Origin of the sequence: Flagellimonas profundi (assembly GCF_017313275.1) — a bacterium.
GTDB lineage: Bacteria > Bacteroidota > Bacteroidia > Flavobacteriales > Flavobacteriaceae > Flagellimonas > Flagellimonas profundi.
Window position 1 is genome coordinate 346030 of sequence record NZ_JAFLNM010000002.1, and the last position, 57671, is coordinate 403700.

A 57671-nucleotide genomic window follows, 5' to 3' on the forward strand; every position below is an offset into this window, starting at 1 on the left:
CAGTCAGGATTTGAGCAAAAGTATGGATAAAAATGCTGATGATAGTGAATTGAAAAAGATGCTTCAGGAACGTCTGGAACGCCAAGAGGCAGAAGCTAAAAAAAATGCGGATTTGTTGGAAGAACTGAATAAGATTGCCGATAAAATAGATAAGGAAGATCTACAAAGGCGTTTGGAAGAGTTGGGTAAAAACCAAGGTAAGAATACCCGTAATCTAGAGCAGATCTTAGAGTTGACAAAACGATACTATGTTACCGAAAAGGCATCGCAGATTTCCAAAGAACTTGAAGAGCTTGCAAAGAAGCAGGAGATATTATCTGAATTAAAATTGGGCCAAGATTTTACTGGTAAAGAGCAACAAAAGTTGAATGAGGAATTTGATTATTTGGAAAAGGAGATACGTGGGTTGGAGAAGGACAACCAAGGGCTTCGGAAGCCGATTCAGTTGGATACGGACAAAGAGAAAACCGACGCTGTAAAACAAGATCAACAGGATGCTCTTGAAGAAATAAACAAACATCAAGGCATGGATGAATCTTCCCAATCAGAAGAGAAACAAAAAGCAGAAGACAACTCCTCCAAAAAACAGAAATCTGCTGCGCAAAAAATGCGGGAAATAAGTCAATCCATGAAATCTGGCGCTATGGGTGGAGGAGAAACAGATGCAGAGGACGCGGAGATGCTTCGTCAGATTTTAGACAACCTGGTTACTTTTTCTTTCAAGCAAGAAAATCTTTTTGATAATATCCAAAGTGCCGATGTTGATATATCTCAGTTCTCCAGAACCGTTAAAGACCAACAAAACCTAAAGAGATTATTCGAGCATGTAGACGATAGTCTTTTTGCACTTTCGTTACGGAGAGCAGAGTTGTCTGAATTTGTCAATGAGCAAATCACCGAGGTTTATTATAACATTGACAAATCGCTGGAGAGCATTGCTGAGAATCAAATTTATCAAGGCGCTTCTTATCAGCAATATGTGATCAATGCAACAAATTCCTTAGCTGATTTTTTGGCCAATATTTTGGATAATATGCAACAAAACATGTCACCGGGTCAGGGAAGTGGAGAAGGACAGGATTTTCAGTTACCGGACATTATAAAAGGGCAACAGAGTATCCAGGAAAAGATGAATGGTTCTGGTCAACAGGGAAGGTCATCAAAAGAACAAAGCGGACGAAATGGAGAAAAGGAAGGAGGACAACAAGAAGGTGAGCAAGGTAAACAAGGACAGGGACAAAATGGGCAGCAGGGTACACAAGGAGAAAAAGGACAGGAAGGTTCGGGTGAGGGCAACAATGGTCAATCTAATGGGAATGGGCTAGGTGAAATGGATTTGAACGAGGTCTATGAGATTTATAAAGAGCAACAATATCTGCGGGAGAATTTGGAAAAACAGTTGCAGGATATGATGCAAGAATCCGATAAGAATCTTGCTAAAAAGTTGATACAGCAAATGGAAGATTTCGAAAACGATTTGTTGGACAACGGAATTACAGAACGGACACGGAGTAAGGCCAACAATATTCAACACCAATTGATGAAATTGGAAAATGCTTCTATGGAACAGGGTGAGAAGAAAGAAAGGGAAAGCAACACAAATCAAAATGTGTATACGAACCCTGTTACCACCAAACCGGAACTACTTCAAGATTACCGGAATAGCATTGAAATATTAAATAGACAAGCCTTACCTTTGCGGCAAAATTTCGAAAAGAAGGTAAAGGTTTATTTCAACAATGATTGAGTTTCATTTCAAAAGTGACATAGTAATCCATAACAAGCCCGATTATGTCGATTGGATAAATAGGATTATTGAATCTGAAGGATTTGAAGTCGGTCAGGTTGACTATATTTTTTGTACTGATCAATACTTGTTGCAGCTCAATCAGGAGTATTTACAACACGATACATTTACGGACATAATCACTTTTGATTACAGCAACGGTAAAATAATTTCAGGAGATATTTTTATTTCAACAGAACGCGTTGCAGAGAACGCGAAGAAGTATGAAGTTGATTTTTTAAATGAGCTGCGCCGTGTGATGAGTCATGGAGTTTTACACTTAACAGGATACGGCGATAAGGACGCCGATGAAGTTAAATTGATGCGCCAAAAAGAAGAAGAAAAGATTAAAATGTTCCACGTGGAACCATAGATATGTTTGAAAAGGAATATGATGTTATAGTTGTTGGCGGAGGACATGCTGGCGCCGAGGCAACGGCCGCTGCCGCCAATATGGGGTCAAGCACTTTGTTGGTTACGATGAACCTTCAAACTATTGGGCAGATGTCTTGCAACCCAGCTATGGGAGGAATCGCAAAGGGGCAAATTGTGCGAGAGATTGATGCGCTTGGAGGTTATAGCGGGATAGTTTCTGACAAGTCCGCCATTCAGTTTAAGATGCTTAATAAGTCCAAGGGGCCTGCCATGTGGAGTCCCCGTGCACAAAATGATCGTATGCGTTTTGCAGAAGAGTGGCGAATGGCTTTAGAGAACACCCCCAATGCAGACTTCTATCAGGAGATGGTCAGCGGTTTGCTCATTGAAGGAGATAGGGTCGTTGGGGTTAAAACAAGTCTCGGTTTAGAGATCAGGGCCAAAGCCGTGGTGCTTACAAACGGTACTTTTCTAAACGGTTTGATACATATAGGGGAGAAACAATTAGGGGGAGGTAGAGCAGGAGAAAAGGCAGCCACTGGAATCACGGAACAATTAGTGGAGCTTGGTTTTGATAGTGGAAGAATGAAAACGGGAACTCCTCCACGAGTAGATGGTAGGTCTTTGGATTATTCAAAAATGATTCCCCAACCTGGCGACGATCAACCCGAAAAATTCTCTTACTTGAACACTCCGGTGCTTAAAACACAGCGCGATTGCCATATGACGCACACTAGTAAATTGGTGCATGATTTATTGCGTGAAGGTTTTGAAAGATCACCGATGTTCAATGGCAGAATTAAAAGCATTGGGCCACGATATTGTCCATCTATTGAGGACAAGATAAATCGTTTTGCGGACAAAGATTCCCATCAAATTTTTGTTGAACCCGAGGGGTGGAATACAGTAGAAGTTTATGTGAACGGCTTCTCAACTTCATTGCCCGAGGATGTCCAATATAATGCTCTGAAATCTGTAAAAGGGTTTGAGCACGTAAAGTTCTTTAGGCCTGGGTACGCGATAGAATATGATTATTTCCCGCCCACACAATTAAAACACACATTGGAAACCAAGTTGGTGAACAACCTTTATTTTGCTGGCCAGATCAATGGAACTACAGGTTATGAAGAAGCTGCCTCCCAAGGTTTAATTGCGGGTATAAATGCGCACCTTAAAACCAAAGAAAAAGAGCCGTTCATTCTAAAAAGAGACGAGGCTTATATCGGGGTTTTGGTCGACGATTTGATTACAAAGGGCACCGAAGAACCTTATCGAATGTTTACCTCTAGGGCAGAATATCGAACATTGCTGCGCCAAGACAATGCCGATTTGCGACTGACTCCGAAGGGATATGAAATAGGGCTGGCCAAAGAAGAACGTTTAAAACGAATGGAGGACAAGATGAGCAAGTCCGAAAACTTCATTGACTTTTTTAAAAAGACGAGCTACACTACGGACGAAATCAATCCTATTTTGGAGTCATTGAATTCATCTTTGGTAAAGCAGTCCGATAAACTGTTCAAGGTTTTTTCTAGACCAAAAGTTACCATGGACCATATGCTTCAGTTGGAATCTGTTTCTGAATTTGTAAACCAAAATGAATTGGATACCGAGGTGTTGGAACAAGCCGAAATCCAAGTTAAATATTCTGGATACATCGAAAAGGAAAAAACAAATGCCGATAAACTTCAGCGTTTGGAGAATGTTCGTATCCCAGATAATTTTGATTATTCCAAACTAAAATCATTATCCTATGAAGCTAGGGAAAAGCTGCAGTCGATACAGCCCGTTACCATTTCCCAGGCATCAAGGATAAGCGGTGTTTCCCCTGCCGACATCAGTGTGCTTTTGGTGTATTTGGGGAGATAAACCTTTGATTTGTTCCACGTGGAACATAGCTTTTTGTTTTACCCTATTATCGAAATGGCTCAGTTTTTGATTATAATTTCGCATAACACTATGCCGGATGAAGCGGATATTACTAGCCATTTTTGCTTTGGTCTTTTTAATTTCTTGTATTCCGTTACGGATTGCTCCGAATATAAAAGACTATAAAGTGACGGAGGGTAAGCGATTTAAAAAAGGACTCCCTAAAAAGGATGTTTTTGTTTTTGAAGATCCAAAAAACGCTGACGAATTTTACCGTTACATCAACACAAAATTTCAACTCAACGATTATTATGTTGATGTGCAAGTTCCTTTTTCTTTAGATGCAAAAACATTTTACTTTTCGTTTTATGAAGTTGAAATTCCGACCAAGTCCATTAATTTAATTCCTTTGGCTTTGGACGTGGCTTTGAATAAAGCCGCAGATATGGATCCTGTTTTTGATGAGGTCCATACATCTCGAACGGGAAACTGGTATATTGCCATTGAAGTTTTTAATGACAGCAACGGAGATTGTTTATCTGAAAATTCCGTTTCAAGAGAGTTGGTTTTATCCTATCTTCGGAAATTGAAAAACGAATATTTGGCAACCGATAATTACAATGAAATTGTTTTTAAAAACTAAGGATTTTTCTGTTTCAGGAGAACAGTTCGAATTGCATCGGGATGAAGAATTGGATATGCTGGTAACCAAACCGCAGCCTCAAAACCTGACACCTTATTATGAGAGCGAGGACTATATTTCCCATACAGACTCCCAAACCTCTTTTACGGACCGATTATATCAGCTAGTTAAGAGAAAAAACCTCAGAAATAAAATACAAAAGGTTGTAAATCAATTAGATAGCATAAAAAACCTCCTGGATTTGGGTGCAGGAACAGGGGATTTCTTGATTACGGCCCAAAATTCGGGTTTTAAGGTAACGGGAGTAGAGCCGAATAACAAGGCCAGAAAGTTAGCCGAACAAAAAGGGGTACATCTTTTTTCAAGTTTAGCGGACGTATCAAACCAAAAATTTCAGGCCATTACCCTTTGGCACGTGTTGGAGCATCTTCCCGATTTGGATGAACAGATTAAGTCCTTGGTCAATCTTTTGGTAGAAGATGGTGTTTTGGTGATTGCCGTCCCTAACTTTAAATCGTACGACGCCAAACATTACAAATCGCATTGGGCGGCTTTTGATGTTCCAAGACATCTGTGGCATTTTTCAAAAACATCCATTGCCAAACTTTTTGCCCCTCATCAAATGGAGGTCATCAAAATAAAACCCATGTGGTTCGATGCGTTTTATGTTTCCATGCTGTCCGAAAAATATAGGGGGAACAAAGGCTACCTGTTCAGAGCCTTTTTTGTTGGATTATGGTCCAATATCAAAGCTATCTTCACCAAAGAGCATTCTTCTTTGATCTACATCCTTAAAAAGCGTAAATAAGCGGTTTTTAAGCTCGCTGCGCTAATATTCTAGCTTCGGATGGATAACACCATCAAACAAAAAAGATTCGCTTAAATGGGCGCATTTGCGGAACCCTTAAAAATAAACAACTCCAATGCGACCAAACCTTTTTCATAGAAAAAACCTATGACCGGTAAAATACTTGTTGGAGAACCTCTAAACTTAAATGATCCCCTTTCCAAAAGCTTTTCTATTTTTGCGCATCGATAAAAAGTAAATGATGAAAAAAGTAGTAGTGCTTGCGATTGCCGTCACCGCCATGGCATGTCAGCAAAACAAAATCGGATATGTGGACAGTGTAAAGGTCATGGAAGAATATCAAGAGAAGATTGATGTGGATGCCAGGTTCAAAACAAAAGCTGATGCCATGACCAAAAAAAGGGACAGTATTTCCCAAGCCTTTCAAATGGAGTTGCAAGAATTCCAGACCAAGGCTCAAAAAATGTCTCAGAAAAATGCGCAAGAAGAATATGCCCAATTGCAACAACGAGGACAATTTGTTGGTCAACAACTCCAACAAGAAGAACAACAGTTGCAACAGACCGGTCAAGCCGAAATGGACAGTTTGGTAAGAAAGGTAAAAAAAGAGATTAGGGCTTACGGCAAAGCAAATGGTTACACCTATATTTTAGGTGGCGGCGAAGGTGGCTCGGTAATTTACGGAGAAGAAGCAAATGACGTTACGGACGCCGTTCTTAAAATTTTGAACGATAGATACGAGAATTAAACACTACACAATGTAGGTGCTTGGAAAACCCATTCTTTTAGAGTGGGTTTTTTTATTTACTTCAACTGTCTTTTCTTATAAGTAAGGAACAGAAAAATTGAAAAACCGACCTCAATGATCGAACCGGCAAGTGCGGAAAATCCCGAAGAAACCTTCAAATAAAAGAGGATAATTGCCGCAACGCCCAATAAACCGCCCAAAACCCAATATGTTTTGATACCATATAGGGTAGAGAACGTTAAATATCTTCCGCCAATGATCAATAACATTCCCTGAAAAAACCAGGCGTGGTTCTGTAGTGATAGGAGCAGGGCCAAGGGAATGCACATCAACATAAAAATTGTCCCTTCCATGGCCAATTTTCCCAAAGGGTTTTGTTTCGAATGACTTCCAGGAACACCTATCAATTTGGCCAGTAACAACCCTATTGGATGAATGAGCATACCGCCAAAAAACAAGGTCCAGATGGCGGTTTGTGAAGAAATAAAAATCGCAACCAAAGCGGCCGCCAACCATACGCTTCCAGATGCCAGAACCCCCATCGCACCATCGGCATAGCCTTGGCGTAAATCGGATTGTGCACTTGAAATGGAATCAACGGTAGTGCCTTCCTTGTTTTGTAATTGTTCGTTCATTTTTTGACTGAAAGCCTGTTGCTCTTTTGAGCTTTTATGGTTCTAGACAATCACATTTTAAGTTCAATATCAAGTTGTCTTCCTTCTTCTTTGGCTTTATTGTCCATGCCGGCACCTATGGCAAGACCAATGGACATGCCAACCGGTAAGCCAATTCCCAAAAATGCCATGTTGCCCAAACTAAGGCCCAAAGCTGCTCCAATGGGAATCCCGAAAACCGTCATCCCAAGAACAAACCATGTTTTTCTATAATAATTTATGGGTACCACCTTTAATTTTTGAGCCAGTAAACCAATAATTTTAGATTGCTCTTTTCGAATTTCTGCTCTCAAGACCTTATCAGCACCTGTTACCGAATTAAGTTGCGTTATATGCTTATTGATGACCAATTCGATTTCTTGGGGCAATTTCTTTTTTTTGATTTCAATGATCAATCGTTCAAATTGCTCGTAGGCCTCTTTACTTTTCTTGGTGAGTTCGGGTCTTTGGATAGGGTCAAGAATCATTTTTAAGAAATGTTTTTATTGTATCAAATACAACAAGAAGATTGTTGGAATCAAATACACCACGATAGTTTGTGCCCCTGCATAGTCTTTGGCAACCCGTTGGCCCAACAAAAGCATCAACAAAGTCACCGCAGAAATAATAGCTCCGTAAAAACCAATCCCACTTTCACCATCGATCGCGAATTGAAAAACACCAACGCCACTAAGTATTCCGGACAACATTTCGAACACCAAAATGATGCTGAGTAGCACGGGAACGGTTCCCTTAAAAATCGATTTTGAAAAATGACCGGTCAACCAACCCAGATTGCCCTTCCAATCCAAAATTTTATCTATTCCGCTTTGTAAAAAAGTAATGGTCAAAAACACCAATAGTAGAATTTCTGTGGCGTGCGATAATAAATTGTTCATGATTGGTTTTTATTTAAGCAGCCTTTGCATGTAAAAGCCGCGTGAGTTTGATGGATAGATCTGTAAAAATAAGTTTGGAATTTCCATTCCGTTCCACGTGAAAAATGGCTTGTTCCAACTCCTTTACAATATCCAAAATATTGTTCTCATGTACAAAAGGGGCAAATTTGTTCAGGTCAAAACCTTCCATGTGCACTTTGGCATATACCAGTTCATTGGCCTTATAATTGAGCAAAAGCGCTTGGCGCATCATGGTGAGACAATAGTTCAGAAACTTTTTTTGCACTTCGCGGCCGGTTTTGGCCACTTCTTCGCTCCATAAAATCAATTCCTGTACGGCGCCTTTGTTGCCCTTCGCTTTAAAAGCACTACGGACCCATTGTACGAACCAACGTTCAAAAACGAGATCCTCCGAATCTTTGTTCAGTAGGTCAAGTGCTTTGTTGAAGTTGCCGTTCGCTTCCAGGGCAATGGTCAGTGCTTCGGTTTGGGCTACTCCTTTCAGTAAAAGAGCATCCGTGATCACCTGTTCCGCCAGCGGGGGAAAATTCAGTATTTGACAACGGGAACGTATGGTGTTGATAATTTGTTCCTCCTCTTCAGCCAAAAGAAGCAATATGGTTTTGTTAGGAGGTTCCTCAATGAGTTTCAAAAGCTTGTTGGCAGCAGAAACGTTCATCTTTTCGGCCATCCAAACAATCAGCACTTTATAACCCCCTTCGTAGGATTTTAACGAAAGTTTTTTTACCATATCCTGGGCTTCATCCACCCCGATCTGGCCCTGCTTTTTTTCAATCCCGATGTGCCTGTACCAGTCAAACAAGTTGCCATAAGGCTGTTCCTTTACAAATTGTCGCCACTCTTCCAGATAATGGTCGCTCACCGCATGCGATTTTATTTTGTCCGAATTGGAAACGGGAAACGCAAAATGAAGGTCTGGATGCGTCAGGGAGTTGCATTTGGTATTGCAAACGGTATTTTCCCCATCATTTTCGCCGCCTGTATTGTCGCAAAGCAAATATTGCGCATAGGCAAGCGCCATGGGAAGCACCCCAGAACCTTCGGGACCAACGAACAATTGTGCGTGAGCCACGCGACCTGTTTCCGCGGTGGTCACCAAATGGTTTTTGATGTGCTCGAGACCTAGAACATTTTTAAAAAGCATGTCCCAAAGATACATTTTTAAGTGGTGAAGTTTGGCATGGAACCCCTGCACCATACCGTGCTGGTGTAACATATCAAACCGAAAAGGTTAAAAAGCGTGAAACTTTGAAATATTAGGCCCGTGCGACCACGGAAAAAGCAGGAAATCTTTACATTTGAAATTCTCAAAAAAGAACACACTACATGAAGACGATAGACGATTTTAATTTTGAAGGAAAAAAAGCATTGATCAGAGTTGATTTCAACGTGCCGTTGGATGGTGACTTTAACGTGACCGACACAAGCCGTATCGATGCTGCAAAACCTACCATTCTTAAAGTTTTGGAGGATGGTGGTTCCGCTGTTTTGATGAGCCATTTGGGCAGACCAAAAGGCAAGGCAAACCCAGATATGTCCCTCTCACATATTACCGAAACTGTATCCGAAATTATTGGGGTCCAGGTAAAATTCGCGGAGGATTGTGTGGGCGCAAAAGCCGATGAAGCGGTTGCTGGATTGCAAAGCGGAGAAGTGCTTTTGTTGGAGAACCTTCGTTTTCATGCAGAAGAAGAAGCTGGGGACGAGTCCTTTGCCCAGGAATTGTCCAAGCATGGCGATATTTATGTGAACGATGCCTTTGGTACTGCACACCGGGCCCACGCCTCAACCACCATTGTTGCGAAATTCTTCCCAGAAAATAAATGCTTCGGCTATTTGTTGGCCAAAGAGATCAAGGCAATTGACAAAGTGATGGAAACAGGCGAAAAACCTATTACCGCTATTTTAGGTGGAGCCAAGGTGTCCTCCAAGATCACCATCATTGAAAACATATTGGACAAAGTCGATAACCTTATCATAGGAGGTGGGATGACCTACACTTTTGTAAAAGCCAAAGGAGGCAAAGTAGGCGATTCTATATGTGAGGATGATAAAATGGAGTTGGCGTTGGATATCCTAAAACAGGCCGAGGCCAAAAACGTAAAGGTGTTCATGCCCGTAGATGTTCTGGCGGCAGATGACTTTGACAATGCGGCCAACACCCAGTTTGTTGATGTGGACAAGATTCCTGATGGCTGGCAAGGATTGGATGCTGGTCCAAAGACACTTGAAATCTTTAAGCAGGTGATATTGGCGTCCAAGACCATTTTGTGGAACGGTCCTGTAGGTGTTTTTGAAATGGAAAACTTTGCAAAGGGAACCATTGCAGTGGGTAATTATATCGATGAAGCCACCCAATCTGGTGCATTTTCCCTTGTTGGAGGTGGAGATTCCGTTGCCGCAGTGAAGCAATTCGGATTTGAGGACAAAGTAAGCTACGTATCTACTGGAGGTGGTGCTATGTTGGAAAGCTTGGAAGGAAAAACCTTGCCGGGCATCGCTGCAATATTGGGCTAAGTCTCACGTTCTGAGTTATTGAGGGAAACGTTAAAACTAAGAGAATTTTGTCTCTCGGCTTTACTATTTGAGAAAAAAAAGCCATTTTAGTTCGCCCCAAAAATCAAACCTTGTCCAAATGAACCAAAAATTGAAAATAGCTGTTTTCGCGGCCATTCTGTCCGCAGCTCCCTATGTAAGTGCTCAAGAAGAAGATGCAGCACCGAATTCGGAGAAAGATTCCACATTGCTTCAAGATGAGGAAAAAACAACTATTGCTGTATCCAATATCAAAATAGATGGCCAGTTGATGGCATTGGAAACCCATGAGGATGGGAAATTCAGATTGCGTGATTTGGATGAGGCATGGCGTTACGACAGTCTTTGGCTGAACGAACTTCACAGCAATGCGGACCTATTTAGCGATATGTTGTTGGAGATTCAGAATGGCCCAGAACAAGATTCAATTTTTGAGGTTGATTTGCCTACCGATACGCTTAAAGCCCGTTTGGCCCGAATGAACGAAAAAACCCCGTTCAATATCACCTATAACGCATCTTTGGAGAGTGTGATCAAATCTTTTTTAACACGAAGAAGAGATTTGATGCAACGTATGATCACAGCAAGTCAGTTTTATTTTCCATTGTTTGAACAAGAGCTGGACAACCAGAACATCCCTTTGGAAATTAAATACTTGGCCATTGTGGAATCTGCTTTAAACCCCAAGGCAAGATCAAGGGTTGGTGCAAAGGGCCTTTGGCAATTTATGTACAGTACCGGAAAAATGTACGGCTTGGATGTAAGCAGCTATGTGGATGAAAGGCATGACCCGATCATGGCCACAAAAGCGGCAAGCAAATACCTTTCCAGACTATATGGTATTTTCGGGGATTGGGATTTGGCGCTTGCGGCATATAATTCGGGCCCAGGTAACGTAAACAAGGCTATTCGACGCTCTGGCGGATATGAAAATTATTGGAACATTCGTCCATTTCTTCCACGTGAAACAGCAGGGTATCTTCCTGCTTTTCTGGCAACCATGTACATTTTTGAATATGCCGAAGAACATGGTTTACAGTACAAAAAAGCGGATCGCCCTTACTTTGAAACGGATACGGTACACGTAAAAAGCCTTATCACGTTTGATCAAATTTCCAAATTAGTGGATATAGGCACCGAAGAACTGGAAATGTTGAACCCTGCCTACAAGCTCAACATCATACCAAAGGTGGAAGGAAAGGACTATGCCTTGCGTTTGCCGGTTTCCAAAATAGGGAAGTTCGTGTCCAACGAAGAGCAAATCTATGCCTTTGTGAAAAAGGAATTGGACTCCCTTGAAAAACCGTTGCCCAATATGGTTACTGCTCAAGACCAAATTAGATATCGTGTAAAAAGCGGTGATTATTTGGGAAAAATTGCAGAACGATACGGTGTGGGAGTCAGCCAGATTAAAAGATGGAACGGGCTGCGAAGCAATAACCTCCGTATTGGACAACGATTGACTATTTTTCCAAGAAAGCCCTATATCGCTAAAAACACCACAAACAGCAATAGCTCTAAGTCTTCAGGAAATGTGGCGAGCGGTTCCAAAGTTCATACAGTTAGGTCAGGGGACTCCCTTTGGACGATTTCAAAAAAATATCCTGGAATTTCCATCGAAAACTTACGAGAATGGAACGGTATTAGTGGGAACAATCTAAAACCGGGCACAAAACTTAAATTGTGTGATTGTTCTTCGTAAATTTAGCACAAGATGAAAAAATTAGGAACACTATTGTTTGCCACCGTTTTGTTGGCATTGGGATCCTGTAATAACTCAGGTTCAAAAGAAAGATTTCTACCCCCCTCTACAGGAGGGATCAACTCTTTGATGGTTGTAATGGACACCGAACTATGGAGAGGACCGGTAGGCGAGAAAATAAGGGATGAGTTTGCGGCCCAGATTATTGGTTTGCCTCAAATTGAGCCCAAATTTACCATAACACAGGTGCCTCCAAAGGTTTTTAAGGGCACCACAACACATTCCAGGTCTATTCTTTATGTAGAGAAGGATTCAACCTCCTTGGCCCATATTAAGGACGATGCATATTCCAAACCACAAAAGGTGGCGGTGGTGACAGGGCCTACAGAGGAAGTCATGATCAAAAATTTGGATTCCTTGGCCGATAGGGCCATCAAGGAGTTCAAGGCAAATGAAATTGCCGAGGCACAGCAACGCTTTAAACGCTCCCTCAGTAAAGATCAAGCTTTAGAGGAAGAGTTTGGGATCCAACTCAACGTTCCATCGCTTTATAAAGTAGGTAGAAGAGAGGATAATTTTGTTTGGATGGATATCGAGATCCCTAAAGGAACCATGAACATTGTCGCATATGAAATGCCATGGGATTATTTTAGCAATGACTCCACCTTTGTACAGGATATCGTGAGGATGCGTGACTCTATTGGCGAAAAATATATTCCCGGACCTTATGAGAATACGTATATGATCACGGAGAAAGCTTTTGCACCATATGTTTTCCCTGCCGAAATCGGAGGAAAAAAGGCGGCTGAGGTTAAAGGTGTTTGGGAAATCCACGGATATCCAATGGCCGGTCCTTTTCTTACCTATATCATCAACGATAAGGAAAACAACAGAAAAATGATTGTGGAAGGGTTTACGTTCGCACCTTCTGAAGCTAAAAGGGATTATATGTTTGAGCTGGAGGCCATATTGAAAACCATAAAGTTTGAAACTTCTACCGCGGCAGATTAAGTGAGAGCTGCAATAATAAATAAACAGAAAAGCCCAGAAACCAAGTTTCTGGGCTTTTCTGTTCTTTAAAGCTTAGGCTGGTTAATCAAACGGAAAGCCTGTAGCCACCCTGTACACAAAGGCATAAAGCACGATGAGGAACATGATAAAACTGAACCAGGCAAATACCTTAAAGTATTTTTCCACTATTATGTTTCCCAAATTGCGGAAAGCCTCTATATAAATTTCTTTTACGAGTAATAATTTCTTCATAAGCTTGATTTTAAGATTTAAAGACATTACAAAGGTTTGATTTTGTCAACATCAAAGAAAAACAAACGGATGAAAGACGATAAAAACAGGGTGAAAGCTTAAGCTTTAAGCTAAAAATCCGCAAAGCCATTGATTTGATCGACAAATGACATATTGCCATAAACAGGTGGACGGAAATAATGATCGATGAAATGCAAAAAGCCGTTCAAGAATTAAGAAATACCGGGTCTTTTTTGGTGTGGCTCAGCCTTATTCCGGGACGATGTAAAACTCGGATCTTCTGTTTAATCGATGCTGGCCAGGACCACATGGTGTGCCATCGGAACAGTTGTTCAACAAACGGTCCTCCCCATAACCAATAGCGCTAATAATCCGTGAGGGGTCTATACCCTTTGAAATAAGATACGACCTTGTAGATTTTGCGCGCTTATCCGACAAGTACTTGTTATATGATTTGGAGCCAATGGCATCGGTATGCGATTCAATTTTCAAGGATAGCTCCGTGTTTTCTTTTAAAACAGCAATTAGTTTATCCAATTCTTTGGCTGCGTTTGCTGTTATTTGATGACTGTCAAAATGAAAGTATACATTCTCGGGCTCAAATATATCATCGACATCAACTTCTTTTTCTATTAATTTTTTTTTGAGGAATTGCGATATTTCAACCTGTTCGTTATCCTTGGTTTTTACCGAAAGGCTATCTTTTTCAAACCCCTCCTTCCTTGCAACGAGCGTATAGCCGGTCACTGGGTCCAAATACTTAAAGGTATATTTTCCGGTGGAGTCCGCTAAAGCTTCATTCTGTAATGTTCCATTTTGATTGAACAGCCGTATTTTTGCTTCATTGATTGGATCGCCTGTGGTAATATCTTTAACAGAACCGGATATCGCGTTAAGGTTAAGGGTATATTTAAATGAATAAATGTCATCATCGCCTTTTCCTCCCTTTCGGTTAGATGCAAAATACCCTTGCTCACCCGATGCGTCTATAATATAGCTGAAATCGTCCCTGTTGCTATTGATGGGTTTACCTAGATTTATGCCTACGCTAAAAACTTCGCCGGAACCATCGGATTTATACACATCCAAACCTCCAAAGCCCATAGCTCGGTTTGATGAAAAATAAAGGGCATCATCGGTGATGTAAGGAAACATTTCCTTTGCATCGGTGTTAACCGTTCTTCCAAGGTTTTTGGGCTCAGAGTACGTGTCATTTTCGTAAATATCCACCACATAGATATCCGTTCCACCAAAGCCTCCTGGCCTATCAGATACAAAATACATCTTTTTACCATCTTTGCTGATTGTTGGGTGACCTGTGGAATAATTGTCCCCGTTAAAGGGAAGCTCTACAGCGTCCGTCCATTCCCCCCCTAAAAACTGAGAGCGATAGATTTTCAAATGGTTGATACCGTTTTTCCCTCTTTTGAGCCTTTTGCCATAATTGTTTCGGGTGAAATAGATGGTTTTTTGGTCTGGGGAAAAGGCCAACGAGGCCTCGTGATATTTAGTGTTTATTTTTTTGGAGAATTTTTCGGGACTGAACAGGTCTCCCTCCTCGTTCTTTCGCTTGGACACATAAAGATCTAAAAAAGGCTGATTGGTCCAGCGATAGCGACGGGTCGTCAAAACAGAAGAATCTTTGGCAGATGCATATACAATATCCGAACCCTTGTAGAACATTGGGGAGAAATCGGAATATTTCGAATTAATCCCAAGGTTTTTGATTTTAACATTGGTCGCACCTTTCCAAGTGCCGGGCTCAAGGCGCTTTAGTTCTTTAAGGGGCTGGTCCCGTTTCTGCCGCAGAATTTTGGTCAAGGCTGCAGCTCTTCGATATTTTCCTGTTCCCTTTAAGGTTTGCGTGTACTTGAAAAAAGTATCTTCCTGCATTTGGTCTTGATACCTTTGGTACAGCTCATTGTACCATTTGTAAGACTTTTCAAGGTTTCCGGTATAATAATGGGAATCGCCAGCTCTTGATAGTAGCGTTAGGGTGTGTTCAGCATTTGTTTTTTCGAGTACCAAATCGAAAATTCGAGCAGACTCCGCATACCACATTTTGTCAAAGTATTCGTTGCCTTTTTCAATGAGTTTATCGGCAATGCCTTCTTTGCGCAAGTATTTTACAAGTTTTTTGTTGCTGAGACCGTCCAGGTGCTTAACAAAATCGGAGCTATTGTTTTCTCCATTGACCTTGGCCGTGCCGGAAAGAGAAGTCGTCCCATCAAAATCGGATAGGGCCAGCTCTTGGGAAAATATCCCAAATGAGCATAGGAGGAAAATAAGCAAGGTCAGTTTTTTCATTACCACTCCATCTGCACAAATGAACAAAACGTTCATTTGGAGGTTAAGCATTAGGGGCTTAACAGTTTAGTTGTAACCGCTAAAATAGAATATGGTAAGTGGGGTGATAACTTTTTGTTGTGAAAGGATGAATTTCTGGCGTTGAACGCTTAAAAAATGTTGTCGTTGGTCGAAAACCTTTAGTAAAACGGCACGTTTCAGCGCACAAAAAGTCAATTAGGATTTTGACTCGTTGCTTCCGCCTTCCAACTTTTCGTCTTCTTTCGTCGCGTCCTTGAATTCTTTGATTCCGCTTCCAAGGCCCTTCATCAGTTCTGGGATTTTTCTACCTCCGAACAGCAAAACAACCACGGCAACAATCAAAACAATCTGCCAAGGACCTAGCATTCCAAGAAATATAGTTTGAGCAATCATATCTTCAAAACCTTTAATTAGAAATGTAAAAGTACTAAAAAGATGTTGAAGAGCATGTTCGATTAACGAAAATTAGCATTTGAAAATGAATTTTAAGAACTTATTCCCTTCAGCTTTTTAAAAAGCTTAACATCCATATTAAAATCTAAGACTATCTTTGTTCACCATGGCTAAGGACAAAAAGAAAAGAAAGGAGATAAAACGAAAGCTACTGCACAAGTACCGCTTGGTTATTCTTAACGAAAGCACCTTTGAGGAAAAGATATCCTTTAAGCTCAATAGGTTGAATGTTTTTGTTACCGGAACCATGTTCATCATTGTTTTGATAGGCATTACCACTTTGATCATTGCCTTCACCCCATTGCGGGAATACATCCCTGGCTATTCCTCCACAAAATTGAAGAGACAGGCCACGGAACTTACTTACAAAACCGACTCTTTGGTAACAGTACTTAATTATACCAACCGGTATTTAGACAATGTACGAAAAGTTTTGAGGGGTGATATCGAAAACAACCAGACCAATCGCGATTCGTTGTTCGAACAATATAAGTTGGATCCCGCCTCTGTTGATCTAACCCCAATAAGACAAGATCTTTTATTGAGGGAAGAGGTGGAGCTAGAGGATAAGTACAACCTTTTTGAAAGGGACGTGGAGAATTTGGGTACGTTGTTCTTCTCGCCGGTCAACGGAACAGTCTCACAGGGGTTCGACCAAAAAACCAAGCACTACGCAGTGGATTTGGTGGCCCCAAAAGATACGCCCGTAAAATCCATTGCGGACGGAACGGTGCTTTTTGCGGAATGGACCACAGAAACGGGCTATGTGATGATCATAGAACACCAGGAGGGGATTACTTCTGTATATAAGCACAATGGCTCATTGAGCAAGTCCCAAGGTGATTTGGTCAAAGCGGGTGAAGTGGTTGCCTCCATCGGTAATACAGGGGAACTCACCACGGGTCCGCACCTTCATTTTGAGCTATGGAGAAAAGGAAAGCCCGTGAATCCCCAGAACTATATTGATTTCAACTAAATGTCCCTAAAAGCATTTGCTGCAAAAATATTTGCCAATCGGATAGCCAAAAAGACCGAGAAATGGGTAAACCAGCCTGTGAAAACCCAACAAAAGGTTTTTAACCATCTGGTGTCCCAGGGCAAGGGCACTATATTTGGAAAGGATCATCAGTTCGGAACGATTAATTCGCACCAAGATTTTGTGGAGCGCGTTCCTATTCGGGATTACGAAGAACTGAAAGGATACGTTGAGCAGATCATTGATGGCAAAGCCAATGTGCTTTGGCCAGGCAAACCGATTTATTTTGCGAAGACATCGGGTACCACTTCGGGAGCCAAATATATTCCCATTACCAAACCATCCATTAAAAATCAGGTAGAAGCATCGCGAAATGCCATTCTTAATTATATCCATGAAACTGGAAATGCTGATTTTGTGGATGGCCGAATGATCTTTTTGCAGGGCAGTCCCGAATTGGAAGAAAAGAACGGCATTAAATTGGGGAGGCTCTCTGGAATATCGGCTCATTATGTGCCGAATTACCTTCAAAAAAACCGGTTGCCAAGCTGGGAGACCAATTGTATTGAAGATTGGGAAACCAAAGTGGATAAGATTGTTGAGGAAACGGAAAATGAGAACATGACCGTTATTGCTGGGATTCCATCCTGGGTGCAGATGTATTTTGAAAGACTCAATGCCAAAACGGGTAAAAAGGTTGGGGAGCTTTTTAAAGAATTTCAATTGTTCATCTACGGAGGAGTGAATTATGAGCCTTACCGGGCCAAGTTTGAAAACTTGATCGGCAGAAAAGTGGATAGCATTGAGCTTTTCCCCGCCAGTGAAGGCTTTTTTGCCTATCAAAACTCTCAAAAGGAAAAGGGGATGCTTTTACTCTTGGATGCTGGTATATTTTATGAGTTCGTAAAAGCAGATGAGTTTTTTGATGAAAAACCCAAACGGTTGACCATTGCCGACGTGGAACTGGATGTGGACTATGCCATGGTAATTTCCACCAATGCGGGATTGTGGGGGTACAATTTAGGGGATACCGTTCGGTTTATTTCCAAAGACCCTTATAAAATTGTAGTGTCTGGAAGAATCAAACACTTTATTTCGGCTTTTGGCGAGCATGTAATCGCCAAAGAGGTGGAAGAGGCTTTGCGATTGGCCGTGGAGCAGACGGATGCCTTGGTCAACGAATTCACGGTTGCCCCACAAACAAATCCCGGGGAGGGAGAGCTTCCCTATCATGAGTGGTTCATCGAGTTTCAGAGAGAACCATCGGACCTGGCTGCATTTTCTCGAATAATGGAAGAGAGCATGAAGAAACAGAACAGCTACTATTTTGATTTGATCGATGGACACATTCTTCAGCCACTAAAAATCAGCAGAATTCAACCGAATGGTTTTCAAGATTACATGAGATCCATTGGGAAATTGGGCGGGCAGAACAAGGTACAGCGCCTTGCCAACGACCGTAAAGTAGCCGCTGGGCTGCAACCCTTTAAAATTAGTTGACATAGAACAGCTTCATTTTCATAGGAATTCACTTATTTTTGCCAGAAGATATGATGGCAACAGAAGTAAAACAGACAACTAGGGCACAGGAGTCCACCAATGCGATAGAGCGTTTGTACATTACCATGCGGCATCTGCTCAACCGTGGATTCTACAAGCCGTCCGGCGTTTCCGGAAATGCGCTTCGCAGCGCTCTGCTATTGCTCAGGCCCGAAATTTATGGCACCATTGCCGAAGACAAGGCAGAACTCAACGGATTGATTTATGTACTGGAACGATTACCGGAAGGTATAGAGGAGTGCCGTTTTATCAATCTGACTTCAGATGAAGGTTTTGCCAAATCGCATTTGAAGGCCATTGTTCCACCAAAGCGTAGAAGAAATTGCTACCGCATCGACGACGAGCAGATGAACATCGAAATCACTCGGGGAAGGAGCGATATTTATGATATTTTGACCCACCTAACGTTTTTGTTTGTTGAATCCGACAAAATTTGCAGAAGGGTATTGGTGGATAACGGCAATGCCACCATTCGGGATTGGGACAAGCTTACCGAATTTGTACTTTCCGAAGAAAAGGACAACGAAGAAAGGGAGGTGGCCCTGATACATTGCGCCAATATATTGGGCAGGACTTTTGATGAGGTCGTGGAAATTGAAAACAAATTAAAGACCTCCGAGGACCCTGACCGTTTTTTAAATGTGATTTATTGGTTGGGCAAACTTGCCATTGAGGAAGAAACCACAGGCAACAAAAGAACTATAACGTTTAGTCCATTATTGCGAGAGCGTTTGGGGCACCACATACATGGAGAAAAGTGGGCGAATAAAATTAAGAGCACCTTACAACAACACAATTTGATGCATAGACCGCTTCATATTATAAGCGCCAATATGCACAGTGTGATGAATTCCCTTTTTGCCAAAAAAGCCTTGTCAAAAGAATTTCCCGATAGTGAATCTTTGGACATTTATGAAGCTTTGGGCTCCGAGAAGCATAAAGCACTCAACAAAAAGGTAAAAAGCCATGCTGAAAAGAACGGCATGATTTTTTTGGACGATGAATCCGGAGCCAATATCGATGTTCAAATATTTGATACCGCCAAGTTTGGAAAAGAAAGCTGTTGTTATAAGTTGCCAGAGGATATTTCGGAGGAAGAAAAACCCGTTATATTTGTGATGGACTATGCCTTTGGAGAACAGGCTTATGAGACGATAGACGAGCTGTTGAAGCCTATGGAAGAAGGCGATAAAAAAACTTTTCTTAATGTTGATTCGGTTTCCATTATGGGAAAAGCGGGCATTTTGGAAGGCGGCAAGGGTGATTTGATGATTCCATCGGCCCATATTTTTGAGGGAACAGCGGACAATTACCCCTTTAAAAATGAGCTTAACGGTTCAGATTTTGAAGGATATGGTCTAAAAGTAATGGAGGGCACCATGGTTACCGTATTGGGAACATCGTTGCAGAATAGGGACATCCTTCAGTTTTTCCACGAATCCACCTGGAATGTTATAGGTTTGGAAATGGAAGGGGTACACTATCAGAAAGCAATACAGTCGGCCTCTCAAATTCGAAAAAGCATTAAAAAAGATGTGAAGGTGCGATACGCATATTACGCATCGGACAATCCCTTGGAAACTGGAAGCACTTTAGCTTCTGGCGGATTGGGAACAACAGGGGTAAAACCCACATATTTGATAACGGACAGGATTTTAAAACAAATATTCAATTCATAGGTATGGCAGACCAACCAGTAAATCAGAACAGTTCAGGCGAAATAGACTTGGGACAATTGTTCCAGATGATCGGCAGGGGCTTTCAAAGGTTCTTTAATTTCATCGGCAGCATTTTTAAGGGCATTTTCCATATAGTTATGCTGTTTCTGTTGTTTGTTCAAAAGAACATCATAGTTATTGCTGCAGCTATCATAATTGGCGGAATCGGAGGCTTTATTTTGGATAAAGTCCTACCCGAAAAATATATCTCCCGAATGGTGGTGGAACCAAACTTCAATAGCGTTCAGCAACTATACAACAATATTGCCTTTTACAACGATTTGGCCGAAGCACAAGATTCTGTTTCTCTAGCTACGGCTCTAAATATAACAGAACATGAAGCAGCCAGCATTGAAGAAATTTTCGCGGATTCCTATTCAGATGAAAATCAGAAAATAAAGCTTTTTGATCAGTTTATTCGTGGTTTGGACACCACTACCGTTAAAGCCATCGATTATGAGAACTACTTGAACAATTTTAACTCCATGGATGCTAGGTTTCATCAAATATCCATGATCAGTACTGACAATAGAGTAGCTAAAAAAGCGCAACCGGCCATTATTAACTCGATTTCGGTCAATGAATACTTCAAGCTTCAAAAAAGAATCAATGATGAAAACTTGGACCTTCAGGATACCATTTATAGGAAACAATTGGAAGAGCTTGATTCTTTACAAAGCCTGTACAGAACTGTATTGGTAAAAGAAGCGGATAAACCCATGCAGGGTACCAGCATTAATATGGCAGAAACTGGCGAATCAAGAAGTAGGGAGCTTGCTTTGGTACAGGAGAAAGATGTTTTGAAAGAAAAATTGGTAGAATTAAACCAGGAACGTGCCAATAAATCGACCATCATCAACGTAATAAGTGATTTCCCCACAAGAGGTGTGGAACAGAAGGGAATTTTGAGCAGCTACAAGTTTAAGCTTCCATTGGCGCTGTTAGCTTTGGTGTTTGGTGTATTGGCGTTGTTGGAACTTAATAGGTATTTGAAAGCCTATAACCAAAAATAAACAGGCAGAGGATTACCAAAGTAAAAAAGAATGTAATGAGGAGAATCTTGGTAACTGGTGCTGGGGGCCAATTGGGAAAAACATTGAAGGATTGTTCCATTGATTTTAAAGGAGCTATTTTTGACTTTAAAACCTCAAAGGAACTCGACATCACTATTCCTGAAAAAATTAAGCAGACCTTAAAAACGGGCAATTATGATTACTGCGTCAACTGTGCCGCATATACCAATGTTGAACAGGCAGAAAAGACCCCTATTGAAGCCTATAAGGTAAACGCCGAAGCTGTAAATCACTTGGCTAAGGCATGTAAAAATCATGATGTTTCCTTGGTTCATATATCAACGGACTATGTTTTTGACGGGACCAAAAATAATCCCTATACAGTTGATGATTTAACCAATCCGATTAATGAATATGGAAAATCTAAATTAAAGGGTGAGGAATATATTCGTGAAATATTACCCAACCATTTTATTATTCGCACATCTTGGCTTTATAGTAAAAAGTATGGGCATAATTTTTATCGTACTATTCTAGCAAAAGCAGAACAAGGTGCAGAGTTAAGGATTACTGATGAACAGGTTGGGTGTCCTACGGATACCGAAACATTGGCAAAGTTCATTCTTGATGAGGTAATTTGTGGTCATAAACCCTATGGCACATATCATATTACAGATGGAAAACCAATGTCGTGGTATGAATTTGCAGAGTATATCCTCGATGAAAATGGGCTTAAGGGAAAGACCAAACTGGTTTTGGATAGGAATTATCGTACATTCGCAAAAAGGCCTAAAAACAGCATATTAATTTAACCAAAAACACTTTTAAAACTTAATGGGAAAAGGCAACCAAAAAAACATCTTGATCACTGGAGGCGCCGGGTTTATAGGTTCTCACGTGGTAAGGCGTTTTGTTGAGAACTATCAAGACTACCACATTTTCAATCTTGATGCCCTAACGTATGCGGGTAACCTAGAGAATCTTAAGGATATTGAACACCATAACAATTATACATTTATAAAAGGAGATATAACAAATGACGATTTTCTGACCAACCTTTTTTCAGAAAATGAATTTGATGGTGTTATTCATTTAGCAGCAGAGTCTCATGTGGATCGGTCTATTTCCGACCCTTTATCATTTGTAAAGACCAATGTTTTGGGAACAGTGAATCTGTTGAACCAATCGGTTAAAATGGCAAAAAAGAATCCTGATTTCCGTTTTTACCATGTAAGTACTGATGAGGTGTATGGAGCACTGGGGGATACTGGATTTTTTACCGAGTCCACACCATATAGTCCTAATTCTCCTTATTCTGCATCCAAGGCAAGTTCAGATCACTTTGTGAGGGCTTATGGCGAAACTTACGGACTCCCTTTTGTGGTCTCCAATTGCTCCAATAATTATGGGCCAAATCACTTTCCCGAAAAATTGATACCTCTTTTTATAAACAATATCATCAACAATAAACCATTGCCCGTTTATGGTGATGGGAATTACACCAGGGATTGGTTGTATGTAAAAGACCATGCAAGGGCCATTGATTTGGTTTTTCATGAAGGAATCAATGGAGAAACTTATAACATAGGTGGTTTTAATGAGTGGAAAAACATTGATTTAGTCAGGTTGCTGTGCAAGTTAATGGATAAAAAGCTTGGAAGAAAAGAAGGCGCTTCCGAAGAACTGATCGCTTTTGTGAAGGACCGTCCTGGTCACGACCTCCGTTATGCCATCGATGCCACCAAAATAAACAAGGAATTGGGTTGGAGCCCATCCGTAACATTTGAACAAGGACTTGAACTGACCATTGAATGGTATTTTGAGAATAAGGAATGGTTGGAACATGTCACATCTGGCGATTACAAAGAATACTACAAAAAACAATATCAATAAAGTTAATAGCAAGATGAAAGGAATTATATTGGCCGGAGGGTCAGGCACTAGATTGCACCCATTAACACTTTCTGTGAGCAAGCAACTGATGCCTATTTACGACAAGCCAATGATTTACTATCCATTGTCTACTTTAATGTATGCTGGGATAAAAGAGATTCTTATAATTTCCACACCAAAAGACTTGCCTCTTTTCAAGGAACTTTTGGGAGACGGGGAGAAATATGGATGTTCTTTTGAATATGCAGTGCAAGAGGCGCCCAATGGGCTTGCGGAAGCATTTATCATAGGAGAGGAATTCATCGGTAAAGACAAGGTGGCCCTTATACTTGGCGACAATATATTTTATGGTACCGGGTTATCAAAATTGCTGCAAGCAAACAATGATCCACATGGAGGGATTATTTATGCTTATAGAGTTCATGATCCGGAACGTTATGGTGTCGTAGAATTTGATGAGGATGGAAGGGCAATTAGTATAGAAGAAAAACCTACCAACCCGAAATCCAATTATGCAGTTCCAGGAATATATTTTTATGACAATCAAGTTGTTTCCATTGCAAAGAGCATAAAGCCAAGTCCTCGTGGAGAATTGGAGATTACAGATGTTAACAAAGAGTATTTGAATCAAGGAAAGCTGAGTGTAAGCATCTTGGATAGGGGAACAGCTTGGTTGGACACCGGAACATTTCAATCGTTGATGCAGGCGTCTCAATTTGTTGAGGTCATAGAAGAGCGTCAAGGTTTAAAGATAGGCGCCATTGAGGCCGCGGCATACGAAATGGGCTTTATTGACAAAAATCAATTTAAAGCATTGGCAGAACCACTAATGAAAAGTGGCTATGGGAAAAACCTATTGGGAATTTTGAATAAAGGTATTTGATGAAGGTAACTGAAACCAAACTAAAAGGTTGTTTTATCCTTGAGCCCAAAGTTTTTGAAGATGACCGAGGGTATTTTTTTGAGAGCTTTAATCACAAAACCTTTTGTGAAGCAATAGGGCAAGAGGTGGATTTTGTACAGGACAATCAATCCTATTCAACAAAAGGCGTTTTAAGGGGGCTACATTTTCAACATGGAGAGCATGCCCAAGCAAAACTGGTTCGTGTGCTCGAAGGACGAGTGTTGGACGTTGCAGTCGATTTGAGGAAAGACTCACCTTCTTATGGAGAGCATGTATCGGTAGAGCTCACGGCAGATAATAAAAAACAATTGTTTATTCCTAGAGGGTTTGCCCATGGATTTGTCGTTTTAAGTGAAACTGCCCATTTCTTTTATAAATGTGATAATTATTACAATAAAGAATCGGAAGGCGGTATAAAATACAATGACACACATTTAAATATTGACTGGAAAATTTCTCCGGAAGACATGTTGGTATCCGAAAAAGATAAAGAATTGCCAAAACATTTTAATCCATTAACTTAAAAAATAGTAATTGATCTCAACAGAATTAAACCATCAACTTACTCGTGCCATTAAAGCATCCATAGATGCTGGCAAGGCAATCATGAAAATATATAACTCAGCTGATTTTGGGACAGAGTTTAAAAAGGATGATTCCCCACTGACGCAAGCGGATTTGGAATCCAATAGGGTAATTATGTCCTATTTAACCAAAACAAGCATTCCGATTATTAGTGAGGAGAACAAAAACCTTGATTATAGCGCTAGGAAAAATTGGGATGTTTGTTGGATGGTGGACCCATTGGATGGCACAAAGGAATTCATAAAAAGAAACGGCGAGTTCACGGTCAATATAGCACTAATTAAAAATGGAACTCCAATTATAGGTGTTATTTATGTTCCTGAGACCCAAGAGCTCTACTATGCCAATGTTGAGGAGGGAAAATCGTTTAAAATAGCTGTGAGTGATGTTAAGGAATTACCTGAAAACCTTTTTGATAAAGGAAATCAGTTGCTCCCTGCAGAAAAAAGTGGCTCAACAACCAAGGTCGTTGGCAGTAGATCTCACATGAACGAACAGACTGAACAGTTTATAGAAGAACTAAAAAACAAAGGAAAAAATATTGAGATAGTCTCCAAAGGAAGTTCCTTGAAATTTTGTATTGTCGCAGAAGGAAAAGCAGACATTTACCCCCGGGTGGCACCAACAATGGAATGGGATACCGCAGCAGGACATGCCATATGCACAGCGATGGGATTAAAAGTGACCAACTGGGAAACAGGTGAAGATTTGACATACAACAAGGAAAACCTTTTGAACCCCTTTTTCTTAGTAAAATAAATGACGAAAAAAGTATCCTATAAAAGACATTTGGCCAAGACCATAACCTGGAGGCTTGTTGGTACATTGGATACTATATTGCTCTCGTGGGCAATCACTGGCAACCCATTTACTGGACTGAAGATAGGTTTGGCAGAAGTTGTAACCAAAATGCTTCTTTACTATTTTCATGAAAGAATATGGTTAAATGCAGGAATTGACGATAGCAGGAAGAGGCATATTATAAAAACACTGACTTGGAGGGTACTTGGAACTTTGGATACCATAACGTTATCTTGGATTATTTCTGGAGACCCATTCACGGGATTAAAAATAGGATTTGCCGAGGTCATTACTAAAATGATGTTGTATTATTTCCATGAAAGGACATGGTACAAGATTAATTATGGACTGGATAAAAGAAATCGAGCAAAAAGATGGAGGAGAACATCATAAAGCACAACTATAAAATTGGAATGAATGAAAGAAGAAAGGCCAATGGGCACAATTCATTCCTAATATTCTTTACGGGTCTATCAGGCTCCGGAAAATCTACCGTTGCCAATGCTCTCGAACAAAAATTGGTTGAAGAAAAGATAAAAACCTATACACTTGATGGTGACAATGTACGAAAAGGAATCAATAAGGATTTAAGTTTTTCTGCTGAAGATCGCTCAGAAAACAATAGAAGAATAGGAGAAGTGGCAAACCTTTTCGTAGATGCCGGTATGGTGGTTTTGGCCGCATTTGTGGCTCCTTTTGAAAAGGACCGAAATTTCATCAAAGAAACCGTGGGGGAGGAAAACTATGTTGAGGTGTTTGTGAATACCAGTTTGGAAGAATGTGAAAAAAGAGACGTAAAAGGGCTCTATAAAAAAGCAAGAAAAGGAGAAATAAAGGATATGACGGGCATTTCCAGTCCTTATGAAGTACCTTTGCGCCCAGATATCATATTAACGGAGACAGAGTCCGTTGAAGATGCGGTAAGTAGAATATACGAATTGATTCGACCCAAATTACAATTGTAATGAGTAAATACTATTTAAACTATTTAGACGAATTAGAGTCCGAAGCCATTTTTGTGCTCAGGGAAGTTTGGGCCCAGTTCCAAAACCCAGTAATCTTGTTTTCTGGCGGCAAGGATTCCATTGTGGTAACCCATTTGGCAAGAAAAGCATTTTACCCAAGTAAAATACCATTTGCGTTAATGCACGTTGATACGGGACATAACTTTCCGGAAACCATAAAATTTAGGGATGATCTTATTGATAGTTTGGGAGTTCAACTCATTGTGGGATCCGTTCAAGAGTCCATAGACCAAGGAAGGGTTGCCGAGGAAAAAGGAAAGAACGCGACTAGAAATGCTCTTCAAATAACAACATTATTGGATGCCATTGAATCCAATAGGGTGGATTGTGCCATAGGTGGAGGCAGAAGGGACGAAGAAAAAGCTCGTGCCAAGGAACGTTTCTTCTCACACCGCGACGATTTTGGTCAGTGGGACCCCAAAAATCAACGACCTGAGCTGTGGAACCTGTTTAATGGGCAACAATTCGAGGGAGAGCACTTCCGCGTATTTCCAATCAGTAATTGGACGGAAATGGACGTATGGAACTATATAAAAAGGGAAAACATCCAAATACCATCCCTTTATTTTGCCCACGAACGCGAAGTGGTTTGGAGAAGCAATTCGTGGATTCCAAATTCCGAATTTTTAAAGCTGGATGAAGGCGAGGAAGTTGTAACCAAGAAAATACGCTTTAGAACACTCGGGGATATTACCATTACAGGAGGAATAGAATCGGATGCTGACACTGTTGAGAAAATTGCTCAAGAGGTATCGGCCATGAGGCAAACTGAGCGTGGAAACCGCAGCGATGATAAACGCTCCGAAACAGCTATGGAAGACAGAAAAAAACAAGGATATTTTTAGAAAAGATATGGTGGACAATAATCAACTATTAAGATTTACTACAGCAGGAAGCGTAGATGACGGGAAAAGTACCCTAATAGGACGCCTTTTGTACGACTCAAAATCCATCTTTGAAGATCAACTGGAGGCCATAGAAACCACCAGTAAGAAAAAGGGCCACGAAGGAGTGGATCTTGCCTTGTTTACAGATGGATTAAGAGATGAACGCGAACAGGGAATTACCATTGATGTGGCCTATCGTTATTTTACTACCCCAAAACGAAAGTTCATTATAGCCGATACGCCCGGACATATCCAGTATACCCGAAATATGGTCACTGGGGCTTCCACGGCAAATGCAGCCATTATTTTGGTGGACGCTAGGCATGGAGTAATTGAACAGACCAAAAGGCATGCTTTTATTGCTTCCTTGTTGCAAATACCCCACGTGATTGTTTGTATCAACAAAATGGATCTGGTAGATTATTCGGAAGAGGCTTATAACGAAGTGATATCACAGTTTGAAGAATTTTCATCCAAACTTCTGGTTAAGGATATTCGTTTTATTCCGATTAGTGCCTTGTTGGGGGACAATGTAGTAAACCGGTCCAAAAATATGGATTGGTATCAAGGAGCACCATTACTCCATACCCTAGAGACGATGCATATAAGCAGCGACATCAACAAAGTGGATGCCAGATTCCCGGTGCAAACCGTTTTAAGGCCCCAAAGCGATGAATTTAGAGATTATCGCGGCTATGCAGGACGAATGGCCAGTGGTGTACTAAGAAAAGGCGATGAGATTACCGTAATGCCTTCTGGGTTTACTTCAAAGATTAAATCCATCGACATATTTTCTGGAGAGGTAGAAGAAGCATTTGCACCTATGTCCGTTTCCATAACCCTTGAAGATGATATTGATATCAGTAGGGGTGATATGATTGTTCGCTCCAACAACAAGCCGGAAGCTCAGCAAGATATCGAGGTGATGCTTTGTTGGTTGAACAATAGTCCCGCAAAACCAAGGGCAAAATACACCATCAAGCATACCTCAAATGAGCAGAAAGCAATGATCAAGGAGGTTTTGTATAAAATTGACATCAACACTTTGAACCGTAGTTCCGACGACACCGATATGGCGATGAACGATATTTCGAAAGTACGGATCAGAACCACCAAGCCATTGATGGTGGACCCTTATCGTGAGAACAGGACCACGGGAAGCATTATTTTGATTGATGATGCGACTAATGAGACAGTTGCGGCAGGAATGGTTGTTTGACCCGTCCAAGTAGCTACACATAGGGGCAAGGGGCTGCTATTGTCAATGCAAAAACCAAATAAATCATATTCATTAACCGCCCTTTATGGCTAATCTATCGGGTCTTTTCAAGAATATAAATAACCTACCACCACGGGTGGTCAATAGTGGAAGGGTTTTTATGCTTAGGGTTTTTGGAATGGCCCTTTCCTACGCAGCCATTATATATATTTCCAATGTCTATGGAGCCGAGGCTTTTGGAAGATACTCATTATCAGTTACTTTATGGCAATTGTTGATTTTAGTATTTTCTCTGGGAATTCCTCAAGCCATATTAAAGATAACAGCGGATAAGTACAATTATGATAAGGTGCCTCGAAGCAATTATTTGTCCAAGGCGGTGAAAACATTATTGGTCTCTGCTTTGGGATGTTCTTTGGCACTTTTTTTTTTAAAAGAATGGTTGGCCATATCCGTTTTTAATGACCCTAATTTAATACGCTATTTTAAATATATTTCCCTATTTGTAATATGGGGTGTTTTCCATTCCTTTTTAACTGAATTTTTGAGGGGAAAACAAGATTTTATAAAATACGGCCTGTTTGTATATGTATTGCCCTATTTGCTATTATTGGCATTCATGTACCTATTTAAAACTAGTGGTTTTCAAGAAAGCAGCACCATTCTTTCTTTTTTATTGGCATTTGGGGTTTTGGCCATCATATTGTTGTTTTATTTCCCAAAATCAAAAGCCACAAAAGACTATCCATCTAAAAACCTCTTTGCCCTATCATTTCCCATGTTGTTTAGTGCAGCATTCATGTTTATTTCCAATTGGACCGATATATTTATGCTAGGGGCCATGGTTTCTAAAAAGGATGTTGGAATATACAATGCTGCATACAAACTTGCCACGATTGCTTTGATCATAATAAACGCGGTGAATACGGTGTTAGCGCCAAAAATATCTGAATTGTATGGCAAAAACCAACTGGGACTCATCGGAAAAGAAGTTCAGAAAGGGACTAAGTTAATTGTTATTTTCACGATTCCTATTGTTGTGGTTTTAATCTTGTTCAGGAAATCACTCTTAGGGTTTTTTGGACCGGAATTTGTAGATTCAGGTCAAGAGGTTCTAATTGTTGTTTCTTTGGGTTTATTGTTCAATGCATTGTCTGGAAGCGTAGGACAGGTCTTGAATATGACCCAACATCAAAAGGAATTAAGAAATTTTACAATTATCAGTGCCATTAGTAATGCATTGCTTAACTATTTTCTGATTAAAAGCTTTGGGATTATTGGAGCGGCGGTTGCAAGCTTGATGTCTAATATGTTATTAAATATACTTTGTGTAATTTTTGTATATAAAAAATATAAGATTTTAACAATTTATAGATTTTGGAGGATTTATGGCAATTAGTGTAATTATAAGAAAAATCAGAAATCGGCTTACCACCTTTGGAAATAGATTGTATTATTACCCATATCTGCATTGTAAAGGGGATAATCTTATTCAGGAGAGAGTTTATATCAGAGGTTTTGGCGAATTCGAAAATCGATTGTCGGTAACATTGGACAGAAGAGCAAAAATAAACCATGATGTAATTTTACAAGGTTCTGGTAAAATCGTTCTTGGGGAGAATAGCTTTATTGGTTCATTTTCTGTCATTGGAGCTAATGAATCAGTTGTAATAGGTAAAAACGTCATGATTGCACAGGGAGTTTCAATTAGAGATACGGACCATAATTTTGACGACTTGCACAAACCTATGCTTAATCAGGGAATAAAAACAAAACCTATATTGATAAAAGATAATGTGTGGATTGGTTATGGTGCCGTAATCACCAAAGGAGTAACTATTCATTCGGGGGCTATTGTGGCGGCAAATGCTGTGGTGACCAAAGATGTTCCAAAGAATACGATTGTAGGAGGAGTACCAGCCAAAATTTTAAAGAGAAGAGAGGAATGATGAATAACATGGGTTTTATCTGCATTGGTGCCCAAAAAGCTGGCACCTCTACACTTCATGATATATTAATGCAACACCCTGATTTAATTTTGCCTGAGCTTAAAGAAACACACCACTTCAGGGATGAGGAGAAGTTTAATCAAGGGAAAAACCACTACTTTGATTATTACTTTAAAAGGAGAAACCAAAATAAACTTTATGGTGAAATAGACCCAGAATATAGTTATTTTGAGAATTCGGCAAATAGGATAAAAGCCTATTTTCCGAACCTTAAAATTATATTTGTTTTACGTAACCCAGTCGATAGAGCCCATTCACATTACTTGATGACCAAAAGAAGAGGTTTGGAAACGCTTTCCTTTGATAAAGCCGTAAAAGTAGAAGAACACAGATTGTCTTCTCATTATAATAGGATACATTTTAGTTATGTTTCTAGAGGCCGCTATTTGGAACAAATCATACGTTTTGAAAACTTATTTGGTGCTGATAATGTTAAAATAGTGCTCTTTGATGATTTTGTAATGAACACGAAATTTATTGTTGATGATATCACCAAATTTATTGGCCTTTCGGAATATGATTATGACTATCAAGTCAAAAGTAACTCAGCCTCTGAATCAAGAAGTAAATTTTTGAGGGATTTTATATACCAGAATAATAAGTTAAAAACGTTAATAGGTAAGGCAATACCTTCAAAAAAGCTCAAAGATATGGTTATGCATAAATTGAGCCAAGCGAACTTGAAACCAGCTAATAAGGAAATATTGAACAATGATTTAAGAAATGATATTTACAACACCTATTTTAAAAATGAATTAGAGAATTTGGAAAATAAAATTGGGATGGATTTATCAAAATGGAAATATTAAAAGCAAGAGTTGATGTTCGTTTCAAAGCCTAATTTTTTAGTGGTTGGAGTTCCCAAAGGAGGAACTTCATCTCTGTTTAATTATTTAAAACAACACCCCGAAATATATTTACCGGAACAAAAGGAATTACATTATTTTTCTTTTGAAGAACTTAAAAAAAACTTGAATGGTCCTGGGGACAAACTTGCATTGTCCAGTGTGTTGAAATCCTTTGATGCATACACCGCTCTCTACAATAATATTGGGGCGCAATCTAAATTAGGTGATGTTTCGCCATCGTACCTGTTTTTTTCAAAATCGGTTATTCCTGCCATTCAGGAAAAGCTGGGAAATCAGGTGAAAATCATAATTACGTTAAGAGATCCCATAGAAAGAGCGTATTCTAATTTTCTGCACCAAAAAAGATTGATGCATGAAAACTTAACCTTTGACCAAGCCTTGCAACAAGAGAAAAAAAGAAAAGAAAAAGGGTTTGGTGATTTTTGGAGGTATTCGGAGCATTCCTTCTATTATGAAAAATGTCAAGCCTATATAAAGGCTTTTGGTGCCGAAAATGTTAAAATTGTTCTGTTTGAAGATATCAAAGAACGCCCAGAAGGCCTTTTAAGTGAACTGTTTGATTTTTTAGGTGTGGATAAAAGCTTTAAAGCAGAAAATTTAAATGTAATTTATAACAAGGGAGGAGTCTATAAAAAGGATGGTTTAACGTCCTTTCTTTTAAAACCGTCTTTTTTAAAATCCATGGTATTAAAATATGGAGGAAGTTTTATATCAAAGAAGTATAAAAGATTTAAAAAAGGGGTTTTGGAAAGGAATACAATCGAAAAACCAAAAATTGAGGAAAGCACCTTGAAATATTTGAAAGAATTGTTCAAGGAAGACGTTAACAATCTAAAAACGTTGGGCGTGGACACCTCACAATGGAAACATTTTGCCAATGATTAACCATAAGGAACTTTCCATCATTATTGTAAACTATAATGGAGCCCAATATCTTGAGGCTTGTATGGATTCAATAAAGAAATGTTGTAAGGGCATAGACTATGAAATAATCATGGTCGATAATAATTCCTCTGACAAAAGCCTGGACATTATAAAAAGGAAATATGCAGAAGAAGTTTGTCTAATAGAAAGCAAAGAAAATTTGGGTTTTGGGAAGGGAAATAATTTGGCGGTGTCAAATAGCAACGCAAAGTGTTTGCTATTGTTGAACAATGACACCATTTTATTGGATAACCTTAAGCCGGCACTTGATTTGTTAGAAGATGAATCCATTGGAGCGGTTGGTATAAAAATGTTAGGGAAGACTAAGGAATATCGACCGTCGACAGGACATTTCCCATCACCTTTGAGATTATTAAAACTTTCTTGGTTGACCTATAAAAAAGAGAAGTTTCAAAAAGGAGAGAGACTGTATGAAGTTGATTGGATAGAGGGATCTTTTCTACTTACCAAAAGATTATTGTGGGATGATTTTGAAGGTTTCGATGATAGGTTCTTTATGTATGTTGAAGATGTCGACCTTTGCAAGGAGATTGCGGAAAGAGAAAAAAGAAGAATCTACTTCCCGGAATTGAAGTATATCCATTTTGGGGGTTTCAATTCCCAAAGAGAGCATTTGTTGATCAAAGGTCACCGAATGTTTGTGAACAAGCATTTTCATGGTTTGTATAGAAAAATGTGTCTATGGACCTTGGGAATAAATGAAGCATATAAAATGAAGGTAAAAAGAATAAATGGTTAGGACCATCTTGTACATACATCAATCAGCTGAACTATACGGATCAGATAAAACATTGCTTTATCTGACTAAAGAGATTAATTTTTTGAAAGACTTTAAGGTAGTGGTGGTGCTGCCAAACAATGGACCTCTAAAGGAAGAGCTAGAACAGTATGGTGTAAAGGTGATCACATCCCCAGTTATTAAAGTTTCACGGAGCATGTTTACGCCCAAAAACCTTTTGCTACTGCCATTAACCATATTTACCGCGATAAAAACTTTAGAGAAAGAACTGGACGGTCTAAAAGTTGACATAGTTCATTCCAATACCCTTGCAGTTTTACTTGGTGCGTTTTATGCCAAAAAAAATAGGATAAGACATATTTGGCATGTGCATGAAATTATTAAAAAGCCAAAGGTAATATATAAGGCCTTCCCTGTTCTGTTGAATTTGTTCAGTGAGGTTGTAGTATACAATTCCCGTGAGACCATGAAGTTTTGGAATGCCAATCGACCAGGTCTAGCACAAAAATCCCATGTAATTTTAAATGGATTAGACAGGTCTATGCCACCAAGCACAAAAGAAGAGGTTGAAAGAATAAGAAAAACACTATTTGGTTTTGGTAAAGATGAAATAGTGGTAGGCCTTATTGGAAGAATAAACCATTGGAAAGGACAAGAACTGATGTTGGAAGCATTCAACCTATTGAAAAAAACCTTCGACAATTTAAAATTAGTATTTGTTGGTTCCGCTTATGAGGGCAAGGAATATTTGGTAACACAGCTGCAAAATAAAATTGAAGAATATAGGTTAAACGACGATTGTAAAATCATCCCTTTTCAAAAGGATATCTGGCCCATTTGGGACAGTTTGGATATTGCTGTGGTTGCGTCCACAGAGCCGGAACCATTTGGATTGGTGGCGGTGGAAGCCATGCTGTCAAAAAAACCCGTTGTTGCTGCGGGACATGGGGGTCTATTGGAGATTGTTGACAATGGAAGAACAGGTTATTTTTTTGAACCCAACAGTATTCAAGACTTAACGGCTAAACTAGCGGATTTAATTGCTGATAAGGAAAGAACACTAAGTTTTGGCGAAAATGGTTTTAAAAAAGCGAGTGTTGATTTTTCTTCTAAAAAGTATGTAGAAAAATTTACTGAACTTTATACCTCCTAAAACCATCATATGCTTAGGATATCCGTTCAAAATTTTTATAAGGGCCTTTTCGTTACAATATTGGTTGCTTTGTACCTGGTAAATTCATTCGAATTCAGCTACATTGTTACCGCTTTGTTTTCTATTTGGTTGTTATTCGGAATTAGGCTAGGTAAATCTGCATTTGAAGTTTTATTTTTATTGACAGCCATTTTTTTAATTGCATTGTTTGGATCATTTTTTCAAAAAACGGTCCCTTTTGAATACTTGAAAGGGGTGCTTTATTTTACCAAACCAATTTTGATGGTTTTATTGGGTTACGGGTTTATCCAAAAAATAGGAAGCAGGGATTTCTTTTTTAAGGTCATCATATATTTTGCTGTGTTCTTGGCAGTTTATCATATTTATTTGGTGGTTATTTGGATATTAGACCACCCACTAAATATCAATAGGCTACGTGTTTATGCAGGTAGAGGCGATGTAATTGAACTATTTGGGTTTATCTTCATTTTTTGCAGGAAAAAATTGCAGATAAATTTTCGTAGAAGAAGTTATGTCAATATAGCTGTAGTGTTGTTGACAATTTCCTTTCTGCTCTATTTTTCTCGTACACAAGCGGTGGCCGCTATTGTTATTATTTCTTCTATTTATGGATATACCAAATTGAACAAAAAAGCGATAATTGTGTTATCCAGCTTTATTGTGCTTGCTGGAGGTTTTTTTTGGTATTTGAATAAGATAGAAATACCAAGAAATGCCGAGGGACTGGAAGGGTTTTTATACAAAATAAAGATTGCCCCAAAAGAAATGTTTTCTACTGATATCGATGTGAACAACAGGGCAGAGTTATGGGATAAATGGAGAAGTTATGAGGCTAAAATGGCAATAGAACAAGTTTTGGAAGATCGGCCGTACATACTTATTTTTGGTAAGGGAATTGGGGCATTGGTTGATTTGAAAGACGATTTTATGCTCAATGGAAAGTTGGAAAGAAAAATCCCGACAATCCACAATGGATATGCTTTTGTTTTTTTTAAGTCGGGAATTTTGGGTCTGTCATTATATCTTTTTGTTGTGCTAATCCTTTATTTAAAAGCATACTCTCTTAAGAGAGCTAATGCTATTTCTATTGTAACAAATAATTTGCTTTCGGGATTTGGTCTTTATTTGATGTTTACGACATTGGTCGTTGCCGGGCTATATAATACAAACAGTACTGTTCCGTTAATCCTGGGTTTTATTTTAGGAGTGGAACATTTGAACAATTTGTCAGTAAATGAAGATAGCGATAATAGGAACTAGGGGCATACCTAATTACCACGGGGGATTTGAACAATTTGCAGAGTACTTTTCTGTATACCTGGCAGAAAAAGGACACGATGTATTTACATATAATTCCATGAAACATCCTTATCAAGAGAATACATATAAAGGAGTTCATATAATTCATTGTAAGGATCCAGAAGATAAAATTGGAACCCCAGGACAGTTTATATATGATCTTAACTGTATTTTGGATGCTAGAAAAAGAAATTTTGACATTATACTCCAATTAGGATATACAAGTAGTTCAATATGGGGCCAACTGTTGCCGAAAAACGCATTGATAATTACCAATATGGACGGACTGGAATGGAAACGTTCTAAATACGCCAAGCCCGTTCAACGGTTTTTAAAATTTGCCGAAAACTTAGCCATTAAATCCAGTGATTATTTAATATCAGATTCTATAGGAATCCAGAATTACCTAAGTAATGAATATAGTGTTCATTCAAAATATATTGCATATGGTGCCAATATATTTGACACTCCAGATGAAAAGGTCTTGGAACAATATAATGTTGAGAAACACAGATATAATTTATTGATTGCGAGGTTTGAACCTGAAAATAACCTTGAAACGATTTTGGATGGCGTAGCTCTAAGTGAGCAAAAGGATGTTTTTCTTGTTGTTGGAAAACATGATGTCAATAAGTTTGGGGCATACCTTAAGGAAAAATATCTCAACTCAAAAAACATTAGATTTATTGGAGGGATCTATAATTTAGAACACCTAAACAATTTAAGATATTATTCCAATTTATATTTTCATGGTCATTCTGTTGGAGGAACAAACCCATCGTTGTTGGAAGCGATGGCATGTAAAACCTTAATAGTTGCCCACGACAATGAGTTCAATAAGGCAATCTTAAAGACAAATGCATTTTATTTCAAAACGGCCCACCATGTCAAAGAATTTCTTGATGGAACTAAAAAAAGTCAGCATGAGGACAAAGCACTGAATTGCCTTTACGATGTTGAACAGCTTTTTAATTGGCCATTGATCAATAAACAATATCTTGATTTTTTTAATGAGTGCAAGAAATAAAGTTGTAAATACCCTCAAAAATCATCAATTGACCCCATATTTATTGGGGCTGATTCTTTCGACTTTATTGTTGGGGTACGTCCTTAGCAGTATCTTTTTGGGAATTTTTGTGTCCTATGTGATTTATAATATTGTAGTGGGCAAATATAAAATGACATTTAACCTGTTCCTTGCAATACCGGTTGCTTTATTTGTTTATTTTTCTTTAACGTATTTCTGGTCTGTTGACAAGGAACAAACGTTAAGAGGTCTAGTACGGTCACTAAGCATATTATTGGTGCCAGTTATGTTTTTTTTCATTCCACGTTTTTCTTTAAAAGACCTTAGCTCCATCTTAAACATTTTTGCTTATACCAATTTAGGATTGGGAGTTTTGTTTTTAATATCCTCGGCCATTAGGTTTTTATCTTCACATAGCTTACATGAATTCTATTATCATGATTTGGTCAGTGTCTTGGAATTAAACGCAATATATGTTTCCGCTATTTTTGCAATTAGTTTTTTTCATTTGCTAAGCAAGGAAACTTCAAGAACAATTGATAAAATAGGAGCGTTGTTTTTATTTCTATTAATTGTTTTAATGGCTTCCAAAAGCATTCTGTTTTTATCTTTCATAGGGCTTCTAATTTTCTTTTTTTGGAAAAAGAGAGAGATTTACTTGAAAAAATATTTGCTATATATTGGCTTTGCTTCGTTAGTTTTGGTTGTCTTTTCTAAGCCAATAATAAACCGAATTTTTGATGAAAAAGGGATGCAGATTCATGAGGTATTGACAAACGAAAAATTCAATAAAATCTATCCATGGACTGGAACCTCGATTAGGATATTGCAATTACGAATTTTAAAGGAACAAATTGAGGAAGAGGGAATTTTTTGGACAGGTTTTGGTCTTGCCGCATCAAATAATAATTTGATTAAAAGACATACTGAATTTAATACGTATTCTGCTTTTCATCATTATAATTACCATAACACCTATGCTCAAAGTTTTTCTGAAACTGGAATTATAGGCCTTTTGTTCTTATTGATTTTTTTAGGACGTAACCTCATTAATGGATTTAAAAGTAAATCCTATGTTTTTTTTATGTCCAGTCTACTAATGATAATTTGGCCTTTAACTGAATCTGTGTTATCAAGGCAGCGCGGAATTTATTTTTTTATAATCTTGATATGTGTTTTTAACCATGTTCGTTATATTCAGAACAAATTAAATGCAGAGTAATAAATTGCTACCCCTGGGTAAAAGGAGAATATTGCCCTAAAAAATCTTGAAGTATACTTTGATTAGGTATTGTTTGGAAAATAGCAAATAGGTTATTATAGGGTATATTTGTTTTTATTTATAGGGTACTAAAAAACATTAATGCTTTTTAAACAACATAGATATTCAAATTTAATTACACCCATTTCCTATTTGATAGATTTGGCAGTTTTGAATATGTTTTTGTATATCTTGCCAATCAACTTCCAAACTCCTGTGTTGATTCATCTGTATATTACTCTGGCCTGGATTGTTATCTCAATAAAAAATGAATTTTACACCATTTACAGATTTTCAAAGGTCACTTATATTATAAGATTGATTTTTGTACAGTTTGTCTTTTTTTTCTTGACACTTTATGCCTTTATTGGCTTCTTCAAACAACCAATAATAAGCAGACTTGCACTCGGCGAATACTTTGTACTTGTTTTTGTCATAATATCAACAATTAAGCTTTTAAGCTATTTCTTGCTGATGGAGTATCGGGAAAAGGTAAAAGGGAACTTGAGAAATGTGGTAATAATCGGGAAAAACAAGAAAACCGACCAGCTCAGAAAAGTTTTTAAAGAAAGAAGTGAGTTTGGCTATAATTTTCAAAAACAATTTTCACCTAAATCAAAAGATTTTGACATCCAGGATTGCTTGGACTATATAATGAGAAATAATATAGATGAAGTTTATTGCTCAATTTCGGAGCTCAAGAACGAGGAAATCACCAAATTCATAAGCTTTGCGGATAACAACTTAAAAACACTCAAGTTTATACCGGACAACAAAAACATCTTTTCAAAAAAGTTAAAGTTCGAGTACTACGATTACATACCTGTGCTTTCTTTGAGGGATATACCGTTGGACAGCCCTATAAATGCTTTCATAAAAAGAAGTTTTGATGTTGTATTTTCTTTAGTGGTCATTATTGGAATATTGTCGTGGCTAACACCAATTTTAGCTTTATTGATTACCCTTGAATCACGTGGCCCTGTATTTTTTAGACAAACCAGAAATGGAATCGATAATAGGGAGTTCTACTGTTATAAGTTCCGTTCCATGGCACCAAACAAAAACGCAGACCATGTACAGGCGACCAAAAATGATATGCGGATTACCAAAATAGGAAAGTTCATTAGAAAGACCAGCATAGATGAACTTCCCCAATTTTACAATGTGTTATTTGGAACCATGTCCGTTGTGGGTCCCCGTCCTCATATGGTAAAGCATACCAATGAATATGCGATTAGTGTGGACAAGTATATGGTGCGCCACTTTGTAAAACCTGGAATAACTGGTTTGGCACAAGTTCGTGGATATCGAGGAGAAATTGAACAGGAAGCCGACATTCAAAATCGAATTAAGTTCGATATTTTTTATATTGAGAACTGGTCTTTGTTCCTCGATATAAAAATTATAGTTCAAACTGTATTTAATGCATTAAAAGGAGAGGCCAAAGCGTATTAAAATCAAATGAAAAAAACACTTATAACCGGAGCAGCTGGATTTTTAGGGTCTCATCTTTGTGATCGTTTTATTGCGGAAGGCCATCATGTCATCGGCATGGACAACCTGATAACCGGTGATCTTAGAAATATAGAACACTTGTTTCACCTTAAACGGTTCGAGTTTTTTCATCATGATGTGACCAAGTTCGTCCATGTTCCGGGTAAAATGGACTATATCCTTCACTTTGCATCACCAGCGAGCCCAATAGATTATTTAAAAATCCCTATCGAGACATTAAAGGTCGGCTCTTTGGGTACGCTGAACCTATTGGGATTGGCCAGGGATCATGGCGCTCGTATTCTGGTAGCTTCAACATCCGAAGTCTATGGGGATCCTTTGGTTCACCCCCAAAGCGAGGATTATTTTGGGAACGTTAGCCCGATTGGTCCACGCGGGGTTTACGATGAGGCCAAGCGCTTTATGGAATCCATTACCATGGCTTATCACAGGCACCATGGATTGGATACCCGAATCGTTCGAATATTCAACACTTACGGCTCCCGAATGCGGTTGAACGATGGTCGTGTGGTCCCTGCTTTTATGGGCCAAGCATTAAGAGGTGAGGATTTGACCGTTTTTGGAGATGGTTCACAATCGCGCTCGTTTACCTATATCGATGACCAAATTGAGGGTATCTACCGCCTTTTGATGAGCGATTATGTGGAACCCATCAATATTGGAAATCCCGATGAGACCACTATTCTCGAATTTGCAGAGGAAATCATCAAACTAACGGGAACCGACCAAAAAATTGTGTTCAAACCCTTGCCTCAAGATGATCCCATGCAACGGCAGCCCGACATTACCCGTGCCAAGGAAATTTTGGGTTGGGAGCCAAAAGTGCATCGTTCCGAAGGACTTAAAAAAGTATATGAATACTTTAAATCGCTTTCCCATGATCAGTTGTGGGAAGCGCACAGAGAGTTTTTACCATAAATCATTCGTCAAATGTTATTTCGAAATGAGGAACGAAGCGATGATTGAGAAATCTGACTTATTATAGATTTTTCACAGACGCTCGAAATGAGAACCATACTCCATTATGATTTAGTGGGAATTTGTGAAATTCGTGTCAAAAAGTAAGCTAAGATCATTTGCGAATAACTCCTAAATTAAATTTGAATTGAGTTATTTTTGCCAAAACGTTGAATCATGAACATCTTGGTCTTGGGTGCTGGCGGTCGCGAACATGCCATTTCCCTCAAAATTTCACAAAGTCCTAAAACCTCCAAATTATTTGTAGCTCCTGGCAATGCAGGTACATCACAAATAGCCACAAATGTTGAGGTAGGGGTAAACGATTTTGAATCCATTAAACAATTGGTGCTGAAAGAAAACATCGATTTGGTAGTGGTTGGACCGGAAGATCCGTTGGTAAATGGAGTGCACGACTTTTTCTTGAATGATGCACAGCTCAAAGCCGTTCCTGTGATCGGTCCGGAAAAAGCAGCTGCAGAACTGGAAGGAAGCAAAGAATTTGCCAAAGAATTTATGATGAGGCACAACATTCCAACTGCAGCCTATCAAAGTTTTACCAGTGAAACATTGGAGGAAGGTTATGCCTTTTTGGAAACGCTCAACCCTCCTTATGTTTTAAAGGCAGATGGACTTGCGGCAGGGAAAGGCGTATTGATTCTTCAAGATTTACAAGAGGCCAAGGATGAGCTCAAATCCATGTTGGTCGATTCCAAATTTGGAAACGCAAGCGCTACGGTGGTCATAGAAGAATTCTTGGACGGTATAGAACTGAGCTGTTTTGTACTTACCGATGGAACAAATTATAAAGTGCTCCCAACGGCGAAAGATTACAAAAGAATCGGAGAAGGGGACACCGGACTCAATACTGGGGGCATGGGCGCCATTTCACCTGTTCCTTTTGCCGATAGGGCATTTATGGACAAGATAGAGCGCAAGATTGCGAAACCGACGGTAGACGGCCTTAAAAAAGATAATTTGCCCTATGTGGGCTTTATCTTTATTGGATTGATAAAAGTCGGGGAGGAACCCAAGGTTATCGAATACAATGTACGTATGGGTGACCCAGAAACAGAAGTTGTAATGCCACGACTAAAAAGTGATTTGGTAGAAGTGCTTCTCGCTATGGCCAATGGAACCTTGGACCAAGTGGACCTTCAAATTGATGAAAGGGCTGCAACAACGGTTATGGCGGTATCAGGCGGTTACCCAGAAGCGTATGAAAAAGGCAAGGAAATCACGGGCACGGAAAATATTGAAGATTCCATTGTTTTCCACGCGGGCACTAAACTGTCAGATGGAAAAGTGGTCACAAACGGAGGGCGCGTAATAGCAGTAACTTCCTTTGGAAAAGACTTTAAGGAAGCACTCAAAACGTCCTATCAAAACATGGAAAAGCTCCACTTTGATGGAATGTATTATCGAAAAGATTTAGGATTTGATCTATAGGTAAGAGTGGGAGCTAATGCTCTTATCTTCCTCGCCACTATCGTTAAAAATTTTCAACTGCTGCATCCAGTATGCTGCGGCAATCAAACCAATAACGAAGAAAATCCAGTTAATGGTGTTGGAACCCCACCAGCTCTGCATAAAGCGGAAAAAATCGTAAGGTGCGAAAAGGTAGTTTACAAATAAGTCCTCTATACCGTAAAAAAACTTGCTCATGTTGGCTATATTTACTTTACAAAAGTAGCAAAAGATAGGATGATTTCAAGCTTTTTCGGAAAAACAAAACCCATAAATTACATTGTCCTTGCCCTAAGTTTGTTTCTTTTTTATTTCACTAGTGTGTTTTTCCAACTCGGAGAACAAAGAATCAATGAGGTTATTCTCTTGGAAATCCTGTTGTTTGCCTGTCTGTTATTGTCCGTTTTTATCATCAATCAAATTGTTAGATCGGAAAAGGCAACGGAACGCAATTCCTACACCATGTTGTTTTTTGTGCTGTTGATCTTGACTTTTTCTGACGAGTTGATTCTTCAAAATGTGATCTTCGCGAATTTTTTTCTGCTCTTGGCTTTTTGGAGGATACTATCAATTAAATCCATAAGAAATGTAAAACACAAGATTTTTGATGCTTCCCTTTTGATTGCCATCGCAAGTCTGTTCTACGATTGGGCCATTGCATTTATGCTTCTCGTGTTTTTTGTGATTGCTGTTTACGACAGGAAAACCATTAAGAACTGGATAGTTCCTTTCCTGGGGCTGGCCACAATTTTTATACTGACCTTTACCGTGCTTAAACTAAAGGGGTCCTTGAATTTCTTTGAAGACCATTATCAATTTTCCCTAGGGCTTTTTACAACAAAATCATTTTTTCAGGTACTTAATATAAAAACCTTGATTTACCTGATCTTGACGATTATTGTTTCTATTTCGGTATTTGTCCGTCTACGCAATGTGAGCGGTGGCAAATTGCTTTTGCTTCGAATCGTTTTTTTGATTTTTGTGCTGGGCACCGGTATTATACTTTTCACCCCTGCAGATGCCTCCCCCGTTCTTGTTACTTTTTTTCCAGCATCGGTTTTCCTGACGAATTATCTCGAAGCTATAAAAAAAAGGAAGCTTCAGGAAGTGGCTTTAATCGGCTCCATGCTCGTCGCCTTGTCCCTTTTTGCTTTTCATTTGAATTAAGTATGCCATAAAGCAATATCTTTGAACAAATTTATTTGAGCTATGTTCAGCGATTTTGCCTTCAAAATATTTCAGGAAAGTATAGACACCTACCACATTAAAGACGATGTGTACCAAGAATTCACAAACCCCTATCCGAAAGACAAAGTAGAGCACTTGCTTTATAGAAAAAACTGGATAGATACCGTGCAATGGCATTACGAGGACATTATTCGCGACCCGGATATTGAACCTGTCGCCGCTTTGGAACTGAAACGTAAAATTGATGCCAGTAATCAGGATCGTACAGATTTGGTGGAGTATATCGATAGTTATTTTCTGAAAAAATACCAATCGGTTCAAGTAAAGGACAATGCCACCATCAATACAGAAAGTCCTGCTTGGGCCATAGACCGACTTTCCATTTTGGCGTTGAAGATTTATCATATGCAAGAAGAAGTAAATCGCACGGATGCCTCTCCAGAACATATTGAAAAGTGTAGCGATAAATTGGCCGTGCTTTTGGAGCAGAAAAAGGACCTTTCTACCGCCATTGACCAATTGTTGGCCGATATTGAGGCCGGGGACAAGTACATGAAAGTTTATAAGCAGATGAAAATGTACAACGACGACGAATTAAACCCAGTTCTTCGTGGACAAAAAGGGTAAACATACCCATATTTTGGTCATTCGTTTATCGGCGATGGGCGATGTGGCAATGACCGTTCCCATAATTCGCGCCCTAACCCGACAATATCCGGAGGTACAGCTGACCGTGCTTACCAAAAAACCTTTTATGCCCATTTTTGATGGGTTGGAGCATGTTAAGGTAAAAGAAGCCGATGTTAAAAACCGTCACAAAGGCATGATGGGACTTTGGCGCCTTTACAAGGAGTTAAAACCCTTGCAGTTTGATGCAGTTGCAGACCTCCACAATGTATTGCGCAGTCGAGTACTTAAAAAGTACTTTGCCCTGGAGCGAATACCTTTTGTTCAGATAGATAAAGGACGAAGGGATAAAAAGGCACTCACACGGTCCAAAAACAAGGTTTTTGAGCAACTCAAAACCACCCATGAGCGCTATGCCGATGTTTTTGATAAACTTGGTTATCCAGTTGATCTATCCACGGCCAAGCCATTGGGACGTGTCCAGCTATCCGAAAAAGTGTTGGGTTTGGTACAGCAGGACACCAAGAAATGGGTCGGAATAGCTCCTTTTGCTGCCCATGAAGGCAAAATGTATCCAATGGAATTGACCCAAGAGGTCATTGAACAACTCAATGAGACCGATAAGTATAAAATATTGCTGTTTGGTGGAGGTGCCAAGGAAGTAGCAACATTGGAAAAGCTGGCAGACAATTATGAAAATGCCCTCTGCATGGCCGGCAAACTAAATCTTTCCGAAGAATTACAATTGATTTCCAATTTAGATGTAATGTTGTCCATGGACAGTGGAAATGCACACATGGCAGCCAATTATGGCATTCCGGTGGTTACCATCTGGGGGGTAACCCATCCGTATGCCGGGTTTTATCCATTTGGTCAACCTTTGGACAATGCACTTACGGCGGACCGTGAAGCTTATCCCTTAATTCCAACTTCGGTGTACGGCAATAAAGTGCCCAAAGGCTATGAAAGCGCCATGAAAACTATTCAGCCACAGGAAGTGCTGGAGAAGTTGATGGGGATTTTGGAGCGTTAAGCCACACTCCCCTGGCAACTACTGCCCGCTCCCGCCGTGCATCCGTAGCAATGTTGTGAGATGATAATATCCCGGTTGCTCAGCACATCATCATTATAATCCTTGATATGTTTTACCTTGCTTGCCACTTTAAGGTCCAACATCTGGTTAAAGTCACAATCATACAGCCAACCGTCCCAGCTTACGGAAATGGTGTTGGTGCACATCACATTTTCAACAGCGGTCGGGTTGTATGCCTCCACCAAAGAGTACATATAATCCTCATAATTATCCGAAGCGATGAGGTAGTCCAAAAACCTTGAAATGGGCAGATTGGTAATGGCAAAAAGGTTATGGAAGTCAATATCAAAATCTTCTTTCAATGCCTTTTTAAAATCGTGTTCCATGGCGGCTTGGTCGGCAGGTAAAAATGCACCCGAAGGGTTATACACCAAATCCAACTTAAGATCACTATTGGGCATTCCGTAACCCACCTCGTTCAGCATTTGCAATGCTTTTATGGATTTATCGAAAACACCATCTCCCCGTTGCTTGTCGGTTTTGCCTCGAGTGTAGTGCGGCATGGACGATACCACATGTACATTGTGTTTTTTAAAGAACTGCGGCAGGTCGTGGTACTTTTTATTGGCCAAAATAATGGTGAGATTGGAACGCACGATAAAATCTTGGATCCCCGCTTTGGACGCTTCTTCCACAAACCATCTAAAATCAGGGTTCATTTCGGGTGCCCCTCCGGTTAGGTCCAAGGTGTGGGCTCCGGTATTCCGGATAACCTCCAGACATTGCTCCATGGTTTCCCGCGTCATAATTTCCTTTCGGTCGGGCCCCGCATCTACATGGCAATGCCCACAGACCTGGTTGCACATATACCCCACATTGATCTGGAGTACTTCCAATGTTTTGGGCTTTAACGGAAACTGGCCGGTCTCTGCAATTTTATCCTTGAAATAGGGAAGTTCACCATCTGCAAAAAGTTCACCATTTAAGATTTCCATTTGCGTTTGGGTATTGGCAAGTTCGTCTTCCCGTGCTTTTAAGGATTTTTTAGCTGCTTTTTTTATGTCTGTGAGTATGCTTTGCGTCATTAATTCAGTGGGTTTACATGGAAAGCTTGTCGTACTTGTTCATCATCTGCACACCATGTACCAAGGTAGCCCCGCTTTCTATGGCGGCTCCCGCATGTACAGCTTCCATCATTTCTTCTTTGGTGATTCCCCGTTGTAGCCCATCTTTGGTGTAGGCATCAATACAATATGGGCATTTTACCACGTGCGATACCGCTAGGGCAATCAAAGATTTTTCACGAGCACTCAACGCCCCCTCTTCAAACACCTTTCCGTAGTAGTCAAAAAACTTATTGCCCAATTCTTCGCTCCATTCGGTAATCTTTCCAAACTTTCTTAAATCTGCTGGGTCGTAATATGATTTGGCCATGTTTCTTTATTTAATGTTCTTACTAAACATACAACAAATATCACTATTCATTTTGGTCGTAAGCCCATCTTAAATATTACAATTTCTTATGATTAAGTATACATTTACCCATAAAGCTTTTGCCTAGATTTGGAAATCAGTTGTTTACAAGATGATGAAAAGAAATTAAATTAGGATTGTATCCATAAAGAAATCCATCAATAGGTTACATTTGCTCCAATAGAAACAATAAAAATGCTCGAAAACAAATCTATAGGCCTGGTTCTTTCTGGTGGAGGTGTTCGTGGAATGGCGCACATTGGTCTGATCAAAGCCATGCGTGAACATGATCTCGAAGCCAACGTAGTGGCCGGCACAAGTATTGGTGCGTTGGTAGGCGCCCTTTACGCCAATAAGAACTCGGTGGATGACATGCTTAATTTTTTTAAAGAGACCCCATTGTTCCAATACAGTTTCTTTACCATTAACAAAGCAGGTTTTATTGATACGGAAAGATACGCGAGCATTTTTGAGAAGTTTTTCCCGGAAAATACGTTTGAAAGCTTAGAAAAGCCTTTATATGTAGTGGCCACCGATTTGCTGAGTGGCAAGGAAAAGGTATTCAACAAAGGTCAACTCATTAAACCTCTTTTGGCTTCGGCGGCCCTTCCTCCTGTTTTCAGTCCGGTGGATATTGATGGCATTCTTTATTCCGATGGTGGAATCATGAACAATTTTCCAAAGGAATATGTGGAGGATAAAACAGAATTCATAATTGGAAGCAATGTGGCCATTACCACGCCGGTACAAAAGAAAGATTTAAGCAATTCCTTTAGGCTCACGGCAAGAGTGACCAATTTGATGATACATGCATCCAATAGCGAAAAATTGCACCAATGCGACTTTTTTATCGAACCAAAGGAATTGGAGCAAATTGGGGTGCTTGATAAAAAAGGTATTGAAAATGCCTTTACTATTGGCTATGAACATGGCAGTAAGGCCCTGGAAAAAATGTTTTCCCGGACCTAGCCCATTATGCTATACATCGTCGTAGTTTACTGTAATTTTGGGAGTTAACGGATGTGACTGACATGTCAATACAAAACCTTCCTCAATCTCACTATCGGTAAGAATCTGGTTTTTCACCATTTCCGCTTTACCTTCGGTCAGGCGGGCAATACAACTACTGCAAACACCACCTTGGCAAGAATATGGAGCATCAATATCCTGTTTTAGGACGGCGTCGAGCACTAACTCTTTTTTGTCCATCACCAAGGTATAGGTCTCATCATCCAAAATTACCGTTACTTGGGTTTTGCCTTCTAGGTTTTCTGCAAGTTCATCTTCGGTGTCTTCACTGGTAAAAAGCTCAAAATGAATTTTCCCTTGATCAATACCGTTCTCTTTTAAGGTGTCGGTTACCTGATGGATCATATCCTCGGGTCCACACAGGTAAAAATCATCGAATTTGGTTTTCTTGAATTTGTTTTTGAGCACAAAGTTTACAGTGGATTTTTCGATACGACCGAATAGGGCATCATCCTCATTGGACCTACTGTATACGTATTGTACAAAAAAGCGATCACCGTATTGTTCTTTCAGGGCTTGTATCTCTTTGAAATACATGGTCTCTTCCGGTGATTGGTTTCCAAAGACAAGCACGAAAGAATTTTTTCGATGGCTTTCCAAAACCGTTTGGGCAATGCTCATAATCGGGGTAATACCGCTCCCTGCAGCAAACGCAGCAATTTTTCTCCGTTTTGAAGCCTCAAAAACAAAACGTCCTTCCGGGGGCATTACCTGTATGGTATCTCCTGCTTTTAAATGCTCGTTGGCATATACGGAAAATGTTCCACCCTCCATTTTTTTGATGCCCACCGTTAATTTCCCAGATGAGGGAGGAGAGGAAATCGAGTAGGCCCTTCGAAGTTCCTTTCCGTCCAATTCGTGTTTCAGGGTAATATATTGCCCCGCCTTGAAACGGTAAACATCTTTTAGGTTTTCTGGAATATCAAAAGTGAGTGCCACGGCATTTGGAGTTAATTGCTCTACCGCGGATATTTTTAAAGCATGGGATTCGCTCATGAAAATTTTTTTGTGCAAAATTAAGCATTACGCGCTTTTTGAACAGCTATTTTTAGAAAAAGCGTTTCTTTATGTAACAAATCCAATAATTTGGATACCAACAAAAAAACACCAACCATGCTCAAACATTTTATTGGACTCCAATGGAAGTCGTTTTTTAGGTCGGCGACTTTTAAAACAGAAATCTGGTTTAAAATATTGATGGCCTTGGGTGCCCTTTATTTTATTGTGGTTTTCTTGGCAATGGGTGTAGGGGCCTATTTTATTATTGAGGATATGGAAATTGGCGATCCCTTGCGCGTGGTCAACCAGTTTATGATTTATTATCTGGCCTTCGACCTTGTTTTTAGGTACATGTTGCAAAAAATGCCCGTGACCAACATTAAACCCTTGCTGTACCTGCCTATCAATAAAAACAAAGTGGTGAACTTTTCGCTGGGAAAGACAGTCATCTCATTCTTCAACATTGCCCATGCGTTCTTCTTTGTGCCTTTTAGCATTGTTTTGCTCATACAGGGCTATCCGCCCGCGCAGGTGATTGGCTGGCATTTAGCTTTGATGGCGATATTTTACTGTAACAACTTCATAAACGTTATGGTAAATAACCAAAACACCGTTTTTTACGTGTTGGCTGTATTGTTTATTGTGGCTGGAGCATCACAGTATTACCAATGGTTCGATATTACCGCGCACACCCAACCAATTTTTGATTTTTTCTACGATATCCCGTGGACGGCCATTATTCCATGGGCGGTTTTGGTAGGATTGTACTATGGTGCTTTCGCCTACTTTAAAAAACATATGTATTTGGATGGTGGTCTGGCCAAGAAACAGACCGAAGCCAAGACCGAAAACCTGGAATGGTTGGATCGTTTTGGCAATTTGGGAACTTTCTTGAAGAACGACATCAAACTTATTAAGCGAAACAAAAGATCACGTTCCGCGGTAATTGCAGGGGCCTTTTTCATTTTTTACGGACTACTCTTTTTTACGGGGGCCTTGGAGGTGTATGATGGACCCTTTTGGAAAATCTTTGCAGGGATATTCGTCACCGGAGGGTTCCTCTTCAGTTTTGGACAGTACGTGCCCAGTTGGGACAGCAGCTACTACCCTTTGATGATGAGCCAGAACATCAAGTATCGCGAGTACCTATCATCAAAATGGTATTTGGTAATTATTGCGACCATTATTTCCACCATTTTGGCCACTTTCTATATCTACTTTGGTTGGGAGGCCTATGCAGCCGTTTTGGTCGGAGCTATTTATAATATAGGAATCAATAGTTATTTGGTGCTTTGGGGCGGAGCCTATGTTAAAACACCGATAGACCTTACATCCAACAAAAAGGCATTTGGCGACAAGCAGGCCTTTAATGCCAAAACACTGTTGCTCACTTTGCCAAAATTGGTGTTGCCCATTGGAATATATGCAATTGGTCATTTTTTGATCAACCCCATGGCCGGATACATATTTGTGGCCGTTTTTGGCATCCTTGGATTCGCTTTCAAGAACAAGGTGTTCACCATGATCGAGGGCATCTACAAAAAAGAGAAATACAAAACACTACAAGCATACAAACAGAAATAACACACCATTAATAAAAAATACATGATCACAGTTCATAATTTAACCAAGACGTACGGAGAACAAACCGTTTTGAACATTGACCACCTGGAGATTCCCAAAGGACAGAGCTTTGGATTGGTGGGGAACAACGGAGCTGGAAAAACAACCCTTTTCAGTTTGTTGCTGGATTTGATACAGCCTTCGTCTGGGTACATCATCAACAAGGATGTACAAGTGGACCAAAGCGAGGATTGGAAACCCTTTACCTCCGCATTTATTGATGAAACCTTTTTGATAGGCTACCTCACCCCCGAAGAATACTTCTACTTTATTGGGGAACTGCGCGGCAGGAACAAAGCCGATGTGGATGCCCTGTTGTCCAATTTCGGGGATTTCTTCCATGGGGAAATATTGGGTCAGAAAAAGTATTTGAGGGACCTTTCCAAAGGAAACCAAAAGAAAGTCGGTATTGTGGCCAGCTTTATCGGCAACCCCGAAGTGGTGATTTTGGATGAACCATTTGCCAATTTGGACCCGACCACCCAAATTCGATTAAAGGGAATCATCAAGGATTTGGCCGCCAAAGAAGGGGTTACGGTTTTGGTTTCCAGTCACGATTTGATTCATGTTACCGAAGTCTGCGAACGTATTGTAGTGCTCAACAAAGGTGAAATTGTAAAGGATATTCACACCTCTGCGGAAACGATGAAGGAACTGGAAGCTTTCTTTGCTGGTTGATGTTTGAAAAGCATCGTTAAAAATTCTTGCATTTTATCGATAAGCCTTATAATAATCCGCTCATTTTTGAGTTTAAGGTTACACAAGATTATCGATAATTTTGAAGCTTCATCACAAATTTTTAGGCGCCATGGTTTTGGGAGGGCTTGTATTCAACGCATGTTCTACCCAAAAAGACAAGTTCATCAACCGAAATTGGCACGCACTCAATACCGAGTACAACACCTTGTACAACGGTAATCTCGCTTTTGAAAAAGGATTGGAAGAAATCAATGCCAATTATCGTGACGATTATTGGGAAATCCTTCCCGTAGAGCGCCTTAAGGTCACCGATGAGGTAAAACTCGACTCGGAGGACAACAACCCCAACTTTCTTATTGCTGAGGAAAAGGCCACCAAGGCCATCCAAAAGCATAGCATGGACATTAAGGACGAGGAACGGAACCCACAAATAGATGAAGCGTTCCTCTTGCTCGGGAAGTCCCGTTATTTTGATCAACGCTACATTCCGGCTTTGGAGTCCTTCAATTATATTTTGAGAAAGTACAGCAAGAGCGACAAGTTGAACGAAGCTACTATTTGGAGGGAAAAAACCAATATGCGGTTGGACAATCCTGAGGTGGCCATCAAAAACCTGAAGCGCCTGTTCAAGTATGAAGCACTAAAAGATCAGGAATATGCCGATGCCAATGCAGTTTTGGCCCAATGCTACATCAACCTCAATGTCCCCGATACCGCCATTCAAAAACTGAAAATATCCCAGGCCTACACCAAAAAAAATCCCGAAAAGGGAAGATATTTGTTCATTATTGGGCAGTTGTACGATCAATTGGGCCATAAGGATAGTGCCAACTATGCCTACAATAAGGTCATCGAGCTCAACCGCAAATCACCACGGGTGTACATGATCAATGCACATCTAAAAAAAATCCAGAACACGGAACTTACCGAGGGCAATAGGGAAGAAATGTTGGAATACCTTACCGACTTGGAAGAGAACAGGGAAAATAGGCCCTTCTTGGACAAAATCTATCGGCAAGTAGCACAATATCATATGGCCTACGAGGAAGATAGTTTGGCCTTGGCCTATTACAACAAATCAATTCAGACGACGCAGGGCGAACGCAAATTGTTCGCTTTGAACTATCAGAGTTTGGCCGATTATTATTTTGATGAGGATGAATATCGAATTGCGGGGTCCTACTACGATAGCACTTTGACCAATCTGAACGAGAACACCAGAAAGCATCGAGATATCAAAAAGAAACTGGACAACCTCGAGGATGTCATCAAATACGAGGATATCGTCCAGCACGCCGACAGTGTGATTACGCTGTACCAAATGCCCGTTACAGAGCGTAGGGCTTATTTTGAGGATTATATCGCCGAGTTGAAGCGTAAAGAAGAAGCGGAGGTAGAGAAACAATTGGAACGTACCAATGCCGGTTTTGCCACTTTTGCCAGCAGCAAGGGAGGAAAGGAAAACCAAGGCAAATTCTATTTTTACAACATTACAAGTCTAGGACAAGGAAGAAACGGTTTTAGAACCAGATGGGGCACAAGAACGTTGGAGGATGATTGGCGTTGGAGCAACAAGTCCAAAACGTTGGTCTCTGAGGCCACAGGGGAGGAAATTGCAGCTAATGATGAGGTTTTGACCGAAGATCAAAAATATTCAGTTGACTATTATTTGGAACAGATTCCAACCGATGTGGCCGTTATTGATAGTTTAAAGGGCGAACGGAATTTTGCCAATTATCAATTGGGATTGATCTACAAGGAGAAATTCAAGGACAATATGTTGGCGGCAGCAAAATTGGAGCGCGTACTTTCCTCCAACCCTGAAGAGCGGCTGATCCTTCCATCAAAATACAACTTGTACAAGATTTACGAGGAAACGGGTAGCCCTTTGGAGATGGACATGAAACAGAATATCATTACCAATCACCCCGATACCCGCTATGCCGAAATTTTATTGAATCCGCAAGCCGTACTGGATGGAAACACCGATAGTCCAGAAGCTAGGTATGCGGCACTGTTCAAACAATATCGCCAGCAAGAGTTTTTAAAGGTGATCACACAATCAGAAGAGTACATCAACAAGTTTACTGGAGACCCCATTGTTCCTAAGTTCGAGATGTTGAAAGCCAATGCCATTGGTCGTTTGCAAGGATTTGAACCTTTTAAGGAAGCCTTGAACTATGTTGCCTTGACCTATCCGAACAATCCCGAAGGAAAGAAAGCGGAACAAATGGTCGAGGAACAGCTGCCTAAATTGGAAACCAAGGAGTTTTCTCCCGAAACGGGCGCTACCGGCACAAAGAATTGGAAGGTGGTGTTTCCTTTCAAGATCCGAAACGATGATACTGCCACTAAACTCGAGATGCGTTTGAAGGAAGTGATCAAGGAACTGCATTACGATAATTTAGTTTCCAAGGACATATATAACCTAGAGGATGAATTTGTGGTTGTGCACGGTTTTCCTTCCAAGGACTTTGCCCTTGGCTTTGCCGAGCTTATAAAAAACAATAGGGACTACCTTATTAAAGATGAGAATTTTGTAGTTTTATCGGATAATTACAAAATCATACAGGTCCATAAGAATTTAGAATCATACAAAGCGCAATTTTAACCCCAAAACCCTAGAACACAATGTTTTCTGACAACAAAAAACCCCGGCCTATGAATGAATTTGGCGGACAGCCCAATAGAATTGAAAAGAACACGAAGATAAAAGGAGATATTACCTCGGAAGCCGACTTTAGGATAGACGGTAAATTAGAAGGAAATGTGACCACCTCCGGTAAAGTTGTCATAGGAAAGGATGGCTACATCAACGGAAAGGTAGAATGTGTGAATGCTGACATCGAAGGAAGGTTTAATGGAGAATTGATGGTCAAGGACCTACTTTCCCTAAAATCGTCCGCAACTATTGAGGGTACCGTTAGTGTGGCCAAATTGGCCGTGGAGCCAGGGGCGACCTTCAATGCTGCCTGTACGATGGGCAAAGGTGCTACGTCCACCGCAAAAATGCAGTCCACTAAGAAAGATGAGCCAGCAAAAGCCTCCTAAAAAATACAACAAAGCAATTAATACAGCCGCCCGTTTGTCTGGTTCCGCCATTCAAATGGGCGTAGTTATTTATTTGGGCGTTTGGGGCGGTAAATGGCTCGACGGGTATTTTGAGACCGAGAAAGTGTTCTTGCCCATATGCACCATATTGGCCGTTGCGATTTCCATATATTTGGTGATTCAACAAGTGAAAAAAATCAACGATTGAAATTTAGGTCCAACCCCATTTTTTTTACCTCGTTTTTAACGGTGGGATTATTGATGTTGTTTTTTGCCCAATCCCGGATTTTGGAAAACAACGGGCACGACCTATCCTCGCTTCAGGTGGTAAAGAGCTATGTGCTGAACGCCATTATGGCTCTTTCCGTTTTTTTTGCCATTTATCTTTTTAGGAATAAATACCGTGATTTATTGGGTTTCTTTTTTTTGGGAGGGAGTCTTTTAAAGTTTTTGCTTTTCTTCATTTTTCTTTACCCAGGTTTTAATCAAGACGGTTCCTTGGAGCGCTTGGAGTTCCTTGTGTTTTTTGTGCCGTACGGATTTGGCCTGGCACTGGAAACCTTCTTTTTGGTGAAACTGCTTAATACTGTGTAACAAAGGATGGAAATCACTGGAAAAAATCAAAGAAAAAAATAATACTCAAAAAAGCTTTTTTCTTTTGAATGGGGAATGTATTTTTGCACCAATTTTTGAGGACCCATAGTTGGATCATATGCGATATTCTTTTTTCAGTAAAAAACTAGTTGCCGTAATTTTCTTGATTGCGGGATTTGTATCGGCCCAAAACCATGAGGGAGAAGAAGTTGAAACCGGTGCCCACGATTTAAAGACCCAAATTAAGGAATACATAGACCATCACCTTTTGGATTCGCATGATTTCAACCTGTATTCTTACACTACAGATGAGGGTGAGCACAAGTATATCGGATTCCCTCTGCCTGTTATTCTTTGGGATAATGGCTTAAAGATTTTCTCTTCTTCCCAATTGGAGCACGGAGAAGGTGTTGCCGAAGTAGATGGGAATTACTACGCGCTTTATCACAACAAAATATATAAAACCGATGCCGAGGGTACCATTAATTTTGGAAATCACCATGGTGATGAACAACATACGGAAGATGCTTTCGGTGAAAACTTAGTTGTGGAAGATGCTCATCCGACCAATAAAAAGCCTTTGGATTTTTCCATAACCAAAAACGTGGTTTTTATTATTGCCGTTGCACTTTTAATGTTTTTGGTGTTCCGCTCCATGGCAAAAAGATATCAGAAGAGTACCATGCCGCGAGGTTTGGGGAGGTTCTTGGAGCCTTTGGTTCTTTTTGTTCGTGACGAGATCGCCATACCTAACATTGGAGAGCACAAGTACAAAAAATATATGAGTTACTTGTTGACCGTATTCTTTTTTGTTTGGGTGATCAACTTACTTGGTCTTACTCCGCTTGGGGTCAACGTAACCAACAACATTGCCGTTACCTTTGCTTTGGCAATGATTACATACCTTATTACAACATTTACCGGGAACAAAAACTACTGGAAGCACATCTTTTGGATGCCAGGTGTGCCGGTTCCTATGAAAATTATATTGGCGCCCATCGAATTGTTGGGAACTTTCATCAAGCCATTTTCGTTGATGATTCGTTTATACGCCAACATTACTGCGGGTCACGTAGTATTGATGAGTATTATCGGGCTCATGTTCATTTTTAAGAATTGGATAGGAAGCCCATTGTCCTTCTTGTTGGCATTTGCACTTTCTTTATTGGAATTGTTAGTGGCCGCATTGCAGGCATATATTTTTACCATGTTGTCCGCCCTATATTTTGGTATGGCGGTAGAAGAAGATCATCATTAATTAGAACGTTTAATATTTAAATTCATATATCATGACAATTCCAAACATCGTAGGTGCTGGTTTGATCGTAATCGGAGCAGGATTGGGTATCGGTAGAATCGGTGGACAGGCAATGGAAGCCATTGCTCGTCAACCTGAAGCTTCTGGTAAGATCCAAACAGCAATGTTGATTGCAGCAGCCCTTATTGAAGGTATCGGTTTCGCGGCTCTTTTTGCAGCTTAATAACCGTAACAATATTGATGAAGGCCATAGCGGTTGGCTATGGCCCTTCATTGATTTAAATGATATAGTTTAAAAGAATTAATAGGATAAGATAAATGGAAAAGTTAATCGAGCAGTTTTCCTTCGGGTTGTTTTTCTGGCAGTTGTTGCTTTTTGTAGCTCTTTTGTTTTTGTTGCGCAAATATGCATGGAAACCCATTCTTGGTGCGGTAGAAAAGCGTGAAGAAGGGATAAAAGATGCCCTTGAAGCTGCAGAAGCCGCGAAGAAAGAAATGCAGAATGTTACTGCAGACAGCGAAAAGTTGTTGAGAGAGGCCAAAGTGGAAAGAGACGCTTTGTTGAAAGAAGCCAGAGAAATCAAAGAAAGCATCATCTCCGAGGCAAAAGAACAGGCTCAGGTGGAAGGTGATAAAATGATCAAGCAAGCACAAGCAACCATTGAGAGCGAAAAGAAAGCTGCTGTTGCCGATATTAAGGCGCAAGTGGCCAATCTATCCGTAGAGATTGCCGAAAAAGTGATCAAAGAAGAATTGTCCGATAAAGGCAAACAACAAAAGTTGGTCGAGGACATGTTGGGCGATATTAAACTGAACTAAGGGAACATGAACCAAAACAGGGCAGCCATACGCTACGCAAAAGCAACCTTGGATTTCGCAGTCGAAAAGAAAGCGGCCGACGCCGTTGAAAAGGACATGCGGGAGATAGCTGCGACCATTTCTGAAAACCCGGCGCTTCAAAATATGTTGGAGAGCCCGATCATTAAATCAGAAGTAAAGAGGAACAGTTTGTTGGAAATCTTTAAAGGGGCCAGTGAAATTACCAAAGGTCTTTTGGAAACCTTGATTGGCAACAAACGAATCGCAATGTTGCAGGAAGTGGCCTATAAGTACATCATTCTTCATGAAAAATTGAAGGGCGAAGAGGTGGCTTATGTGACCACGGCCGTCCCATTGACTTCCGATTTGGAGAAGAAAATCTTGGAAACTGTAACCAAGGCAACAGGAAATAAGATTACCCTTGAGAATAAAATCGATGAGAGCATCATCGGAGGATTTGTGCTACGGGTAGGCGATACCCAATACGATGCAAGCATCGCAAACAAATTGAACGGATTAAAAAGAGAATTTACAAATAGTCTATAAAAATGGCAGGAGTAAAAGCCGCTGAGGTATCAGCAATTTTGAAAAAACAGTTATCAGGTTACGAAGCGTCCGCTTCTTTGGATGAAGTGGGTACCGTATTACAAGTAGGTGATGGTATTGCCCGTGTATATGGACTTTCCAATGCCCAGTATGGGGAGTTGGTAGAGTTCGAGGGTGGTATGCAAGGTATCGTTCTTAACTTGGAGGAAGACAACGTAGGTGTTGTATTGTTGGGCCCATCCAAAGAAATTGTGGAGGGCGCAACTGTTAAGAGAACCGAGCGTATTGCTTCCATCAACGTTGGTGAAGGAATTGTTGGCCGTGTGGTGGACACCTTGGGAAAACCAATCGATGGTAAAGGACCTATTTCTGGGGAAACCTATGAAATGCCTTTGGAACGCAAGGCTCCTGGCGTAATTTTTAGACAACCCGTTGACGAACCAATGCAAACAGGTATCAAGGCGATTGATGCCATGATTCCGGTTGGTCGTGGACAAAGGGAGTTGGTGATCGGTGATAAGCAAACAGGTAAGACCACCGTTTGTATCGATACCATCCTTAACCAAAAAGAATTTTACGATGCTGGTGAACCAGTTTATTGTATCTATGTGGCCATAGGTCAAAAAGCATCCACGGTTGCAGCTATTGCCAAGACTTTGGAAGAAAGAGGTGCTTTGGCCTATACAACCATTGTTGCCGCTAACGCTTCTGACCCTGCTCCGATGCAGGTTTATGCTCCATTTGCTGGTGCAGCAATCGGTGAGTTCTTTAGGGATACAGGGCGTCCGGCTTTGATCATCTATGAT

Annotated in this window: 59 protein-coding genes and 1 pseudogene (2 of these 60 only partly in view); 49 read left to right on the plus strand and 11 right to left on the minus strand. The window is 40.0% G+C overall.

Going from position 1 to position 57671, the window contains the following annotated elements; translation table 11 throughout:
• From J0654_RS10445 to J0654_RS10470, 6 genes are all read left to right on the plus strand, one after another.
• Positions 1-1747 carry the 3' portion of a hypothetical protein gene (locus tag J0654_RS10445; protein ID WP_237685956.1) on the plus strand. The gene continues 1679 nt to the left of window position 1, outside the view, so only the last 1747 of its 3426 coding nucleotides appear in the window; the start codon falls outside the window, past its left edge; its stop codon occupies positions 1745-1747.
• The gene (gene ybeY, locus J0654_RS10450; protein ID WP_207028671.1) at positions 1740-2159 is read left to right on the plus strand and encodes an rRNA maturation RNase YbeY; all 420 of its coding nucleotides are present in this window, start codon (positions 1740-1742) and stop codon (positions 2157-2159) included. The genes J0654_RS10445 and ybeY overlap by 8 nt, the downstream gene beginning before the upstream one ends.
• A 2-nt stretch (positions 2160-2161) precedes the next feature.
• The gene (gene mnmG, locus J0654_RS10455; RefSeq protein WP_207028673.1) at positions 2162-4030 is read left to right on the plus strand and encodes a tRNA uridine-5-carboxymethylaminomethyl(34) synthesis enzyme MnmG; all 1869 of its coding nucleotides are present in this window, start codon (positions 2162-2164) and stop codon (positions 4028-4030) included.
• Between the two features lie 97 nt (positions 4031-4127).
• Positions 4128-4673 (plus strand): hypothetical protein, encoded by a 546-nt coding sequence (locus J0654_RS10460; protein ID WP_207028675.1) that lies wholly within the window; start codon positions 4128-4130, stop codon positions 4671-4673.
• Positions 4651-5481 (plus strand): class I SAM-dependent methyltransferase, encoded by an 831-nt coding sequence (locus J0654_RS10465; RefSeq protein WP_207028677.1) that lies wholly within the window; start codon positions 4651-4653, stop codon positions 5479-5481. Before J0654_RS10460 ends, J0654_RS10465 begins: the two co-directional genes overlap by 23 nt.
• Before the next feature lie 241 nt (positions 5482-5722).
• A complete protein-coding gene (locus J0654_RS10470; RefSeq protein WP_207028679.1) occupies positions 5723-6229 on the plus strand; it encodes an OmpH/Skp family outer membrane protein in 507 nt (168 codons plus the stop codon).
• Positions 6230-6285: 56 nt separating this feature from the next.
• Here the strand turns inward: J0654_RS10470 and J0654_RS10475 are convergent, their stop codons facing one another.
• Genes J0654_RS10475 through J0654_RS10490 form a run of 4 tightly spaced genes read right to left on the minus strand, consistent with a single transcriptional unit; the run spans position 6286 to position 8946 of the window.
• Positions 6286-6864 (minus strand): DUF7010 family protein, encoded by a 579-nt coding sequence (locus J0654_RS10475; RefSeq protein WP_207028681.1) that lies wholly within the window; start codon positions 6862-6864, stop codon positions 6286-6288.
• Positions 6865-6914: 50 nt separating this feature from the next.
• Positions 6915-7370 (minus strand): hypothetical protein, encoded by a 456-nt coding sequence (locus J0654_RS10480; RefSeq protein ID WP_207028683.1) that lies wholly within the window; start codon positions 7368-7370, stop codon positions 6915-6917.
• A 15-nt stretch (positions 7371-7385) separates the two neighbouring features.
• Positions 7386-7781 (minus strand): DoxX family protein, encoded by a 396-nt coding sequence (locus tag J0654_RS10485; RefSeq protein ID WP_207028685.1) that lies wholly within the window; start codon positions 7779-7781, stop codon positions 7386-7388.
• A gap of 13 nt (positions 7782-7794) precedes the next feature.
• Positions 7795-8946, minus strand: coding sequence for a DNA polymerase III subunit (locus tag J0654_RS10490; protein ID WP_207029592.1), 1152 nt, complete (start codon positions 8944-8946; stop codon positions 7795-7797).
• Positions 8947-9128: 182 nt separating this feature from the next.
• Here J0654_RS10490 and J0654_RS10495 point away from each other — a divergent pair, with 182 nt between their 5' ends.
• The 3 genes from J0654_RS10495 to J0654_RS10505 all read left to right on the plus strand — a co-directional run bounded on the left by J0654_RS10495 (position 9129) and on the right by J0654_RS10505 (position 13050).
• Positions 9129-10319 (plus strand): phosphoglycerate kinase, encoded by a 1191-nt coding sequence (locus J0654_RS10495; protein ID WP_207028687.1) that lies wholly within the window; start codon positions 9129-9131, stop codon positions 10317-10319.
• A 118-nt stretch (positions 10320-10437) separates the two neighbouring features.
• A complete protein-coding gene (locus J0654_RS10500) occupies positions 10438-12039 on the plus strand; it encodes a lytic transglycosylase domain-containing protein (protein ID WP_207028689.1) in 1602 nt (533 codons plus the stop codon).
• Between the two features lie 12 nt (positions 12040-12051).
• Positions 12052-13050 carry a DUF4837 family protein gene (locus J0654_RS10505; RefSeq protein ID WP_207028691.1) on the plus strand — a complete coding sequence of 333 codons (999 nt, stop codon included), beginning with the start codon at positions 12052-12054 and terminating at the stop codon, positions 13048-13050.
• An 81-nt stretch (positions 13051-13131) separates the two neighbouring features.
• On the opposite strand, the gene J0654_RS10510 is transcribed toward J0654_RS10505, so the two are convergent.
• The 3 genes from J0654_RS10510 to tatA form a co-directional block, all read right to left on the minus strand.
• Complete coding sequence (locus J0654_RS10510; protein ID WP_207028693.1) at positions 13132-13302, minus strand: DUF6747 family protein; 171 nt, start codon at positions 13300-13302, stop codon at positions 13132-13134.
• 249 nt (positions 13303-13551) lie between these two features.
• On the minus strand, positions 13552-15660 hold the full coding sequence (locus J0654_RS18400; protein WP_207028694.1) for an OmpA family protein: 2109 nt from the start codon (positions 15658-15660) through the stop codon (positions 13552-13554).
• Positions 15661-15825: 165 nt separating this feature from the next.
• A complete protein-coding gene (tatA, locus tag J0654_RS10520) occupies positions 15826-16023 on the minus strand; it encodes a twin-arginine translocase TatA/TatE family subunit (RefSeq protein ID WP_207028696.1) in 198 nt (65 codons plus the stop codon).
• A gap of 166 nt (positions 16024-16189) precedes the next feature.
• Here tatA and J0654_RS10525 point away from each other — a divergent pair, with 166 nt between their 5' ends.
• From J0654_RS10525 to purD, 25 genes are all read left to right on the plus strand, one after another.
• A complete protein-coding gene (locus J0654_RS10525; protein ID WP_207028698.1) occupies positions 16190-17059 on the plus strand; it encodes a M23 family metallopeptidase in 870 nt (289 codons plus the stop codon).
• Positions 17060-18559 (plus strand): GH3 family acyl-acid amido synthetase, encoded by a 1500-nt coding sequence (locus J0654_RS10530; protein ID WP_207028700.1) that lies wholly within the window; start codon positions 17060-17062, stop codon positions 18557-18559.
• Between the two features lie 50 nt (positions 18560-18609).
• On the plus strand, positions 18610-20298 hold the full coding sequence (locus J0654_RS10535; protein WP_207028702.1) for a DUF6909 family protein: 1689 nt from the start codon (positions 18610-18612) through the stop codon (positions 20296-20298).
• Positions 20299-20300: 2 nt separating this feature from the next.
• Positions 20301-21350, plus strand: coding sequence for a hypothetical protein (locus tag J0654_RS10540; RefSeq protein ID WP_207028704.1), 1050 nt, complete (start codon positions 20301-20303; stop codon positions 21348-21350).
• Positions 21351-21385: 35 nt separating this feature from the next.
• Entirely contained in the window at positions 21386-22162 is a 777-nt protein-coding gene (gene rfbD / locus J0654_RS10545) for a dTDP-4-dehydrorhamnose reductase (RefSeq protein WP_207028705.1), read from the plus strand.
• Positions 22163-22184: 22 nt separating this feature from the next.
• Positions 22185-23243, plus strand: a complete 1059-nt coding sequence (gene rfbB, locus J0654_RS10550; RefSeq protein ID WP_207028707.1) for a dTDP-glucose 4,6-dehydratase — start codon at positions 22185-22187, stop codon at positions 23241-23243.
• A gap of 13 nt (positions 23244-23256) precedes the next feature.
• Positions 23257-24126 (plus strand): glucose-1-phosphate thymidylyltransferase RfbA, encoded by an 870-nt coding sequence (gene rfbA / locus J0654_RS10555; protein ID WP_207028709.1) that lies wholly within the window; start codon positions 23257-23259, stop codon positions 24124-24126.
• Positions 24126-24671, plus strand: coding sequence for a dTDP-4-dehydrorhamnose 3,5-epimerase (gene rfbC / locus J0654_RS10560; RefSeq protein WP_207028711.1), 546 nt, complete (start codon positions 24126-24128; stop codon positions 24669-24671). Before rfbA ends, rfbC begins: the two co-directional genes overlap by 1 nt.
• Before the next feature lie 10 nt (positions 24672-24681).
• Positions 24682-25491: a 3'(2'),5'-bisphosphate nucleotidase CysQ gene (cysQ, locus tag J0654_RS10565; RefSeq protein WP_207028713.1), complete on the plus strand. Its 810-nt coding sequence runs from the start codon at positions 24682-24684 to the stop codon at positions 25489-25491.
• Positions 25492-25926, plus strand: a complete 435-nt coding sequence (locus J0654_RS10570; protein WP_207028715.1) for a DUF2061 domain-containing protein — start codon at positions 25492-25494, stop codon at positions 25924-25926.
• Positions 25908-26498, plus strand: coding sequence for an adenylyl-sulfate kinase (cysC, locus tag J0654_RS10575; protein ID WP_207028718.1), 591 nt, complete (start codon positions 25908-25910; stop codon positions 26496-26498). Before J0654_RS10570 ends, cysC begins: the two co-directional genes overlap by 19 nt.
• On the plus strand, positions 26498-27403 hold the full coding sequence (gene cysD / locus J0654_RS10580; RefSeq protein WP_207028720.1) for a sulfate adenylyltransferase subunit CysD: 906 nt from the start codon (positions 26498-26500) through the stop codon (positions 27401-27403). Before cysC ends, cysD begins: the two co-directional genes overlap by 1 nt.
• Before the next feature lie 7 nt (positions 27404-27410).
• Positions 27411-28664, plus strand: coding sequence for a sulfate adenylyltransferase subunit CysN (gene cysN, locus J0654_RS10585; RefSeq protein WP_207029593.1), 1254 nt, complete (start codon positions 27411-27413; stop codon positions 28662-28664).
• 160 nt (positions 28665-28824) lie between these two features.
• Positions 28825-30063, plus strand: a complete 1239-nt coding sequence (locus J0654_RS10590; protein WP_262897168.1) for a flippase — start codon at positions 28825-28827, stop codon at positions 30061-30063.
• Between the two features lie 151 nt (positions 30064-30214).
• Positions 30215-30613, plus strand: a complete 399-nt coding sequence (locus J0654_RS10595) for an acyltransferase (protein WP_207028724.1) — start codon at positions 30215-30217, stop codon at positions 30611-30613.
• On the plus strand, positions 30610-31482 hold the full coding sequence (locus J0654_RS10600) for a sulfotransferase family protein (protein WP_207028726.1): 873 nt from the start codon (positions 30610-30612) through the stop codon (positions 31480-31482). The genes J0654_RS10595 and J0654_RS10600 overlap by 4 nt, the downstream gene beginning before the upstream one ends.
• A 12-nt stretch (positions 31483-31494) precedes the next feature.
• Complete coding sequence (locus J0654_RS10605; protein WP_207028728.1) at positions 31495-32427, plus strand: sulfotransferase family protein; 933 nt, start codon at positions 31495-31497, stop codon at positions 32425-32427.
• On the plus strand, positions 32420-33226 hold the full coding sequence (locus J0654_RS10610; RefSeq protein ID WP_207028730.1) for a glycosyltransferase family 2 protein: 807 nt from the start codon (positions 32420-32422) through the stop codon (positions 33224-33226). Before J0654_RS10605 ends, J0654_RS10610 begins: the two co-directional genes overlap by 8 nt.
• Positions 33227-33308: 82 nt before the next feature.
• Positions 33309-34379: a glycosyltransferase family 4 protein gene (locus J0654_RS10615; protein ID WP_207028732.1), complete on the plus strand. Its 1071-nt coding sequence runs from the start codon at positions 33309-33311 to the stop codon at positions 34377-34379.
• A 366-nt stretch (positions 34380-34745) separates the two neighbouring features.
• Positions 34746-35660: an O-antigen ligase family protein gene (locus tag J0654_RS10620; RefSeq protein ID WP_207028734.1), complete on the plus strand. Its 915-nt coding sequence runs from the start codon at positions 34746-34748 to the stop codon at positions 35658-35660.
• On the plus strand, positions 35635-36726 hold the full coding sequence (locus tag J0654_RS10625) for a DUF1972 domain-containing protein (protein ID WP_207028735.1): 1092 nt from the start codon (positions 35635-35637) through the stop codon (positions 36724-36726). The genes J0654_RS10620 and J0654_RS10625 overlap by 26 nt, the downstream gene beginning before the upstream one ends.
• Complete coding sequence (locus J0654_RS10630) at positions 36710-37948, plus strand: O-antigen ligase family protein (RefSeq protein ID WP_207028738.1); 1239 nt, start codon at positions 36710-36712, stop codon at positions 37946-37948. Before J0654_RS10625 ends, J0654_RS10630 begins: the two co-directional genes overlap by 17 nt.
• Positions 37949-38164: 216 nt before the next feature.
• The gene (locus J0654_RS10635) at positions 38165-39442 is read left to right on the plus strand and encodes an undecaprenyl-phosphate glucose phosphotransferase (RefSeq protein ID WP_313783684.1); all 1278 of its coding nucleotides are present in this window, start codon (positions 38165-38167) and stop codon (positions 39440-39442) included.
• A gap of 6 nt (positions 39443-39448) precedes the next feature.
• Positions 39449-40420, plus strand: coding sequence for a UDP-glucuronic acid decarboxylase family protein (locus tag J0654_RS10640; RefSeq protein WP_207028749.1), 972 nt, complete (start codon positions 39449-39451; stop codon positions 40418-40420).
• A 216-nt stretch (positions 40421-40636) separates the two neighbouring features.
• On the plus strand, positions 40637-41908 hold the full coding sequence (gene purD, locus J0654_RS10645; protein ID WP_207028751.1) for a phosphoribosylamine--glycine ligase: 1272 nt from the start codon (positions 40637-40639) through the stop codon (positions 41906-41908).
• On the opposite strand, the gene J0654_RS10650 is transcribed toward purD, so the two are convergent.
• Complete coding sequence (locus tag J0654_RS10650) at positions 41903-42124, minus strand: DUF6341 family protein (protein WP_207028753.1); 222 nt, start codon at positions 42122-42124, stop codon at positions 41903-41905. The two genes, purD and J0654_RS10650, sit on opposite strands and share 6 nt — an antisense overlap.
• 39 nt (positions 42125-42163) lie before the next feature.
• Between J0654_RS10650 and J0654_RS10655 the strand changes: the two genes are divergently transcribed.
• From J0654_RS10655 to J0654_RS10665, 3 genes are read left to right on the plus strand one after another with little or no spacing between them, the layout of a single operon-like run.
• Positions 42164-43093, plus strand: a complete 930-nt coding sequence (locus tag J0654_RS10655; RefSeq protein WP_237685957.1) for a DUF6427 family protein — start codon at positions 42164-42166, stop codon at positions 43091-43093.
• 42 nt (positions 43094-43135) lie between these two features.
• Entirely contained in the window at positions 43136-43741 is a 606-nt protein-coding gene (locus tag J0654_RS10660) for a DUF4254 domain-containing protein (RefSeq protein ID WP_207028758.1), read from the plus strand.
• Positions 43725-44774 (plus strand): glycosyltransferase family 9 protein, encoded by a 1050-nt coding sequence (locus J0654_RS10665; protein WP_313783687.1) that lies wholly within the window; start codon positions 43725-43727, stop codon positions 44772-44774. Before J0654_RS10660 ends, J0654_RS10665 begins: the two co-directional genes overlap by 17 nt.
• On the opposite strand, the gene arsS is transcribed toward J0654_RS10665, so the two are convergent.
• Both arsS and J0654_RS10675 read right to left on the minus strand, forming a co-directional pair.
• Positions 44771-45859 carry an arsenosugar biosynthesis radical SAM (seleno)protein ArsS gene (gene arsS, locus J0654_RS10670; RefSeq protein ID WP_207028760.1) on the minus strand — a complete coding sequence of 363 codons (1089 nt, stop codon included), beginning with the start codon at positions 45857-45859 and terminating at the stop codon, positions 44771-44773. The two genes, J0654_RS10665 and arsS, sit on opposite strands and share 4 nt — an antisense overlap.
• 13 nt (positions 45860-45872) lie before the next feature.
• Positions 45873-46208, minus strand: coding sequence for an arsenosugar biosynthesis-associated peroxidase-like protein (locus J0654_RS10675; RefSeq protein ID WP_119607732.1), 336 nt, complete (start codon positions 46206-46208; stop codon positions 45873-45875).
• A 234-nt stretch (positions 46209-46442) separates the two neighbouring features.
• On the opposite strand from J0654_RS10675, the gene J0654_RS10680 reads away from it, so the two are divergent.
• Positions 46443-47216 (plus strand): patatin-like phospholipase family protein, encoded by a 774-nt coding sequence (locus tag J0654_RS10680; protein WP_207028761.1) that lies wholly within the window; start codon positions 46443-46445, stop codon positions 47214-47216.
• A gap of 9 nt (positions 47217-47225) precedes the next feature.
• Here the strand turns inward: J0654_RS10680 and J0654_RS10685 are convergent, their stop codons facing one another.
• Positions 47226-48272, minus strand: coding sequence for a ferredoxin--NADP reductase (locus J0654_RS10685; protein WP_207028763.1), 1047 nt, complete (start codon positions 48270-48272; stop codon positions 47226-47228).
• Positions 48273-48389: 117 nt separating this feature from the next.
• On the opposite strand from J0654_RS10685, the gene J0654_RS10690 reads away from it, so the two are divergent.
• The 11 genes and pseudogenes from J0654_RS10690 to atpA all read left to right on the plus strand — a co-directional run.
• A complete protein-coding gene (locus tag J0654_RS10690) occupies positions 48390-49859 on the plus strand; it encodes a DUF5687 family protein (protein ID WP_207028765.1) in 1470 nt (489 codons plus the stop codon).
• 21 nt (positions 49860-49880) lie between these two features.
• The gene (locus J0654_RS10695) at positions 49881-50576 is read left to right on the plus strand and encodes an ABC transporter ATP-binding protein (RefSeq protein WP_207028767.1); all 696 of its coding nucleotides are present in this window, start codon (positions 49881-49883) and stop codon (positions 50574-50576) included.
• 100 nt (positions 50577-50676) lie between these two features.
• Positions 50677-53222: pseudogene (porW, locus tag J0654_RS10700) on the plus strand (type IX secretion system periplasmic lipoprotein PorW/SprE).
• Between the two features lie 6 nt (positions 53223-53228).
• Positions 53229-53648 (plus strand): bactofilin family protein, encoded by a 420-nt coding sequence (locus tag J0654_RS10705; protein WP_207028769.1) that lies wholly within the window; start codon positions 53229-53231, stop codon positions 53646-53648.
• On the plus strand, positions 53626-53856 hold the full coding sequence (locus tag J0654_RS10710; RefSeq protein ID WP_207028771.1) for an AtpZ/AtpI family protein: 231 nt from the start codon (positions 53626-53628) through the stop codon (positions 53854-53856). The genes J0654_RS10705 and J0654_RS10710 overlap by 23 nt, the downstream gene beginning before the upstream one ends.
• Positions 53853-54242 carry a hypothetical protein gene (locus J0654_RS10715; RefSeq protein WP_207028774.1) on the plus strand — a complete coding sequence of 130 codons (390 nt, stop codon included), beginning with the start codon at positions 53853-53855 and terminating at the stop codon, positions 54240-54242. Before J0654_RS10710 ends, J0654_RS10715 begins: the two co-directional genes overlap by 4 nt.
• Before the next feature lie 118 nt (positions 54243-54360).
• Entirely contained in the window at positions 54361-55500 is a 1140-nt protein-coding gene (gene atpB / locus J0654_RS10720; RefSeq protein ID WP_207028777.1) for a F0F1 ATP synthase subunit A, read from the plus strand.
• Positions 55501-55531: 31 nt separating this feature from the next.
• Positions 55532-55723: an ATP synthase F0 subunit C gene (gene atpE, locus J0654_RS10725; RefSeq protein ID WP_053970734.1), complete on the plus strand. Its 192-nt coding sequence runs from the start codon at positions 55532-55534 to the stop codon at positions 55721-55723.
• A gap of 95 nt (positions 55724-55818) precedes the next feature.
• Complete coding sequence (locus J0654_RS10730; RefSeq protein WP_207028779.1) at positions 55819-56319, plus strand: F0F1 ATP synthase subunit B; 501 nt, start codon at positions 55819-55821, stop codon at positions 56317-56319.
• A 6-nt stretch (positions 56320-56325) separates the two neighbouring features.
• Positions 56326-56865: an ATP synthase F1 subunit delta gene (gene atpH / locus J0654_RS10735; protein WP_207028781.1), complete on the plus strand. Its 540-nt coding sequence runs from the start codon at positions 56326-56328 to the stop codon at positions 56863-56865.
• 2 nt (positions 56866-56867) lie between these two features.
• Positions 56868-57671: the 5' portion of a F0F1 ATP synthase subunit alpha gene (atpA, locus tag J0654_RS10740; protein ID WP_207028783.1), read on the plus strand. Its footprint extends 777 nt past the window's final position; only the first 804 of its 1581 coding nucleotides appear in the window; its start codon is at positions 56868-56870; its stop codon lies beyond the right edge, outside the window.

Excerpts from the sequence above, each read along its gene's own strand:
- ybeY (WP_207028671.1), top strand. The coding sequence starts at position 1,740 with ATGATTGAGTTTCATTTCAAAAGTGACATAGTAATCCATAACAAGCCC.
- mnmG (WP_207028673.1), top strand. The coding sequence starts at position 2,162 with ATGTTTGAAAAGGAATATGATGTTATAGTTGTTGGCGGAGGACATGCT.
- J0654_RS10460 (WP_207028675.1), top strand. The coding sequence starts at position 4,128 with ATGAAGCGGATATTACTAGCCATTTTTGCTTTGGTCTTTTTAATTTCT.
- J0654_RS10465 (WP_207028677.1), top strand. The coding sequence starts at position 4,651 with ATGAAATTGTTTTTAAAAACTAAGGATTTTTCTGTTTCAGGAGAACAG.
- J0654_RS10470 (WP_207028679.1), top strand. The coding sequence starts at position 5,723 with ATGAAAAAAGTAGTAGTGCTTGCGATTGCCGTCACCGCCATGGCATGT.
- J0654_RS10475 (WP_207028681.1), bottom strand. The coding sequence starts at position 6,864 with ATGAACGAACAATTACAAAACAAGGAAGGCACTACCGTTGATTCCATT.
- J0654_RS10480 (WP_207028683.1), bottom strand. The coding sequence starts at position 7,370 with ATGATTCTTGACCCTATCCAAAGACCCGAACTCACCAAGAAAAGTAAA.
- J0654_RS10485 (WP_207028685.1), bottom strand. The coding sequence starts at position 7,781 with ATGAACAATTTATTATCGCACGCCACAGAAATTCTACTATTGGTGTTT.
- J0654_RS10490 (WP_207029592.1), bottom strand. The coding sequence starts at position 8,946 with ATGCTTTTTAAAAATGTTCTAGGTCTCGAGCACATCAAAAACCATTTG.
- J0654_RS10495 (WP_207028687.1), top strand. The coding sequence starts at position 9,129 with ATGAAGACGATAGACGATTTTAATTTTGAAGGAAAAAAAGCATTGATC.
- J0654_RS10500 (WP_207028689.1), top strand. The coding sequence starts at position 10,438 with ATGAACCAAAAATTGAAAATAGCTGTTTTCGCGGCCATTCTGTCCGCA.
- J0654_RS10505 (WP_207028691.1), top strand. The coding sequence starts at position 12,052 with ATGAAAAAATTAGGAACACTATTGTTTGCCACCGTTTTGTTGGCATTG.
- J0654_RS10510 (WP_207028693.1), bottom strand. The coding sequence starts at position 13,302 with ATGAAGAAATTATTACTCGTAAAAGAAATTTATATAGAGGCTTTCCGC.
- J0654_RS18400 (WP_207028694.1), bottom strand. The coding sequence starts at position 15,660 with ATGCTTAACCTCCAAATGAACGTTTTGTTCATTTGTGCAGATGGAGTG.
- tatA (WP_207028696.1), bottom strand. The coding sequence starts at position 16,023 with ATGATTGCTCAAACTATATTTCTTGGAATGCTAGGTCCTTGGCAGATT.
- J0654_RS10525 (WP_207028698.1), top strand. The coding sequence starts at position 16,190 with ATGGCTAAGGACAAAAAGAAAAGAAAGGAGATAAAACGAAAGCTACTG.
- J0654_RS10530 (WP_207028700.1), top strand. The coding sequence starts at position 17,060 with ATGTCCCTAAAAGCATTTGCTGCAAAAATATTTGCCAATCGGATAGCC.
- J0654_RS10535 (WP_207028702.1), top strand. The coding sequence starts at position 18,610 with ATGATGGCAACAGAAGTAAAACAGACAACTAGGGCACAGGAGTCCACC.
- J0654_RS10540 (WP_207028704.1), top strand. The coding sequence starts at position 20,301 with ATGGCAGACCAACCAGTAAATCAGAACAGTTCAGGCGAAATAGACTTG.
- rfbD (WP_207028705.1), top strand. The coding sequence starts at position 21,386 with ATGAGGAGAATCTTGGTAACTGGTGCTGGGGGCCAATTGGGAAAAACA.
- rfbB (WP_207028707.1), top strand. The coding sequence starts at position 22,185 with ATGGGAAAAGGCAACCAAAAAAACATCTTGATCACTGGAGGCGCCGGG.
- rfbA (WP_207028709.1), top strand. The coding sequence starts at position 23,257 with ATGAAAGGAATTATATTGGCCGGAGGGTCAGGCACTAGATTGCACCCA.
- rfbC (WP_207028711.1), top strand. The coding sequence starts at position 24,126 with ATGAAGGTAACTGAAACCAAACTAAAAGGTTGTTTTATCCTTGAGCCC.
- J0654_RS10570 (WP_207028715.1), top strand. The coding sequence starts at position 25,492 with ATGACGAAAAAAGTATCCTATAAAAGACATTTGGCCAAGACCATAACC.
- cysC (WP_207028718.1), top strand. The coding sequence starts at position 25,908 with ATGGAGGAGAACATCATAAAGCACAACTATAAAATTGGAATGAATGAA.
- cysD (WP_207028720.1), top strand. The coding sequence starts at position 26,498 with ATGAGTAAATACTATTTAAACTATTTAGACGAATTAGAGTCCGAAGCC.
- cysN (WP_207029593.1), top strand. The coding sequence starts at position 27,411 with ATGGTGGACAATAATCAACTATTAAGATTTACTACAGCAGGAAGCGTA.
- J0654_RS10590 (WP_262897168.1), top strand. The coding sequence starts at position 28,825 with ATGCTTAGGGTTTTTGGAATGGCCCTTTCCTACGCAGCCATTATATAT.
- J0654_RS10600 (WP_207028726.1), top strand. The coding sequence starts at position 30,610 with ATGATGAATAACATGGGTTTTATCTGCATTGGTGCCCAAAAAGCTGGC.
- J0654_RS10605 (WP_207028728.1), top strand. The coding sequence starts at position 31,495 with ATGTTCGTTTCAAAGCCTAATTTTTTAGTGGTTGGAGTTCCCAAAGGA.
- J0654_RS10610 (WP_207028730.1), top strand. The coding sequence starts at position 32,420 with ATGATTAACCATAAGGAACTTTCCATCATTATTGTAAACTATAATGGA.
- J0654_RS10625 (WP_207028735.1), top strand. The coding sequence starts at position 35,635 with ATGAAGATAGCGATAATAGGAACTAGGGGCATACCTAATTACCACGGG.
- J0654_RS10630 (WP_207028738.1), top strand. The coding sequence starts at position 36,710 with ATGAGTGCAAGAAATAAAGTTGTAAATACCCTCAAAAATCATCAATTG.
- J0654_RS10635 (WP_313783684.1), top strand. The coding sequence starts at position 38,165 with ATGTTTTTGTATATCTTGCCAATCAACTTCCAAACTCCTGTGTTGATT.
- J0654_RS10640 (WP_207028749.1), top strand. The coding sequence starts at position 39,449 with ATGAAAAAAACACTTATAACCGGAGCAGCTGGATTTTTAGGGTCTCAT.
- purD (WP_207028751.1), top strand. The coding sequence starts at position 40,637 with ATGAACATCTTGGTCTTGGGTGCTGGCGGTCGCGAACATGCCATTTCC.
- J0654_RS10650 (WP_207028753.1), bottom strand. The coding sequence starts at position 42,124 with ATGAGCAAGTTTTTTTACGGTATAGAGGACTTATTTGTAAACTACCTT.
- J0654_RS10655 (WP_237685957.1), top strand. The coding sequence starts at position 42,164 with ATGATTTCAAGCTTTTTCGGAAAAACAAAACCCATAAATTACATTGTC.
- J0654_RS10660 (WP_207028758.1), top strand. The coding sequence starts at position 43,136 with ATGTTCAGCGATTTTGCCTTCAAAATATTTCAGGAAAGTATAGACACC.
- arsS (WP_207028760.1), bottom strand. The coding sequence starts at position 45,859 with ATGACGCAAAGCATACTCACAGACATAAAAAAAGCAGCTAAAAAATCC.
- J0654_RS10675 (WP_119607732.1), bottom strand. The coding sequence starts at position 46,208 with ATGGCCAAATCATATTACGACCCAGCAGATTTAAGAAAGTTTGGAAAG.
- J0654_RS10680 (WP_207028761.1), top strand. The coding sequence starts at position 46,443 with ATGCTCGAAAACAAATCTATAGGCCTGGTTCTTTCTGGTGGAGGTGTT.
- J0654_RS10685 (WP_207028763.1), bottom strand. The coding sequence starts at position 48,272 with ATGAGCGAATCCCATGCTTTAAAAATATCCGCGGTAGAGCAATTAACT.
- J0654_RS10690 (WP_207028765.1), top strand. The coding sequence starts at position 48,390 with ATGCTCAAACATTTTATTGGACTCCAATGGAAGTCGTTTTTTAGGTCG.
- J0654_RS10695 (WP_207028767.1), top strand. The coding sequence starts at position 49,881 with ATGATCACAGTTCATAATTTAACCAAGACGTACGGAGAACAAACCGTT.
- J0654_RS10705 (WP_207028769.1), top strand. The coding sequence starts at position 53,229 with ATGTTTTCTGACAACAAAAAACCCCGGCCTATGAATGAATTTGGCGGA.
- J0654_RS10710 (WP_207028771.1), top strand. The coding sequence starts at position 53,626 with ATGAGCCAGCAAAAGCCTCCTAAAAAATACAACAAAGCAATTAATACA.
- atpB (WP_207028777.1), top strand. The coding sequence starts at position 54,361 with ATGCGATATTCTTTTTTCAGTAAAAAACTAGTTGCCGTAATTTTCTTG.
- atpE (WP_053970734.1), top strand. The coding sequence starts at position 55,532 with ATGACAATTCCAAACATCGTAGGTGCTGGTTTGATCGTAATCGGAGCA.
- J0654_RS10730 (WP_207028779.1), top strand. The coding sequence starts at position 55,819 with ATGGAAAAGTTAATCGAGCAGTTTTCCTTCGGGTTGTTTTTCTGGCAG.
- atpH (WP_207028781.1), top strand. The coding sequence starts at position 56,326 with ATGAACCAAAACAGGGCAGCCATACGCTACGCAAAAGCAACCTTGGAT.